Raw genomic sequence first — 57,671 nt, 5'->3', positions numbered from 1 at the left:
AGCAGGCCGGTGAACAGCGAGCCGTGCCCGTCCGCGAGTTCGACCACGGCGCCGAGCAGCGGGTGGTCCGCCGGGCCCTGCCCGAGGCCGGCCGCGTCGGTGACCCCGACGCCCGCGTCCAGCCAGAACCGGCGGCGCTCGAAGGCCTGGGTGGGCAGCTCGACCCGGCGGCGGCCGAGCGCGGCCGGGTCGGTGTCGGTGCCCGCGGTGAGCCCCGCCCAGTCCACCGCCGTGCCGCGCACGAAGGCCCGGCCGAACGCCGTCAGGACGCTCCGGGCGGTGGGGCCCTCGCGGTCGGCGGTGGGGATGACGGCGACCGTCCGGTCGGTCTCCTCGGCGGCGAGGCAGGCGGTGGCCATCGGCGTCAGCACGGCCCCGGGACCGAGTTCGACGAACTCGCTCGCCCCGGCCGCCCGCAGCGCGCCGATCGCGTCGGCGAAGCGGACGGTGCCCCGCAGGTTGGCGACCCAGTGGGCCGGCTCGCGCAGCCGCTCGGGGGCGGCGAGCGCGCCGGTGACGGTGGAGACGAGCGGGATCCCCGCGCGGCGCGGGCGCAGACCGTCGACGACGGCGGCGAACTTCGTCAGCACCGGGTCCATCAGTTCGGAGTGGAAGGCGTGCGAGACCGGCAGCCGGGTGTGCCGCCAGCCGCGTTCCGCGCACACGGCGCGGACCTGCTCGACGGCCTCGGTGGTACCGGAGACCACCACGCTCGCGGGCCCGTTGACGGCGGCCAGGCCGACCCCGGCCAGCGGGGCCAGGACGGCGGCGGTCTCGGCCTCGCCCGCCCCGACCGCGAGCATCGCACCGCCGGCCGGCAGCGCGGCCATCAGCCGGGCGCGGGCGGCGACCAGGGTGACGGCGTCCTCCAGGGTGAGCGCCCCGGCCACGTGCGCGGCGACGATCTCGCCCAGCGAATGGCCGGCCACGAAGTCGGGCGCCGGCGCCCACGCCGTCCACAGCCGGTAGAGGGCCACCTCGTGGGCGAACAGGGCCGGCTGGGCGACGCCGGTGTCCTCGGCCGGCGCCGACGGACCGTCGGGCTCGCCGAGCAGCACCTCGCGGACGGAGAACGGCGTCACGCCCTCGAAGGCGGCGCAGACCTCGTCCAGCGCGGCGGCGAAGACCGGGAACGCCTCGTACGCCTCGCGCGCGGCGCCGCGGGTCCGGGTGCCCTGGCCGGTGAACAGGACGGCGGTGCGGCCGGTGCGGCGCGGCACGGCGCCCCGCGGCGCGTCCCCGCCGCCGTCCGCGACCCTGCCCAGCTCCGCGGCCAGTGCGGCGGTCCCGGTCCCGACCACGACCGCCCGGTGCTCCAGCACGGCCCGGCCGGAGGCCAGTGACCAGGCCACGTCGGCCGGCCGGGCCCCGGGGTGCGCGAGCGCCCAGTCCCGCAGCCGGGCGGCCTGGGCGCGCAGGCCGGCCTCGGTGCGCGCGCCGACCACCCAGGGCACGGGGGCCGGCGCCGGCGCGGCGCCCTCCTGCTCGGCGGGCGCCCGGTCCTCGGCCGGCTCCTCCTCGATGATCACGTGGGCGTTGGTGCCGCTCACCCCGAAGGAGGACACGCCGGCCCGGCGCACCCGCTCCCCCGCCGGCCAGGCCACCGGCTCGGTCAGCAGCTCGACCGCCCCGGTCGCCCAGTCGACCACGGGCGTGGGCTCCTCGGCGTGCAGGGTGCGCGGCAGCAGGCCGTGCCGCAGCGCGAGCACCGTCTTGATCACGCCGGCCACGCCGGCGGCGGCCTGGGTGTGGCCGAGGTTGGACTTCACCGAGCCGAGGTGCAGCGGCCGGCCGGCCGGCCGGTCCTGACCGTAGGTGGCCAGCAGGGCCTGGGCCTCGATCGGGTCGCCGAGCACCGTGCCGGTGCCGTGCGCCTCGACCGCGTCGACGTCCGCCGGGCTCAGCCGGGCGCCGGCGAGGGCCTGGCGGATCACCCGCTCCTGCGCCAGGTCGTTGGGCGCGGTCAGCCCGTTGGAGGCGCCGTCCTGGTTGACCGCCGACCCCCGCACCACGGCGAGCACGGAGTGCCCGTGGCGCCGCGCGTCGGAGAGCCGCTCGACCAGCAGCATGCCGACGCCCTCGCTCCAGCCGGTGCCGTCGGCCCCCGCCGAGAAGGACTTGCACCGCCCGTCCGCCGCCAGGCCGCGCTGGCGGGCGAACTCGTCGAAGGCGCCCGGGGTCGCCAGGACGGTCGCGCCGCCGGCCAGCGCGAGGTCGCACTCGCCGGCCCGCAGTGCCTGGCAGGCCAGGTGCAGGGCGACCAGCGAGGAGGAGCAGGCGGTGTCGACGGTCACCGCCGCGCCCTCCAGGCCCAGGGTGTAGGCGATCCGGCCGGAGGCGACGCTGGTCAGGCTGCCGGTCAGCAGGTGGCCCTCGACCTCCTTGGGGACGCTGGGCAGCCGGGACAGGTAGTCGCTCGCGATCACCCCGACGAAGACGCCGGTCCGGCTGCCGCGCAGCGAGGTCGGGTCGATCCCGGCCCGCTCGACCGCCTCCCAGGAGGCCTCCAGCAGCAGGCGCTGCTGCGGGTCCATCGCCAGCGCCTCGCGCGGCGAGATCCCGAAGAAGCCGGGGTCGAAGTCGGCCGCGTCGTCCAGGAACCCGCCCCGGTAGGCGCCGCCGGCCGCGCTCTCGGCGTGCTCCCAGCCGCGCCCGGAGGGGATGCCGGTGATGGCGTCACCGCCGGTGCGCACCAGCTCCCACAGCTCCTCGGGCGAGCCGACCCCGCCCGGGTAGCGGCACTGCATGCCGACGATGGCCACGGGCTCGTGCCACCGGTCCTCGGCGTCGCGCAGCAGTGTCCGGGTCTCGTGCAGCTCGTTGGCCGCACGCCGCAGGTAGTCGCGCAGTTGCTCTTCGTTCGCCATCGTTGGTCCGCTCCGTGAGTGTCCGCGAGGGACGGGGATGCCCCAGCCCCGTGATGGGTGGTCAGCGATCGGTGCCGCGGTCGATGAAGTCGAACATCTCCTCGTCGGTGGCCGAACCGAATGCCTCGTGCACGACGGGGGCCTGCGGCTCCGCCGGGTCCTGCGGGCCGTCCCCGGCGAGTTCCCGCAGGCGCTGCGCCGCCCTGGCCCGGTCCTGTCCGTCCAGCAGGGCGAGCATCGCCTCGACCCGGTCGATCTCGCCGAGCACGGACTCCCAGGAGACGGTGTGCTCGCGGCGCAGCAGGGTCCGCAGGTGGCGGCCGAGGGCGGCCGGGTTCGGGTGGCTGAAGACCAGCGTGGCCGGCAGGGCCAGGCCGGTCGCGGCCCGCAGCCGGTTGCGCACCGCGAGCGCGGTGAGCGAGTCGAAGCCGAGGTCCTTGAAGGCCGTCCCGGGGTCGATCTCCTCGGGGTCGGCGTGGCCGAGCACGGCGGCGGCGCCGGTCCGGACCAGGTCGACGAAGGCCTGCTCCTGCTCCTCCTCGGGCAGGTCGAGCAGGCGGGCGGCGACGGCGGGGCCGGTCTCGGCCGGGCCGGCCGACGGGCCGCGCCGGCGGTCGGTCACCAGGCCGGCGAGCAGGGGTGTCACGCCCGGGTCGCCGCGCCGCACGGCGGCGGTGTCGACGGCGAGCGGGGTGAGCGCGGCCTCCGGGCGGCCGAGCGCCTCGTCGAGCAGCGCCAGGGCCTCGCGCTCGTCGAGGGCCACCAGCCCGTCCGGGCGGGTCCGCTCCTCGGCGTCGGCGTCGGCGTCGGCGTCGGCGTCCGGGGCCGCCCACGGCCCCCAGGCGAGCGCGAGGCCGGGCAGCCCCCGGGCGCGCCGGTGCTGGGCCAGGGCGTCGAGGAAGGCCGCACCGGCGGCCTCCCAGGCCCGGTCCCGATCGCCCGCCTGGCCGGCCCAGGAGCCGTGCAGGACGAAGGCGGCGAGGTCCAGGCCCTCCGTCAGTTCGTGCAGGTGCCAGGCCCCGTCGACGACCGGGCGCAGCCCGGCCCCGACGTCCGTGCCGGCGTCGCCGTCACCGCCGTCGGTGCGCGGGGCTTCGGCCGCGTGCACCACGGCGCGCAGCGGGTGCTCGGCCGGCACGGCGGCCAGCAGCGCGGCCAGGGCCTCCCGGTCGGCGGCGTCGCAGTCGGCGAGTTCGACGGCGGCGCCGAGCGCGGTCAGCTCCTCGGCCAGGGCGGCGGTCTCCGGTGCCGTGGCGCCGGGGCCGGCGAGCAGCAGCCGGCGCACGCCGTGGACGGCCACCAGGTGGCGGGCGGTGGCGACGCCGGGGCGGCCGGTGACGCCGGTCACCAGGACGGTGCCGTCCGCCGGGAGGGCCGGCTGCTGCTCGGCGACGGCGGGCGCCCGGCCGAGCACCGGCACGAGGACCTGCCCGGCCCGGACGGCGAACTCGGTCAGGCCCGCGTCCACGGCCGCCGCCAGGGCCTGTGCGGAGGCCTCGTGGGCGTCCAGGTCGGCGAGGACGACCCGCTCGCGGCCGGTCGAGCGCAGCAGCCCCCACAGGGCGGCGGCGGCCGGGTCGGCGACGCGGTCGCCGGGTTCGGCGAGCACCGCGCCCCGGGTGACCAGGACCAGGCGGGTGCCCTCGAAGCGCCGGTCCGCCTCGTGCGCGCGCAGCACCGCGAGCACGGTGCGGATCCGCTCGCGGACGGCCCGCGGCAGCGGCTCCCCGTCCGCCGGGGCGTCCGGCAGCAGGGCGATCCGCGCCGGCACCGGCAGCCCGGCCGCCACCGCGGCGCCGAGCGCCGTCCAGTCGGGGTGGGCGCCGGCCGCGAGCTCGCGGGCGAGCGGGCCGGCGGCGCCGATCAGGGCCCAGGCCCCGCCGGGCGCCCCGGCGAGCGGCTGCTCCGGCGCCGTCCACTCCAGCCGGGCGAGCGCCGGGCGCTCGCGGCCCGCCGCGCGCAGGTCGGCGGCCGACCAGGAGCGCAGCCGGACGGACTCGATCGCGCCGACGGACTGCCCGTGCTCGTCGGCGAGGTGCACGGCCAGGGTGTCCGGGCCGGTGGCGCGCAGCGTGAGCCGGACGGCCGGGCGGGTGCCGGGCACGGCGGTGACGCCGTGCCAGGCGGACGGCAGGCGCACCAGGCCGTCGGCCTCGGGCTCGCCGGGGGCGAGGCCGAGCAGGGCCGCCTCCAGCAGGGCCGGGTGCAGGTCGTGGCGGGCGGTCTGCGCCTCGCCGCCGGTGTGGGCGGTCTCGGCGAACAGGTCCTCGCCGCGGCGCCAGGCGGCCCGCATCCCGGCGAAGGCGGGGCCGAGCCGCAGGCCGGTGCGGGTGAGCCGCTCGTAGGCGTCCGCCACGGGGAGCGGGGTCGCGCCGATCGGCGGCCACGGCTCGGGGCGGGCGGCCGGGCGGTGGCCGCCGGGGGCCAGCGTGCCGGTGGCGTGGCGGGTCCAGGGGGCGTCGGCGGGCGCGTCCTCGGGCCGCGAGTGCACGCTCACGCCGCGGGCGCCGGTGCCGTCCGGCACCTCCAGGGCGACCTGGACCCGGACCCCGGCGGCCGCGGGCAGCACCAGCGGGGTGTGGACGGTGAGTTCCTCCAGCACCGGGCAGCCGCTCTCGTGGCCGGCCCGCAGCGCGAGGTCGACGAGGAGGCTGCCGGGCACGGCGGCGGAGCCGAGTGCGAGGTGGTCGGCCAGCCAGGGGTGCGCGGTGGTGGAGAGCCTGCCGGTGAAGACCGTCCCGGAGCCGTCGGCGAGGTCGACGCCGGCGCCGAGCACGGGGTGCTCGACGGCGGACTGCCCCCAGCCGGCGCCGGCGGAACCGGTGGCGGCGGTGGGCTCGATCCAGTGGCGGCGGCGCCGGAAGGGGTAGCCGGGCAGGTCGACCCGTGTCACGCCGGCGTGGGCGAGCAGCCCCGGCCAGTCGACGTCCAGCCCTCGGGCGTGGGCGTCGGACAGCGCGGTGACCAGCCGGTCCGCGCCGCCGTCGCCCCGGCGCAGGGTGCCCAGCACCGCCGCGGGGACGCCGAGCCCGTCGAGGGTGTCCCCGACCGGCACCAGCAGGCCGGGGTGCGGGCTGCACTCGACGAAGGCGTCGTGGCCGTCGACGGCGGCGGCCTCGATCGCCCGCGCGAACAGGACGGTGCGGCGCATGTTCTCGAACCAGTAGGCGGCGTCCAGCGGGGTCGTGTCGTCGAGCAGCGCGCCGGTGACGGTGGAGTACATCGGGACGCGGCCCGGCTGCGGGCGCAGGTCCGCGAGCAGGCGGGTGATCTCCTCGCGGGTGGGGTCCATCTGCGCGGAGTGCGAGGCGTAGGCGGCGGGCACCCAGCGGGCGCGGGTCCCGGCCGTCTCGCAGCGCGCGGCGATCACGGCCAGGGCGTCCTCGTCGCCGGAGAGCACCACGCCGGTCGGGCTGTTGACGGCACCGAGCGACACCAGGCCGGCGGCGCCGGTCGCGTCGATCTCGGCGCGGGCCCGGTCCGGGGTCATGGCCACCGCGAGCAGGCCGCCGTGGCAGGCGTCGACCGTCTGCACGGCCCGCACCCGCATCACCGCGACCCGGGCGGCGTCCGCCAGCGAGAGCCGGCCGGCCACGTACGCGGCGGCGGCCTCGCCCTGGGAGTGGCCAATCACGGCGGCCGGGCGCACCCCGCAGGACTCCCACCAGCGGGCGAGGCCGACCATCACGGCGAACAGGACGGGGTGCAGCACCTCGACCCGGGCGAGCATCCGCTCGGTGTGCTCGTCGGTGCCGCGCAGCACGTCGAGCAGCGACCAGCCGGTGACCAGCGGGTCGACGGCCTCCGCGCACTCGGCCACCGCCTGGGCGAACACCGGGCTGACGTCCATGAGTTCGGCCGCCATGCCGAGCCACTGGGAGCCCTGGCCGGGGAAGACGAAGACCGGTCCCGGACCGGAGACCAGGACGCCCGGGGCCTCCACCGCCCCGTCGGCCACCTCCCCCAGCGAGGCGAGCAGATCGGCGGTGTCGCGACCGCGGGCCACCGCCCGGTGGTCGAAGGCGGCCCGGCCGGTGGCCAGCGACCAGGCGACGTCGGCGGGTTCGGCCTCCGGGTGGCGCAGGAACCAGTCCCGCAGCCGGGCGGCCTGGGCGCGCAGCGCCTCGCCGGTGCGGGCGGACAGCGGCCACGGCACCACGCCGGCCACGCCCGGCGCCTGCGGGGCGGGGTGCGCGGCGCGCTCGGGCCGCGGCTGCTCGTCGGGTGCCTGTTCGAGGATGATGTGCGCGTTGGTGCCGCTGACGCCGAAGGAGGAGACGGCCGCGCGGCGCGGGCGGCCGGTCTGCGGCCAGGCCCGGTGCTCGGTGGCCAGCGCGACGTGGCCGGAGGCCCAGTCGACGTGCGGGGTCGGTTCGTCGGCGTGCAGGGTGCGCGGCAGTTCGCCGTGGCGCAGCGCGAGCACCATCTTGAGCACGCCCGCGATGCCGGCGGCGGACTGGGTGTGGCCGATGTTGGACTTGATCGAGCCCAGCCACAGCGGCCGTTCGGCGGTGTGCTCGCGGCCGTACACGGCGAGCAGGGCCTGCGCCTCGATCGGGTCGCCGAGCCGGGTGCCGGTGCCGTGCGCCTCGACCGCGTCGACGTCGGCCGGGGTGAGCCCGGCGTTGCCGAGCGCCTGGCGGATGACCCGCTGCTGGGAGGGCCCGTTGGGCGCGGTGAGCCCGTTGGAGGCGCCGTCCTGGTTGGTCGCGGAGCCGCGCACGACGGCGAGGACGTGGTGGCCGCGGCGCCGGGCGTCGGAGAGCCGCTCGACGAGCACGAGGCCGGCGCCCTCGCCCCAGCCGGTGCCGTCGGCCGCCGCCGCGAACGGCTTGCAGCGGCCGTCCGGCGCCAGTCCGCGCTGGCGGCTGAACTCGACGAAGGCGTGCGGCGAGGTGAGCACCGCCACGCCGCCGGCGAGCGCGAGGTCGCACTCCCCGGAGCGCAGCGCGGCGGCCGCGAGGTGCAGGGCGACCAGCGAGGAGGAGCAGGCGGTGTCGACGGTGACGGCCGGGCCTTCGAGGCCGAGCACGTAGGAGACCCGGCCGCTGATGACGCTGGTGGCGGTGCCGGTGAGCAGGTAGCCCTCCTGGCCCTCGGCGACCGCGCCCGAGGCGGTGTGGTAGTCCTGCGCCATCGCGCCGACGAACACGCCGGTGGCGGAGCCGCGCAGCGAGGTGGGGTCGATGCCGGCGTGTTCGAAGGTCTCCCACGCGGTCTCCAGCAGGACGCGCTGCTGGGGGTCCATCGCGGCGGCCTCGCGCGGCGAGATGCCGAAGAACTCGGCGTCGAAGGCGACGGCGTCGTCGATGAAGCCGCCCTCGTGCACGTAGGACTTGCCGGGGCGGTCGGGGTCGGGGTCGAAGAGGGTGTCGAGGTTCCAGCCCCGGTCGCGCGGGAACGGTGCGATGGCGTCGGCGCCCTCGGCGAGCATCCGCCACAGGTCGTGCTCGTCGGAGACGCCGCCGGGGTAGCGGCAGCCCAGGCCGACGATCACCACCGGGTCGTCGGCGGCGTCGGGGGTGCGCGGCGCGGGCGGGGCGGGCGCGGCGGGCTCGGGGGCGCCGAGGAGTTCGGCGCCGATGTGCTCGGCGAGCGCCTCGGGCGTCGGGTGGTCGAAGACCAGGGTGACGGGCAGCCGCAGGCCGGTCGCGGCGGTGAGCCGGTTGCGCAGTTCGACGGCGGTGAGCGAGTCGAAGCCGAGCGCCTTGAACGGGCGTCCGCGCTCGATCGTCTCGGCGCCGGCGTGGCCGAGGACGGCCGCGGTCTCCTGGCGGACCAGGGTGGTGAGGGTCTGCCGGCGCCGGTCCTCGGGCAGCCGGGCGAGGCGCTGCGCGAACGCGGCCGTGTCCGGGTCGGGGCCGGCGGCGGCCCGCCGGGGCCGGGAGCGGACGAGGTCGCGCAGCAGGGCGGGGACGCCGTCGGCCGCGCGCAGCGCGGCGAGGTCCAGGTGGGCGAGCACCGCGGCCGGGTGGTCGGCGGCGCGCGCGGCGTCGTACAGCGCGAGCGCGTGGCCGGTCTCCAGGGCCGCGACGCCGGTGCGGGCGATGCGGTCGAGGTCGGACCGGTCGAGGTGGCCGGTCATCCCGCTGGCCTGCGCCCACAGGCCCCAGGCCAGCGAGGTGGCGGCCAGGCCCCGGGAGCGCCGGTGCTGGGCGAGCGCGTCCAGGTAGGCGTTGGCGGCCGCGTAGTTGGCCTGTCCGGCGCCGCCGAAGGTGCCCGCCATCGAGGAGAAGAGCACGAACTCGGCGAGGTCCAGGCCGAGCGTCAGCTCGTGCAGGTTCCGGGCGGCGTCGGTCTTGGGGCGCAGCACGCGGTCGAGCTGTTCGGGGGTGAGCGCGTGCACGGCGGCGTCGTCGATGGCGCCCGCCGCGTGCACCACCGCGGTGAGCGGGTGCCCGGGGTCGACGGTGGCGAGCAGGGCGGCCAGCGCCTCCCGGTCGGCGGCGTCACAGGCCTCGATCCGCACCTCGGCGCCGAGGGCGGTGAGGTCGGCGGCGAGTTCGGCGGCGCCGTCGGCGGCCGGGCCGCGGCGGCTGGTGAGCAGCAGGTGCCGGGCACCGTGTCCGGTGACCAGGTGGCGGGCGAGCAGGGCGCCGAGGGTGCCGGTGCCGCCGGTGATCAGGACGGTGCCGCCGGGGTCGGCGGCGCCGGTGACGGTGGGCGGCAGGGTCAGCACGATCTTGCCGGTGTGCCGGGCCTGGCCCAGGTGGCGGAAGGCGGCGACGGCGTCGCGGACGTCCCAGGTGGTGACCGGCAGCGGGGCGAGCGTGCCGTCGGCGAACAGGGCGCCGAGTTCGGTCAGGATCTCCTGGATGCGGTCGGCGCCCGCGTCCATGAGGTCGAACGCGTGGTAGTCGGTGCCGGGGTGGGCGGCGGTCACCGCGGCGCGGTCGCGGATGTCGGTCTTGCCCATCTCCAGGAACCGGCCGCCGGGGCCGAGCAGGCGCAGCGAGGCGTCGACGTAGTCCTGGGCGAGCGAGTTGAGCACGAGGTCGAAGCCCCGCCCGTCGCGGGCGGTGCGGAACCGTTCCTCGAAGCCGAGGTCGCGGGAGGAGGCGAGGTGGTCGTCGTCCAGCCCGAGGGCGCGCAGCACCGGCCACTTGGCGGGCGAGGCGGTGCCGTGGACCTCCAGGTCCCAGTGCCGGGCGAGTTGCAGGGCGGCCATGCCGACGCCGCCGCTCGCGGCGTGCAGGAGCAGCGACTCGCACGGCTGCACCCGGCCGAGGTCGACCAGGCCGTAGTAGGCCGTGAGGTACACCACCGGCACGCTCGCCGCCTGCGGGTACGTCCAGCCGGCCGGGACGGGCGCGAGCAGGCGGCGGTCGGTCACCGCGAGCGGGCCGGTGCCGCCGGAGAACAGGCCCATGACGCGGTCGCCGGGGGTGAGGTCGTGGACCTCGGTGCCGACCTCGACCACCACGCCGGCGCCCTCGCCGCCGGGCGGGCGGGTGTCGGCGACCATGCCGAGGGCGACCACGACGTCGCGGAAGTTGAGGCCCGCGGCGCGCAGCGCGACCCGGACCTCGCCGGGGGCGAGCGGGCGGACGCCGTCCTCGTGGGGCAGCAGGGCCAGGCCGTCGATGGTTCCGGTGCCGGTCAGGTCGAGGCGCCAGGCGTCGGTGCCGGCGGGCACCGCCAGGCGCTCCGCCGGGACGCTCCGGGCGAGCCGGGGCGCGGCCGCGGTGCCGGAGCGCAGGGCGAGCTGGGGTTCGCCGCAGGCCAGGGCCGCGCCGAGGGCGGCGTACGAGTCGGGGTGCCGGTCGAGGTCGACCAGCACGATCCGGCCGGGGTGCTCGGTCTGGGCGGAGCGCACCAGGCCCCAGACCGCGGCCGCGCCGAGGTCGTCGACCGCCTCCCCGTACGGGCCGGGCACGGCGCCGCGGGTGAGCACCACCAGCGGGGTGGCGGCGAACCGTTCGGCGGCGAGCCAGGACTGCAGGAACGCCAGCACCCGCCGGGTGGCGGTGCGGACGGCCTGCGGGCCGCCGTCGGTGGCGCAGGTGAGCGCGACGGCGTCGGGCAGCGGGGCGTCCGGGTCGGGCGCGGCCGGGTCGGCAAGTGCGGTGACGGTGGCACCGGCCGCGCGCAGGGCCGTCTCCGCCCCGAGTTCGTCGGCCCCGGCCAGGGCCCAGCTGCCGAGCGGGGCGGACCCGGGCAGGGTCAGCGGCGGCCAGGCGACGGGGTGGAGGTCCTGCGCGGCGCCGGCCGGGGCGGGAGCGAGGCCGTCCGCGGTGAGCGGCCGGGAGAGCAGCGAGTCGACGGTGGCGACGGGGGCGCCGGCCGGGTCGGTCAGCGCGAGGGTGACGGCGTCCGGGCCGGTGCGGCCGAGCCGCACCCGCAGGGTGCGGGCGCCGACCGCGTACAGCCGCACGCCCGCCCAGGCGAACGGGAGGCCGACGCCCCGGCCCTCGTCCGGCGCGCCGTCGAGCGCCCCGGCGGTGTGCAGGGCGGCGTCGAGCAGCGCGGGATGGAGCGCGAACCGCCCGGCGTCGTGGTCGTCCCCGGGCAGGGCGACCTCGGCCAGCAGGTCGTCGCCGTGCCGCCAGGCGGCGCGCACCGCACGGAACAGCGGGCCGTACTGGTAGCCGGCGGCGGCCAGGCGCTCGTAGAGGCCGTCGGTGTCCAGCGGTTCGGCGCCGGGCGGCGGCCAGGCCGCGTCGTCGGCGGCGGGTTCCCCGCCGGGCCGGGCCGGTGCGAGGACGCCGGCGGCGTGCCGGGTCCACGGGCCCGGCTCGGTGGTGTCGGGGCGCGCGTGCACGGTGAGCGCGCGGCGCCCGTCCTCGTCCGGGGCGTCGAGGTGGACCTGGAGCTGGACGGCCCCGCGCTCGCGCAGGGTCAGCGGCGCCTCCAGGGTGAGCTCCTCGATCACCGTGCAGTCGGCCGACTGCCCTGCCCGCAGGGCGAGTTCGACGAGTGCCGTGCCGGGGAGCAGCACCGTGCCGAGGACGGCGTGGTCGGCGAGCCAGGGATGGGTGGGCAGCGAGATCCGGCCGGTGAGCAGGTGCCGGTCGTCCCCGGCCTGGACGAGGGCGGCGCCGAGCAGCGGGTGGTCGGTGGAGCGCAGGCCGAGCCCTTCGGCGTCGGCGGCCGCCGGGGCGGGCTCCAGCCAGTAGCGCTCGCGCTGGAAGGCGTAGGTGGGCAGGTCGGTGCGCGGCGGCGTGCGGTGGGCGTGCAGCGCCGCCCAGTCGACGGGCACCCCGCGCACGGACAGGCCGGCCGCCGCGGTCAGCAGGCGCGCCAGGGTGTCCGCGTCGCGCTGGAGCGAACCGACGACCAGCGCGTCCGTCCCGGACTCCTGGGCGGTCTGCTCGACGGCCGGGGCCATCACCGGGTGCGGGCTGGTCTCGACCAGCGTGGTGCAGCCGTCGCGCAGCAGCGCACGGGTGGCCCGCTCGAAGGCGACGGTCTCGCGCAGGTTGCGATACCAGTACCCGGCGTCCAGGGCGGCGCCGTCGAGCGGCTCGCCGGTGACGGTCGAGTAGAACGTCACCGCCGGGGTCGGCCGCGGGGCGATGTCGCCGATGCCGGTGAGGAGTTCGTCGCGGACGCGCTCGACGGCGGCGGAGTGTGCGGCGTAGTCGACCGGCAGCCGGCGGCTGCGCAGGCCGCGGGCCTCGCACCGCTCGTGCAGCTCGTCCAGGGCGGCGGCGTCCCCGGAGACGACCACCGCGCCCGGTCCGTTGACGGCCGCGATGCCGATCCGCCCGGGCAGGCCGGCGATCAGCTCCTCGGCCTGTCCGGCGGACGCGGCCAGCGACATCATGCCGCCGCCGCCCGCGATGGCGCGCAGGGCCCGGCTGCGCAGCGCGACGATCCGGGCGGCCTCCTCCAGGGTCAGCGCGCCGGCCACCTGGGCGGCGGCGATCTCGCCCTGCGAGTGGCCGACGACGGCGGCCGGTTCGACGCCGAGCGAGCGCCACACCGCGGCGACGGACACCATGACGGCGAACAGCGCGGGCTGGACGACGTCGACGCGGTCCAGCGAGGCGGCGCCGGGGCGCCGGCGCAGCACGTCGAGCAGCGACCAGTCGGTGTGCGGGGCGAGGGCGGCGTCGCAGGCGCGGATGTGCTCCGCGAACACCGCGGACTCGGCCAGCAGCCGGGCGCCCATGCCCTCCCACTGGGAGCCCTGACCGCCGAAGACGAAGACCGTCCGGCCGGGCTGCCCGGCGGCGCCGGTGACCAGCCCGGGGTGCGCCGCGCCGGTGCTCAACGCGTCGAGCGCGGCGAGGAGTTCGTCCGGTTCGGCGGCGACGAGCGCGGCGCGGTGGTCGAGCGCGGCGCGGGTGGTGGCGAGTGCGTGGGCGGTGTCGGCGGGCCTGGCGGCGGGGCGCTGCGCCAAGTGGGCGCGGAGCCGGGCGGCCTGGTCGCGCAGGGCGGCCGGGGTCGCGCCGGACAGCGGCCAGACCAGCGCGGACGGCTCCGGCTCCGGACCGGGGAGCGGCGCCGCGGCCTCCCCGACCGGGTCGCCCTGTTCCAGGATCACGTGCGCGTTGGTGCCGCTGACGCCGAAGGAGGACACCCCGGCCCGGCGGGGCCGGCCGTCCTGCGGCCAGGGCGCCGGCTCGGTGAGCAGCGAGACGGCGCCGGACGCCCAGTCGACGTGCGGGGTGGGCGCGTCCACGTGCACGGTGGCGGGCAGTTCGCCGTGCCGCATCGCCATGATCATCTTGATCACGCCGGCCACGCCGGCGGCGGCCTGGGTGTGGCCGAGGTTGGACTTCACCGAGCCGAGGCGCAACGGCCGTTCGGCCGGCCGGTCCTGACCGTAGGTGGCCAGCAGCGCGTGCGCCTCGATCGGGTCGCCGAGGGCCGTGCCGGTGCCGTGCGCCTCGACCGCGTCGACCTCGGCCGGGGTGAGGCCGGCCTGGGCGAGCGCGTCGCGGATCACCCGCTCCTGGGCGAGGCCGTTGGGCGCGGAGAGGCCGTTGCTCGCGCCGTCCTGGTTGACCGCGCTGCCCCGGACCACCGCGAGGACGGGATGGCCGTTGCGCCGCGCGTCGGAGAGCCGTTCGACCAGCAGCAGGCCCACGCCCTCCGACCAGGCCGTGCCGTCGGCGCCGGCCGCGAAGGACTTGCAGCGCCCGTCCGGGGCCAGACCCCGCTGGCGGGAGAACTCGACGAAGGTCGACGGGCTGGACATCACCGTCACCCCGCCGGCCAGCGCGAGGTCGCACTCGCCCCGGCGCAGCGCCTGGCAGGCCAGGTGCAGCGCGACCAGCGAGGAGGAGCAGGCGGTGTCGACCGTCACGGCCGGGCCCTCCAGGCCCAGGGTGTAGGCCACCCGGCCGGAGGCGATGCTGCCCGCGCTGCCGTTGCCTAGGTAGCCGTCCACGCCCTCGGGGACGGCCGCCAGCCGCGACGCGTAGTCGGCGTACATCAGGCCGGCGAAGACCCCGGTGCGGCTGCCGCGCAGCGAGCGCGGGTCGATGGAGGCCCGCTCGATCGCCTCCCAGGACGCCTCCAGCAGCAGGCGCTGCTGCGGGTCCATGGCGAGGGCCTCGCGCGGGCTGATCCCGAAGAACCCGGGGTCGAAGCGGTCGGCGTCGTACAGGAACCCGCCCTCGCGGACGTAGGAGGTGCCGGGGTGGTCGGGGTCGGGGTGGAACAGGTTCTCGACGTCCCAGCCGCGGTTGTCGGGGAAGGCCGAGATGGCGTCGGTGCCCTCGTGGACCAGCCGCCAGAGGTCCTCCGGGCTCGCCACCCCGCCGGGGTAGCGGCAGCCGGCGGCGACGATCGCGATCGGCTCGTCCCCGGCCCGGTCGCCGGGAGATGCCGCCCTGCCCACCGGGGCGGCGGCGCGGCCCCGGCGCGGCCCGTCGAGCAGTTCGGCGCGCAGGTGGCGGCCGAGGGCGCCCGCGGACGGGTGGTCGAACAGCACGGTGGCGGGCAGGCGCACGCCGACCGCGCCGTTCAGCCGGTTGCGCAGTTCGAGCGCGGCGAGCGAGTCGAGGCCCAGTTCGCTGAACGCCCGGTCCGGGTGGATCGCCCCGGCGTCCGGGTGGCCGAGGACGGCGGCGGCGTGGGTGCGCACCAGGTCGACCAGGTGCCGTTCCTGCTCGGCCGCCGGGGCGGCGGCCAGCCGGCGGACCAGCGCGCGTCCGGTGTCCGGGGCCGGGCGCGCCGTCCCGGGCCGGCGAGCGGCCAGCCCGGCCAGGACGGGCGGCAGGTCGTCCCCGCCGAGGCGGCCCGGATCCAGCCGGACCGGCGCCAGGACGGCCTCCGGGCGGGCCAGCGCCGCGTCGAACAGGGCGAGGCCGAGGCCGGCGTCCAGCGGCTCGACGCCGAAGCGGGCCATCCGCTGCCGGTCGGTCGCGCCGAGACCCGCGGTGAGCGCGCTGTCCTGCTCCCACAGGCCCCACTGCAGCGAGACGGCGGGCAGGCCGAGGGCGCGGCGGCGCTGCGCGAGCGCGTCGAGCACCAGGTTGGCGGCGGAGTAGGCGGCCTGGCCCGGGTTGCCGGTGAGGCCGGCGGCCGAGGAGAAGAGCACGAACGCCCGCAGGTCCAGCCCGGCCGTCAGCTCGTGCAGGTGCAGCGCCGCGACGGCCTTGGGCCGCAGGACGCGCGCCACCCGCTCGGCGGTCAGCGCCGGGAGCAGGCCGTCGTCGACCACGGCCGCCAGGTGGACCACCGCGGCGAGCGGGTGCTCGGCCGGGACGGCCGCGAGGACCCCCGCCAGCGCGGCGCGGTCGGCGACGTCGCAGGCCGCGAAGGTGGCCTGCGCACCGGCCGCGGCGAGCTCGGCCCGCAGCTCCGGTGCTCCGGGGGCGTCGGCGCCGCGCCGGGACACCAGCAGCAGGTGTCGCACGCCGTGCGCCGCGACGAGGTGCCGGGCCACCAGGGCGCCCAGGGCTCCGGTGCCCCCGGTGACCAGCACGGTGCCGCCGTCGGCGAGCTCCGGCGGGGTGGGCACGGCCGGGAGGGCCGGCGCCCGGCGCAGCCGGGGCACCAGCAGGGCCGCACCGCGCAGCGCGGCCTCGGGCAGGGCGCCGGCCGCGGCGAGCGCGTCGAGCCGGGCGTCGGTGTCCGTGTTGGTGTCGGTGCCGGCGGGTCGGGTGCCGGCGGGGTCGGTGGCCGTCTCCAGGTCGAGGAGCGCGAAGCGGTCGGGGTGCTCCGAGCGGGCGGCCCGGACCAGGCCCCACACCGCGGCGGCGGCCGGGTCCGGCACCTCGGCGCCGTCCACGGCGAGCGCGCCGCGGGTCGTGACCACCAGGCGCGCGGCGGCGAACCGCTCCTCCGCGAGCCAGGCCTGCGCGACGGCGAGCGCCTCCTGCACGGCCGCCCCGACGGCCTCCGGCCCCGCGGCCCGGTCCTGACCGGGCCGGGTGGCGAGCAGGACGGCGTCGGGCAGCGGCGCGCCGTCGGCGACCGCCGCGGCCAGTGCGGCGAGGTCCGGGTACCGGGGAGCGGCGAACCGGGCCGCGAACGCGGCCGGCTCCGGGTCGTCCCCGCCGCCCACGATCGCCCAGCCCGTGGGCGGTTCCACGGCCGGAGCCCGGACCCAGTCCAGGTCGAAGAGGTGCTCGGCGGCGGGCGCGGCTGCCGTCGGGAGCTGGTCCCGGGAGAGCGCGCGCACCGTCAGGGTCTCGACGGAGAGGACGGCCCGGCCGTCCTCGTCCACCGCCGCGACGGCGATCCGGTCGGCGTCCAGCGGCAGCAGGCGCACCCGCAGGGCCCGGACGCCGCCCGCGTGCAGCCGAACGCCGCGCCAGGAGAACGGCAGCCTCACCCGGGTGCCGAGCTCGTCGGCCGCCCCGGCCGCCGCCTCGGTTGCCGCCGGGGTCAGCCCGAGCGGATGCAGCGCCGCGTCGATCAGGGCCGGGTGCAGCCCGAACCGGCCACCGGCCGCCTCCTCGGGGAGGACGATCTCGGCGAACAGCTCGGGGCCGCGCTGCCAGGCCGCCCGCAGCCCGTGGAAGGCCGGGCCGTACCGCACCCCGGCGTCGGCGGCGTCGGCGTACAGCTCGTCCACCTCGACCGGGTCCGCGCCGGCCGGCGGCCAGACGGCGAGCGCCTGCTGCTCCGGGGTGCCCTGGGCGTCCGCGGAGCCCCGGCCGGGCGTCAGCGCACCGGTGGCGTGCAGCGTCCAGGCGCCCTCCGGTCCGGCGGGTCCTTCGGTCCGCTCGGGGCGCGCGTGTACGGTGACCGGCCGCAGGCCGGACGCGTCGGGCACGCCGACGGTGACCTGCACCTGCACCCCCTCGGCCTTCGGCACGGCCAGCGGCGCCACCAGCGTCAGTTCGTCCACGTGCGCGCAGCCGAGCCGGGCGCCGGCGTGCAGCGCGAGTTCCAGGAAGGCCGCCCCGGGCACCAGCACGGTGTCGAGCACCGCGTGGTCGGCGAGCCACGGGTGGGTGTCGAGCGAGAGGCGCCCGGTGAACAGCACGCCGTCGCCGTCCGCGAGGCCGACCACCGCGCCCAGCAGCGGGTGGTCCACCGCGCTCTGCCCCAGGCCGACGGCGTCGCCCGCGCCGGTACCGGCGTCCAGCCAGAAGCGCTGCCGCTCGAACGCGTACGTCGGCAGCTCGCCGGTGCGGCGGCGGGCGGTGGCCGCGTCGACGCCGCTCACCGCCGTCCAGTCGACCGCTCCGCCGCGGACGAACAGCCGGGCCAGCGCCGTCCGGAGGGTCTCGATCCGGTCCCGGTCCCGGTGCTGGGCGGGGACGGTCGCGGTGTCGGTCCCGGCCGTGCACTCCGCGACCATCGGCGTCAGCGCTGCTTCGGGGCCCAGCTCCACGAACACCGAGGCCCCCTCGGCCCGGGCCGCAGCCACCGCGTCCGCGAACCGCACCGGCTCGCACACCTGCCGCACCCAGTACTCCGGATCACCCACCTCCCCCGCCGTCGCCACCCGGCCCGTCACATCCGAGGCGAACAGGATCGACGGCTCCGACAAGGTGATGCCCGCCACCACCTCCCGCAGCTTCGCCAGCACCGGCTCCATCAGCACCGAATGGAACGCATGCGACACCACCAGCCGCGAGGAGCGCCACCCCCGCTCCCCACACAGCACCCGCACCTTGTCGACGGCGTCGGCCTCGCCCGAGACCACCACCGACGCCGGACCGTTCACCGCCGCGATCCCCGCACGGCCCTCACCCAACAGGGCCGCGACCTCACCCTCGCTCGCGCCCACCGCCAGCATCGCCCCGCCCGACGGCAGTTCACCCATCAACCGGGCCCGCGCCGCCACCAGAGCGACCGCACCCTCCAACGAGAACACCCCCGCCACATACGCCGCCACAATCCCACCCAGCGAATGCCCCAGCACCACCTCCGGCGCCGCAACCCACGAACGCCACAACCGGTACAACGCCACCTCGAACGCGAACAACACCGGCTGCACCACACCCGTACCCTCCGCGCCCTCCCCCGGCTCCCCCAACAACACCTCCCGCACCGAGAACGGCACCACCCCCTCGAACGCCCCGCACACCTCGTCCACCGCCGCCGCGAACACCGGGAACGCCGCATACAACTCACGCCCCACACCCGCACACCGCACCCCCTGACCCGTGAACACCAGCGCGGTCCGTGCCGCGCCGCGCTCCACGGTGCCGGTCACCACGCCGGCGGGTACGGGCTCGCCGGCCGCCAACGCGGCCAGGCCGGCCGTCAGTTCCGTGCGGTCCCCGCCGAGGACCACCGCCCGGTGCGCCATGGCCGTGCGCCCCGAGGCCAGCACGGCCGCCACCTCGGCGATCCGGGCCTGGGGGTGCTCGGCGGCCCAGTCGCGCAGCCGGGCGGCCTGGGCCCGCAGGCCGGTCGCGGTGCGCGCGGAGACCACCCACGCGGCGGGCGCGTCCTGCTCGGCAAGGGTGTCCTCGCCGACCGCCGCCGGGGCCTGTTCGAGGATCACGTGGGCGTTGGTGCCGCTGATCCCGAACGAGGAGACCCCGGCCCGGCGCGGCCGACCGCTCTCCGGCCACTCCACCGACTCCGCCAGCAGCTCCACCGCACCCGACGACCAGTCCACATGCGGCGACGGCGCATCCACATGCAGCGACTTCGGCACCACCCCGTGCCGCATCGCCATCACCATCTTGATCACACCCGCCACACCCGCCGCCGCCTGGGTGTGCCCGATGTTGGACTTCACCGACCCCAGCCACAACGGCTGTTCGGCCGGCCGGTCCTGCCCGTACGTCGCCAGCAACGCCTGCGCCTCGATCGGGTCACCCAGCGTCGTCCCCGTCCCGTGCGCCTCCACCACGTCCACATCCGCCGCCGCCAGCCCACCACTCGCCAGCGCCGCCCGGATCACCCGCTCCTGCGACGGCCCGTTCGGCGCCGTCAGCCCGTTGGACGCACCGTCCTGGTTCACCGCACTGCCCCGCACCACCGCCAGCACCCGGTGCCCGTTGCGCACCGCGTCCGACAGCCGCTCGACCAGCAGCAGGCCCACGCCCTCGCCCCAGCCGGTCCCGTCCGCCGCCGCCGCGAACGGCTTGCACCGCCCGTCCGCCGCCAGACCGCGCTGACGCGCGAAGTCGACGAAGACGGCGGGCGTCGACATCACGGTCACGCCGCCGGCCAGCGCGAGGTCGCACTCGCCGGCGCGCAGCGCCTGGCAGGCCAGGTGCAGCGAGACGAGCGAGGACGAGCAGGCCGTGTCGACGGTCACCGCCGGGCCCTCCAGCCCGAGGGCGTAGGCGACGCGGCCCGAGGCTACGCTCCCGACGTTGCCGTTGCCGAGGTAGCCCTCCAGCTCGTCCGGCACGCGGTTCAGGCGGGTCGCGTAGTCGTAGTAGATCGCGCCCGCGAACACGCCGGTGCGGCTGCCGCGCAGCGACTCCGGGTCGATGCCCGCGTACTCGATGGTCGCCCAGGAGGCCTCCAGCAGCAGGCGCTGCTGCGGGTCCATCGCCAGCGCCTCGCGCGGCGAGATCCCGAAGAAGGCGGCGTCGAACTCGGCCGCGTCGTCCACGAACCCGCCGGTCCGCACATAGGTGCTGCCCGGGCGCGAGGGGTCGAGGTCGAAGATCCGGTCGATGTCCCAGCCCCGGTCGGCGGGGAAGTCGGTGAGCGCGTCGACGCCCCCGGCGACGAGGTCCCACAACTCCTGCGGGGAGGTCACACCGCCCGGCAGCCGGCAGCCCATGCCGACGATGGCGATCGGCTCGTCCGGCGCCACCGGCACGGGCCCGGCGGCCGGGCCCGACGGGGCCGGGCCGGCGGTGAGCAGGTCGGCCAGGCGGCCGGCCAGCAGCCTCGGGTTCGGGTAGTCGAAGACCAGTGTCGCGGGCAGGCGCAGGCCGACGGCGCCGCTCAGCCGGTTGCGCAGTTCGAGCCCGGTGAGCGAGTCGAAGCCCAGCTCACGGAACGCCCGTCCCTCCTCGATGCCGTCCTCGTCGCCGTGTCCGAGCACGGCGGCGGCGTGGGCGCACACGGTCCGCACCAGCAGTTGCCGGCGCTCGGCCTCCGGCAGACCGGCCAGCCGGGCCGTCAGCGCGCCCGACCGCGTCCTTCCGCCGGCGGCGCCACGACGGCCGGGCACCCGGGCGAGGTCGCGCAACAGCGCGGGCACCGCGTCGCCGTCGGCGCGGCGGAGCACGGCGAGGTCCATCCGGACCGGCATGAGGACGGGCTCGGCGCGGTTGACCGCCGCTTCCAGGAGCGCGCAGCCCTGCTCGGCGGAGAGCGGCAGGACGCCGAGGCTCGTCATGCGTCGGCGGTCGGCCGTGCCGAGCCCCGCGGTCATCGCGCTGCCGTCGGCCCACCAGCCCCAGGCGAGCGAGGTCGCGGGCAGGCCGTGGGCGCGGCGGTGGCGGGCGAGGGCGTCGAGGTAGGCGTTGGCCGCCGCGTAGTTGCTCTGCCCGGGGTTGCCGATCAGGCCGGCGGCCGAGGAGAACAGGACGAAGGCGTCGAGGTCGAGGTCGCGGGTGGCCAGGTGCAGGTTCCATGCGGCGTCGGCCTTGGGGCGCAGCACGGCGGCCAACCGCTCGGGGGTCATGGCCTGGATCACCCCGTCGTCGAGCACCCCGGCCGCGTGGACGACAGCGGTGAGCGGGTGCTCGGCGGGGATCGCGGCGAGCACCCGGGCGAGGGCCTCACGGTCGGCCGCGTCACAGGCCTCGATGCTCACCTCGGCGCCGAGCCCGGCGAGTTCGGCGGCCAGAGCGCCCGCGCCGGGGGCGTCGGTGCCGCGCCGGCCGAGCAGCAGCAGGTGGCGCACGCCGCGCTCGGCGACCAGGTGGCGGGCCAGCAGGGCGCCGAGGGTGCCGGTGCCGCCGGTGATCAGGACGGTGCCCTCGGGCGCGGGTGCGAAACCGGTGTCCTCGGGGCGGGCGGCGGCCCGGACCAGGCCGGGGACGAACCCGGTGCCGCCGCGCAGCGCGAGCTGGCTCTCGCCCGAGGCGGCCTGCGCGAGCACGGCCGCCTCGGGGGTGCCGCCGTCGGCGTCGACCAGGACGAAGCGCCCGGGGTGCTCGGCCTGCGCGGAGCGGACCAGGCCCCAGACGGCGGCCGAGGCGAGGTCGGTGGCCTGCTCGCCCGCGCCGACCGCGACCGCGCCGGTGGTCAGCAGGACGAGGCGGGTGTCGGCGGTCCGGGGATCGGCCAGCCAGCGGCCCAGGAGGCCGAGGACGCGCGCGGTGAGCTCGTGCGCCCGCGCCGGTTCCGGATCGTCGGCGGAGGGGATGCGCACGAGCACGGTCTCCGGGAGGCGCTCCTCGGAGTCGCCGAGGAGGGCGGGGGCGTCGTCCAGGTCGACGGTCCGGCCGGACACCGGTCCGGCCGGGAACTCCCTTTCCTTCCAGTGGAGTTCGAAGAGCGAGTCACGCAGCGGCGTGTCGGCGGTCCGCAGCAGTTCGGCGGAGACGGGCCGGACGACCACCGAGCCGATGGAGACGACCGCCCGGCCGTCCTCGTCGTGGGCGCTCAGCGAGATCCCGCCGGCCGCACCCGCCGCCAGCCGCACGCGCAGGGCGCGGCTGTGGCGGATGTCCAGCCGGACGGCCGTCCAGGAGAACGGAAGGCCGGCCCGGAGCGGCGCGTCCGCCTCGCCGCGGACCAGCATCGGGTGCATCGCGGCGTCGAGCAGGGCCGGGTGCAGCGCGAAGCGGTCGGCGTCGGCACCGCCCTCGTCGGGGAGTTCGACCTCGGCGAACAGCTCGGTGCCGCGCCGCCAGACCTGTCGCAGGCCCTGGAACAGCGGGCCGTAGTCGAAGCCTGCCGCCGCCGCGCGCTCGTAGAGGTCGTCGGCGTCGACCGGTACGGATCCGGGCGGCGGCCACTGCTCGGGCGCCGCGTCGTCGGCCGGGGCTTCGCCCGGGCCGACGGGGCCGTCGGGGCCCTCGGCGGCGGCGGTGAGCAGGCCGGTGGCGTGCCGGGTCCAGGGCCGGTCGGCGGGCGCGCTCTCGGGCCGGGAGTGGATGCCGACCGCGCGGGCGCCGTTCTCGTCCGGGTCCTCGACGGTGACCTGGATCCGTACGTCCCCGGTGTCGGAGAGCACGAGCGGGGTGTGCAGGGTGAGCTCGTCCACCACCGGGACACCCGCCTCGGCCCCTGCGCGCAGGGCGAGTTCGAGGAAGGCCGTGCCAGGGACGATGACCGTGCCGAGCACGGCGTGGTCGGCGAGCCACGGGTGGGTGGCGGTGGAGAAGCGGCCGGTCAGGACCGTCCCGGAGCCGTCGGCCAGCTCGACGGCGGCGCCCAGCACCGGGTGCGCCACCGCCGACTGGCCCCAGCCGGCGCCGACCACGTCCGTGGCGTCGGGTTCGGCCCAGTAGCGGCGGTGCTGGAAGGCGTAGGTCGGCAGGTCGACGTGCCGACCGGCGGGGAGCACGGTCGTCCAGTCGACGGGCAGGCCCGCGACGAAGGCGGCCGACAACGCCGTCACCAGACGGTCGGGACCACCCTCGTGGCGGCGCAGCGTCTCCAGCACCACCGCGCCCGGGACGTCTTCCAGCTGGTCCGCGACCGGGACCACCAGTCCGGGGTGCGGGCTGCACTCCACGAACGTGGTGTGCCCGGCGGCGACGGCCGCGCGCACCGCCGCGTCGAGGCGGACGGTTCCGCGCAGGTTGTCGAACCAGTACGAACCCGCCAACCGCTCCGGTTCGTCCACCACTTCACCGGTCACGGTCGAGTACATCGCCACCCGGCCCGCCAACGGGCTCACCGACGACGACAATTCGACGACCTCGTCACGGACCGCGTCCATGTACGCCGAATGCGAGGCGTAGTCGACAGGAATCCAGCGCGCCCGCACCTCCTCACGCTCACACCGCTCCACCACGGCGGCCAGTGCCTCGACATCGCCCGAGAGGACCACGCTCGACGGACCGTTCACCGCCGCCAGCGACAACCGCTCATCGTCAGCGACCAGTTCGACCGCACGATCGGCGCCGACACCAACGGACAGCATCCCGCCACCCGTCACCCCACGCAGCGCCTGCGAACGCCGCACCACCACACGAACCGCGTCCTCCAGGGACAGCAGCCCCGCCACATGCGCCGCAGCAATCTCACCCTGCGAATGGCCAATCACAGCGGCAGGCCGTATCCCGCACGACTCCCACCAACGCGCCAACCCCACCATCACCGCGAACAGCGCAGGCTGGACGACGTCCACCCGCTCCAGCAGAGCGCCCAAGCCGTCGCCCAGTACCTCCAGCAACGACCAGTCCGTCAGCGGATCCATCACCCCCGCACACTCCCCGATCGCCCCGGCGAACACCGGTGAAGAATCAAGGAGTTCAGCCGCCATCCCCGCCCACTGCGACCCCTGACCCGGGAACACGAACACCGCACCCGAACCCGACACAGCAACCGACTCACCCCCGGCCACCTCACCCAGCCGATCCACCAACTCCGCCACCGTCCGCCCGGACACCACAGCCCGGTGCTCGAACACCGCCCGGCCCGTCACCAGCGACCGGCCCACGTCCACCGGGTCGACCCCGGGATGCGCCACCGCCCACTCCCGCAGCCGCTCGGCCTGCGCACGCAGGGCCGCACCCGACCGGGCCGACACCACCCACGGCACGACCCCGTCGACCGGCTCGGCCGCCTCGGCCCCCTCGGCCGCCGCCGGAAGCTCCGCCTCCGGCGCCTCCTCCAGCACCACGTGCGCATTGGTGCCGCTCGCGCCGAACGACGAGACGGCGGCGCGGCGCGGGCGCTCCGAGCGCGGCCAGGCCACCGGCTCGGTCAGGAGCCGGACGTTGCCGGTCGCCCAGTCGATGTCCGGCGAGGGCGCGTCGATGTGCAGGGTGCGCGGCAACTCCTGGTGCCGCAGCGCCATGACCGTCCTGATCACACCCGCCACGCCCGCCGCGGCCTGGGTGTGCCCGATGTTCGACTTCACCGAACCGAGCCACAGCGGCCGGTCCTCGGGACGGCCCCGCCCGTAGGTCGCCAGCAGCGCCTGCGCCTCGATCGGGTCACCCAGCGGGGTGCCGGTGCCGTGCGCCTCCACCGTGTCCACGTCGCGCGCGGCCAGGCCGGCGGCGTCCAGGGCCGCCCGGATCACCCGCTCCTGCGACGGGCCGTTCGGCGCCGTCAGCCCGTTGGACGCGCCGTCCTGGTTCACCGCACTGCCGCGCACCACCGCGAGGACGGGGTGCCCGTGGCGCACCGCGTCCGACAGGCGCTCGACCACCAGCAGGCCCGCCCCGTCCGCGGGGCCGAAGCCGTCGGCCGCCGCCGAGAACGGCTTGCAGCGGCCGTCCGGGGCGAGGCCCCGTTGCCGGCTGAAGTTGACGAAGGTCTCCGGGGTGCACATCACGGTGGCGCCGCCGGCGAGCGCGAGGTCGCACTCCCCCGCGCGCAGCGCGCCGACCGCCAGGTGCAGTGCGACCAGCGCCGAGGAGCACGCCGTGTCCACCGTGACCGCCGGCCCCTCCAGGCCGAGGACGTAGGACACCCGGCCGGCGAGCAGACTGGCGGCGTTCGCCATGCCCAGCGTGCCGTCCCGCCCCTTCGCCGTCCGGGCGAGCACGGTGGTGTAGTCGAGCCAGTTGATCCCGGTGTACACGCCGGTGCGGCTGCCGCGCAGGGTGCCCGGGTCGATGCCGGCCCGCTCCACCGCCTCCCAGGAGATCTCCAGCAGCAGGCGCTGCTGCGGGTCCATCGCCAGCGCCTCGCGCGGCGAGATCCCGAAGAAGCCGGCGTCGAAGTCGGCCGCATCGTGCAGGAACCCGCCCTCGCGGACGTACGCCGTGCCGGGGGCGTCGGGGTCGGGGTCGTACAGGGCCTCCAGGTCCCAGCCCCGGTCGGTCGGGAAGGCGCCGATCGCGTCGCCGCCGCCCGCCACGAACTCCCACAGCTGCTCCGGCGTCGACAGCCCGCCCGGGAAGCGACAGGCCATGCCCACGATCGCGATCGGCTCGCGGCCCCGCTCCTCCAGCTCCCGGACCCGCCGGTGCGCGTCCCGCGCGTCGGCGACGGCCCGCTTGAGGTAGGACCGCAGCTTCTCTTCCGACTCGGCCACGTCTACTCCGACTCCTCGATCGAACGGTCGTTGTCGCTGGTCTGGTGCTGGTACTGGTGCTGCTGCCGGTCCCACGGCGGGCCCGGGTGGGTCCGCGGCCTCACTCGAACCCCTGGTCGACGAGGGAGAACAGCTCGTCGTCGGTGGCCGACCCGAGGTCGTCCTCGTCCGTTCCGTCGGCGCCGTCGTCCGGCGCCCCGCACAGCGCCAGCAGCTCGCGCAGGCGTTCGGCGATCCGGTCGCGGGCCCCGTCCTCGGCCAGGAGTGCCGGGAGCGCCTCGTGCAGCCGGTCCAGGTCGGCGAGCACCGGGGTGGCCGCCGAGGATTCCTCGGCGAGGCGCGCCAGCACGTGGCGGGCCAGGCTCACCGGGTTCGGGAAGTCGAAGACCAGGGTCGAGCGCAGGTGCACCCCGGTGGCGCGGACCAGGCGCTTCCGCAGTTCGACCGCCATCAGCGAGTCGAAGCCGACCTCCTTGAACGCCCGCTCCGGCCCGACCTCGTCGGCGCCCGGGTGCCCGAGGACGGCGGCCGCCACCGTCCTGACGAGCGTGACCAGTTCGCGCTCGCGCTCCTCCTCGGACAGCGTCGCCAGCCGCTGTCGCAGGGCGTCGGCCCCCGGGGTCCCGGGGGCCTGGGCACCACCGGCCGCGCGGCGCACCTCCAGGGCACGGAGCAGCTGCCGCAGCGGACCGCGCACGGTCTCCGGGCGGGTGCGCAGGGCCGCGCGGTCGGGCCGGGCGAGCACCAGTCCCGGCCCGGCCGCACGCAGCGCCTCGTCGAACAGCACGAGCGCCTCGGCCTCCGTCACCTCCAGCAGTCCTTCCTGGAGTTCGGCCTCGGCCCCGCCGGCTCCGGTGGGCCCCCAGGCGAGCGCGGCGGCGGGCAGGCCTTCGGCGTGCCGGGCGGCGGCCAGCGCCTCGGCGAAGGCGGCGGCCGCGGTGGCCGCGGGCGGTTCGGGGGCACCGGTCGGGCCGCTCGCCGGGGAGAGCGTCACGAGCGACGCCCCCGGATGCGTGGCGAGCAGTCCGGCGAGGGCCAGGCTCGTCCCGACGTCCGGCTCCGCTTCGTCGCGGGCCGCACCGGCCACCGCGAGCAGCACACCGGCCACCGGGTGCCCGGCGACGGCCGCGTCCAGCGCGGTGCGCAGCCCCTCGTGGTCGCCGGGCGTCCGGCCGACCACCTCGGCCTCGGCTCCCGCACCGGCCAGCCGCTCCGCCAGGCGGTGCACGGCATCGATGCCCGTGCCGCCGCCCGGCAGCAGGACCAGGCGACGGACGCCGTGGGCCGCGACCAGGTGTCCCGCCAGCGCGCCGGCCAGCGGGATGTCCGCGCCACCGATCAGCACCGTGCCACCGCCCGCGCCCCACGGCTCGACCGGGGCGACGTGGCCGGCCACCGCCGCCCCGGCCAGTGCCGGGGCGAGCAGCCGTCCGCCGCGCACGGCGAGCCTCGGTTCGCCGGCGGACACCACCGCGGGCAGTGCGGCGACGGAGGCCGGGTCGCCGTCCACGTCGGCCAGCAGGATCCGGTCCGGGTGCGCGGCCTGGAGCGCGCACACCGCGCCCCAGGCGGCCGCCCGGGCCGGGTCGGGCACCCGGTCCCCGTCCGCGGTGAGGACGGCCTGCCGGGTCACCAGCAGGAGCCTGCTGTCCGCCGGCCCCGGTTCGGCCGCCCACGCCGCGACCTGGGCCGCAGCGAGCGAGATCCGGCGGAATGCCGCGGCGGTCGGCTCGGCGTCCGAGTCCAGGGCGGTCGCGGCGAGCACGACGGTGTCGGGCGCCGGCGAGCCGGCCGCGACGGCGGCGGCGAGCGTCGCCACGGTCGCGTACCGGGCCTCCGGGTCGATTCCGTCGAGGACGTCGGGGGTGTCCGCCGCGCCGAGCACGGCGAGACGTCCGGGCACGGCGCGGCCCGGCGCGTCCGCGTCCCACGCCGACCAGGTCAGGCGCAGCAGCGCGTCCCGCTGCGGACCGCCGGCCGCGCGCAGCTGCTCGGCGGAGACCGGGCGCACGGTCAGCGACTCGACCACCGCGACCGGACGGCCCGCCGCGTCCGCGACACGCATCGACACCGCGCCCTCCCCGCCCGGGGTCAGCCGGACCCGCAGGCCGACCGGACCGTTGCCGGAGAAGCGGACACCGTGCCAGGAGAAGGCGACCCGGACGTCCTCGTCCTCGCCGGCGCCCACGCGGAGCGTCTGGATCCCCGCGTCGAGCAGGGCCGGGTGCACGGCGAAGCCGGCCGCCTCGCGCTCGTGTTCGGCGGGGAGCCCGACCTCGGCGAACAGGTCGTCACCGAGCCGCCAGGCGGCCCGCAGGCCCCGGAAGGCGGGGCCGTAGTCGACGCCCGAGAGCGCCAGGCGCTCGTAGAAGTCGTCCACGTCCAACGGTGCGGCACCGGTCGGCGGCCAGCTCGCCCACGCGGGGTCGGCGTCGTCGGCATCCGCCCCCTCCAGCAGCGTGCCCTCCGCGTGCCGGGTCCACGGCTGGTCGGCGGGCGCATGCTCGGGGCGGGAGTGGATGCCGACCGCGCGGGCGCCGGTCTCGTCCGGCGCACCCACGACGACCTGGATCCGCAGCGCTTCGGCATCCGGCAGCACGAGCGGCGTGTGCAGGGTCAGCTCCTCGACGGTGGGACTGCCCACCTCGCGGCCCGCCCAGGCCGCCAGCTCGACGAAGAGCGTCCCCGGCACGATCGCCGTGCCCAGGACGACGTGGTCGGCAAGCCACGGGTGAGCCGCGGCGGAGAGGCGACCGGTGAACAGCACGGTGCCGTCGTGGGCCGAGCTGACCGCCGCGCCCAGCAGCGGGTGCCCGGCGGAGGCGAGCCCGAGCCCGGCCGGGTCGCCTGCCCGGACACCCTGGTCGAGCCAGTAGCGGCGGTGCTGGAAGGCGTAGGTCGGCAGGTCGACGTGCCGACCGGCGGGGAGCACGGTCGTCCAGTCGACGGGCAGGCCCGCGACGAAGGCGGCCGACAACGCCGTCACCAGACGGTCGGGACCACCCTCGTGGCGGCGCAGCGTCTCCAGCACCACCGCGCCCGGGACGTCTTCCAGCTGGTCCGCGACCGGGACCACCAGTCCGGGGTGCGGGCTGCACTCCACGAACGTGGTGTGCCCGGCGGCGACGGCAGCCTGCACCGCCGCGTCGAGGCGGACGGTTCCGCGCAGGTTGTCGAACCAGTACGAACCCGCCAACCGCTCCGGATCCTCGACCACTTCGCCCGTGACGGTCGAGTACATCGCCACCCGGCCCGCCAACGGCCTCACGGACGACGACAGTTCGACGACCTCGTCACGGACCGCGTCCATGTACGCCGAATGCGAGGCGTAGTCGACGGGGATCCAGCGCGCCCGGATCTCCTCGCGCTCACACTGCTCCACCACGGCGGCCAGTGCCTCGACATCGCCCGAGAGGACCACGCTCGACGGACCGTTCACCGCCGCCAGCGACAACCGCTCATCGTCAGCGACCAGTTCGACCGCACGATCGGCGCCGACACCAACGGACAGCATCCCGCCACCCGTCACCCCACGCAGCGCCTGCGAACGCCGCACCACCACACGAACGGCATCCTCCAACGACAGCAGCCCCGCCACATGCGCCGCGGCGATCTCACCCTGCGAATGCCCGATCACAGCGGCAGGCCGTATCCCGCACGACTCCCACCAGCGGGCCAGACCCACCATCACCGCGAACAGCACCGGCTGGACCACGTCCACCCGCTCCAGCAGAGCGCCCGAACCGTCGCGCAGCACCTCCAGCAGCGACCAGTCCGTCAGCGGATCCATCACCCCCGCACACTCCCCGATCGCCCCGGCGAACACCGGTGAGACATCGAGGAGTTCGGCCGCCATCCCCGCCCACTGCGACCCCTGACCCGGGAACACGAACACCGCACCCGGCTCCTCGGTCCGCCCGGCCACCGGCAGGGACTCCGTCCCCCACTCGCCGAGCCGGTCCACGAGCTCGGGCAGACCCCGCCCGGCGACGACCGCGCGGTGCTCGAACACCGCCCGGCCCGTCACCAGCGACCGGCCCACGTCCACCGGGTCGACCCCGGGATGCGCCACCGCCCACTCCCGCAGCCGTTCCACCTGCTCCCGCAGCGCCGCACCCGACCGGGCCGACACCACCCACGGCACGACCCCGCCGGCCGGCTCCGGCGCCGCCGGAGGCTCCGCCTCCGACGCCGCCTCCAGCACCACGTGCGCATTGGTGCCGCTGATCCCGAAGGAGGACACCGCAGCCCGGCGCGGCCGGCCGGTCTCCGGCCACTCCGCCGCCTCGGTCAGCAGCTCGACGGCACCCTCCGACCAGTCCACGTGCGACGAGGGCGCGTCCACGTGCAGCGTCCTCGGCAGCACGCCGTGCCGCAGCGCCAGCACCATCTTGATCACACCCGCCACACCCGCCGCCGCCTGGGCATGGCCGATGTTGGACTTCACCGAGCCCAGCCGCAGCGGCTGTTCGGCCGGCCGGTCCTGCCCGTAGGTCGCCAGCAACGCCTGCGCCTCGATCGGGTCACCCAGCGTCGTCCCCGTCCCGTGCGCCTCCACCACGTCCACGTCCGCCGTGGACAGACCCGCGTTGGCGAGCGCCGCCCGGATCACCCGTTGCTGGGCGGGCCCGTTGGGCGCGGACAGCCCGTTGGACGCACCGTCCTGGTTCACCGCACTGCCCCGCACCACCGCGAGCACCCGGTGCCCGTGGCGGCGTGCGTCCGAGAGGCGCTCCAGCAGGACCAGCCCGACGCCCTCGCCGGCGCCCATGCCGTCGGCCGCCTCCGAGAACGCCTTGCAGCGGCCGTCCGGGGACAGTCCGCGCTGGCGCGAGAACTCGACGAAGAACTCGGGCGTCGACATGACCGTCACCCCGCCCGCAAGCGCGAGGTCGCACTCCCCCGAGCGCAGCGCGCCCGCCGCCAGGTGCAGCGCGACCAGCGACGACGAGCACGCCGTGTCGATGCTCACCGCCGGGCCCTCCAGCCCGAGCGCGTACGCGACCCGGCCGGAGGCGATGCTGCTCGCGCTGCCGTAGCCGACGTAGCCCTCGACCTCCTCCGGGACGCGGTCGAGGCGCGAGCCGTAGTCGTTGTCGATGACGCCGGCGAAGATCCCGGTCCGGCTGCCGCGCAGCGAGCCGGGGTCGATGCCGGCCCGCTCCACCGCCTCCCAGGAGGCCTCCAGCAGCAGGCGCTGCTGCGGGTCCATCGCCAGTGCCTCGCGCGGCGAGATCCCGAAGAACTCGGCGTCGAAGTCCGCCACACCGGACAGGAATCCACCACGGCGCACGTAGCTCCTCCCGGACGCCTCCGGGTCGGGGTCGAAGAGCCCCGCCACGTCCCAGCCGCGATCACCCGGGAAGTCCCCGATCGCATCGCCACCCGCGGTCACCAGCTCCCAGAGGTCCTCGGGCGAGGCGACACCACCGGGGAAACGGCAGCCCATGCCGACGATCACGACCGGATCACCGTCGGTGCCCGCGCCGGCGGCCGGGGCGGGCGCGGGGGCCGCCGCCCGCTCGTCCGGCCCGGCGGAGCCGGTCAGCCGTTCCAGCAGGTGGCCGGCGAGCCGGGCCGGGGTCGGGTGGTCGAAGACCAGGGTGGACGGCAGCCGCAGACCGGTGACGCCGTTCAGCCGGTTGCGCAGCTCGACACCGGTCAGCGAGTCGAAGCCCAGCTCCTTGAAGGCGCGGGTCGCGTGCACCGCGTCGGCCGACCGGTGGCCCAGCGCGCCCGCGGCCTCGGCCCGGACGACCTCCAGCAGCGCCCGCTCGCGGTCGGCGGCCGCCAGGGCGGCGATCCGGGCGGCCAGTGGTGCCGCGTCCGGCTGCCGGTCGCGGCGGCGGGTGGCCCCGCCCAGCAGGTCGCCGAACAGCGCGGGTGCGGCCGCCGCACGGGCGCGGATCGCCCGGAGGTCCAGGTGCGCGGGCACCAGGGTCGCGCCGGGTTCGGCGAGCGCGAGGTCGAACAGGCTCAGCGCCTCCTCGGCCGGCATCGCGACCGCGCCGGTCCGTGCCCACCGGGCGAGGTCGGCCTCGCTCAGCCGCCCGCCCATGCCCCGGGTCCCGGCCCACAGGCCCCAGGCGAGGGAGATCGCCGGCAGGCCGAGCGCCCGGCGGTGCTGCGCCAGGCCGTCCAGGAAGGCGTTGGCGGCCGCGTAGTTGCCCTGGCCCGGGCCGCCGAAGGTGGTCGCTCCGGAGGAGAAGAGCACGAAGGCGGCGAGCTTGACGTCCCGGGTGAGCTCGTGCAGGTGGTGGGCCCCGTCGGCCTTCGGGCGCAGCGAGCGGTCCAGGTGGCCGGGCGTCAGGGTCTCCACCAGCCCGTCGTCGACGATGCCCGCGGTGTGGACCACGGCGGTCAGCGGGTGCTCGTCGGGCACCCGCGCCAGTGCCTCGGCCAGGGCGTCGCGGTCGGCGAGGTCGCAGGCCAGCAGGGTGGCCTCGGCGCCCAGCGCGGCGAGGTCGGCGAGCAGTGCGGCGGCGTCCGGCGCGGCGGTGCCACGGCGGGACAGCAGCAGGAGCCGGCGCACACCGTGACCGGTCACCAGGTGCCGTGCGACGAGCGTGCCCAGGCCGCCGGTGGCGCCGGTGACCAGGACGGTGCCCTCCGGGTCGAGCCCGCCGTCGGCGGCCGGCGGCGGGGTCGCGCGGACCAGCCGGGGCACCAGCAACGTCCCCTCACGGACGGCCAGTTGCGGCTCCGAGACGGCCAGCGCCGACGGCCATCGGGCGAGCGAGGCCTCGTCGCCGTCGAGGTCGATCAGGGTGAAGCGGCCGGGGTGCTCCGACTGCGCCGAGCGCACCAGGCCCCAGACGGCGGCGGCCGCGACATCGGCGACCGGCTCGTCCGCACGTGCGGCGAGCGCACCGGTCGTCACGACGACCAGGCGGGCGCCGTCGAAGCGGTCCTGCGTCAACCAGTCCTGGAGCACGCCGAGCACCGTGCCCAGCAGTCGGCGGGTCCGGGCGGGGACGTCCTCCCCGGCCTCGGGCGCCACCGGGACGTGCAGCACGACCGTGGCGGGCACGGCCCCGTCGGCGGCGGCGGCCGCGGCGAGGTCCTCGAACCGGGCGCCCGGGCGGTGCTCCTCGGCCAGGCGCACGGCCGGACCGGGCGCGTCCGCGCCTTCGGCCGCGCCGAGCAGTGCCCATGGCTGCACGGGCCCGGAGTCGGGCTCGGCCGCCCGCCACTCCACCCGGAACAGCGCGTCGCGGTGCGAGGGGCCGGCCGGGCGCAGCTGCTCCGCCGTGACGGGGCGAACGGTGAGTGCCGCCACCGACGCGACGCCCGTCCCCGTGTCGTCCGCCAGGTGCAACGACGACGCGTCCGCCCCGGTCGGCGACAGCCGGACACGCAGACGGGAGACGCCCCCGGCGGGCCTCGGCCCGGCGGCCGACCGGACGCCGCGCCAGGCGAAGGCCACCCGCGCCACGGCCGTCGGGCCGGCGGGCCCGTCCGGCTCGCGGGCTGCCGCCAGCGCATGGAGGGCGGCGTCCAGCAGGGCGGGGTGCAGCGCGAAGCGATCGGTCTGCGCGTCGGCCTCCACGGGGAGTTCGACCTCGGCGAAGATCTCCTCGCCGCGCCGCCAGGCGGCCCGCAGGCCCTGGAACACCGGGCCGTAGTCGAAGCCGGCGGCGCCCAGCCGCTCGTACGCGCCATCGGTCGCGACGGGTGCGGCACCCGGCGGCGGCCAGGCGGCGAGGTCCGGCGCGCCGACGTCGGCCCCCTCGGCCGGGACGACCAGCGTTCCGGTGGCGTGCCGGGTCCAGGGCTGATCGGCGGGCGCGTGCTCGGGCCGGGAGTGGATGCCGACCGCCCTGGCACCGGACCCGTCCGGAGCACCGACGGAGACCTGGAGCTGGACGCCGCCCGCCTCGGGCAGCACCAGCGGTGCGGGCAGGGCGAGTTCCTCGATCTCGCCGAAGCCGACCCGGTCTCCGGCCCAGAGGGCGAGCTCCACGAAGAGGGTGCCGGGGACGATGACCGTGCCGAGTACGGCATGGTCGGCGAGCCACGGGTGGGTGGCGGTGGAGAGCCGGCCGGTCAGGACCGTCCCGGAGCCGTCGGCCAGCTCGACGGCGGCGCCCAGCACCGGGTGTTCGACGGCGAGTTGGCCGCGACCGGCCCCGGAGGATCCCGCGTCGGCGGCCGTCACCCAGAAGCGCTCGCGCTGGAACGGGTAGGTCGGCAGGTCAGCCCGGGGGCCGGCGGGGAGCAGAGTCGTCCAGTCGACGGGCAGGCCCGCGACGAAGGCGGCCGACAGTGCCGTCACCAGACGGTCGGGACCACCCTCGTGGCGGCGCAGCGTCTCCAGGACCACCGCGCCCGGAACCTCGTCCAGCTGGTCCGCGACCGGGACCACCAGCCCCGGGTGCGGGCTGCACTCCACGAACGTGGTGTGCCCGGCGGCGACGGCCGCGCGCACCGCCGCGTCCAGGCGGACGGTTCCGCGCAGGTTGTCGAACCAGTACGAACCCGCCAACCGCTCCGGATCCTCGACCACCTCACCGGTCACCGTCGAGTACATCGCCACCCGGCCCGCCAACGGGCGCACGGACGACGACAGTTCGACGACCTCGTCACGGACCGCGTCCATGTACGCCGAATGCGAGGCATAGTCGACGGGGATCCAGCGCGCCCGGATGTCCTCACGCTCACACTGCTCCACCACGGCGGCCAGTGCCTCGACATCGCCCGAGAGGACCACGCTCGACGGACCGTTCACCGCCGCCAGCGACAACCGCTCATCGTCAGCGACCAGTTCGGCCGCACGCTCGGCACCGACACCGACGGACAGCATCCCGCCACCCGTCACCCCACGCAGCGCCTGCGAACGCCGCACCACCACACGAACCGCATCCTCCAGAGACAGCAACCCCGCCACATGCGCCGCAGCAATCTCACCCTGCGAATGCCCGATCACCGCCGCCGGCCGCACCCCGCACGACTCCCACCAACGCGCCAACCCCACCATCACCGCGAACAGCACCGGCTGGACCACATCCACCCGCTCCAGCAGAGCGCCCGAACCGTCGCCCAACACCTCCAGCAACGACCAGTCCGTCAGCGGATCCATCACCCCCGCACACTCCTCCACGGCGGCGCGGAACACCGCTGAGGTTTCGAGGAGCTCGGCCGCCATCCCCGCCCACTGCGACCCCTGACCCGGGAACACGAACACCGCACCCGAACCCGACACAGCAGCCGACTCACCCCCGGCCACCTCACCCAGCCGATCGACGAGTTCGGCCAGCTCCCGCCCGGCCACGACCGCCCGGTGCTCCAGCGCCGCCCGCCCCGAAGCGAGCGTCCGCGCCACCGCCACCGGATCGGCCCCCGGACGGTCCGCCAGCCAACCACCCAACCGCAACGCCTGCGCACGCAGCGCCGCCTCGGACCCCGCCGACAGCACCCAGGGGACGACCCCACCGGTCTCGGCCAGCACATCGCTCCCGGCGACCCCGACCGGGGCCTCCTCCAGGATCACGTGCGCATTGGTGCCACTGATCCCGAACGAGGACACCCCGGCCCGGCGGACCCGCTCACCGCCCGCCGGCCACGGCACCTCGTCCGTCAGCAGTTCCACGGCGCCGGCCGACCAGTCCACGTGCGGCGACGGCGCGTCCACGTGCAGCGTCCTCGGCAGCACGCCGTGCCGCATCGCCATCACCATCTTGATCACACCCGCCACACCGGCGGCGGCCTGGGTGTGCCCGATGTTCGACTTCACCGACCCAAGCCACAACGGCCGTTCGGCCCGCTCGCGCCCGTACGTCGCCTGGAGTGCCTGTGCCTCGATCGGGTCGCCCAGCGCCGTCCCCGTCCCGTGCGCCTCCACCACGTCCACATCCGCCGCCGCCAGCCCACCACTCGCCAGCGCCGCCCGGATCACCCGCTCCTGCGACGGCCCGTTCGGCGCCGTCAACCCATTGCTCGCACCGTCCTGGTTCACCGCACTGCCCCGCACCACCGCCAGCACCCGGTGCCCGTGGCGCACCGCGTCCGACAGCCGCTCGACCAGCAGCAGGCCCACGCCCTCCGCCGCGCCCATGCCGTCGGCCGCCGCGGCGAAGGCCTTGCTCCGGCCGTCCGGGGACAGTCCGCGCTGGCGGGAGAACTCCACGAAGAAGTCCGGGGTGGACATCGCCGTCACCCCGCCGGCGAGGGCGAGGTCGCACTCCCCCGCGCGCAGCGCGCCGACCGCCAGGTGCAGCGCGACCAGCGACGACGAGCACGCCGTGTCCACCGTCAGCGCCGGGCCCTCCAGCCCGAAGGTGTAGGCGACGCGGCCGGAGGCGACGCTCGTGGCGTTGCCGGTGAGCACGTGTCCCTCGACGCCGGCCGGCATCCCGCCCGTCGCGTAGTCGTGCCCGGCCATCCCGGCGAACACGCCGGTCCGGCTGCCGCGCAGCGAGCGCGGGTCGAGGCCGGCCCGCTCGAAGGTCTCCCACGCCGTCTCCAGCAGCAGGCGCTGCTGCGGGTCCATGGCCAGTGCCTCGCGCGGCGAGATCCCGAAGAACTCGGCGTCGAAGTCCGCCACGCCGGACAGGAATCCGCCACGGCGGACGTAGCTCTTCCCCGACGCCGCCGGGTCGGGGTCGAAGAGCCCCGCCACGTCCCACCCACGGTCATCCGGGAAGTCCCCGATCGCGTCACCGCCGGTGGTGACCAGCTCCCAGAGGTCCTCGGGCGAGGCGACACCGCCGGGGAAGCGGCAACCCATCGCGACGATCGCCACCGGTTCGTCGGCACGGACCGCCGTGCTTGCGGCGGGCGGCGGCACCACGGGCACGGGGTCGCCCTGGGCGGCCGCGGCGAGGAAGCCCGCGAGCCGGGCCGGGGTCGGGTGGTCGAAGACCAGGGTGGACGGCAGCCGCAGACCGGTGACGCCGTTCAGCCGGTTGCGCAGCTCGACACCGGTCAGCGAGTCGAAGCCGAGATCCTTGAAGGCCGTCTCGGGACGCACGCTCTCCGCCGAGTCGTGGCCGAGCACCACCGCCGCCTCCGTCCGCACCAGGCGCAGCGCGAGGTCGACGCGTTCCTCGGCCGAGGCGCCGGCCAGCCGGCGGGCCCACGGCAGGGCGCCGTCGGCGGCCGCCGCGCGGCGCGGGGACGCCGGACCGGCGAGCGCCCGCAGCAGCGGCGGCACGGGGCCGGTGGCGGCGCGCAGCGCGGCGAGGTCCAGCCGCGCCGGGACGAGGGCCGGCTCGGGGCGCTGCCACGCGGCGTCGAACAGGGCGAGCCCCTGCGACGTCGAGAAGGGCAGCAGCCCGCCGCGGGCGAGCCGCTTCAGGTCGGCGGCGGCGAGGTGTCCGGTCAGTCCGGTGCGCTCGGCCCACAGACCCCAGGCCAGGGAGGTGGCCGGCAGGCCCCGGGCACGGCGGTGGTGGGCGAGGGCGTCGAGGTAGGCGTTGGCCGCGGCGTAGGGGGCCTGGCCGGGGGTGCCGAGGACGCCGGCGGCCGAGGAGTACAGCACGAAGGCCGACAGCCCGGCGTCCCGGGTGAGGTCGTGCAGGTTGGCGGCGGCCGCGGCCTTGGCGCGCAGGACACGGTCGACCTGCTCCGGCGTCAGGGCGTCGACCAGTCCGTCGTCGAGCACGCCGGCCGCGTGGACGACGGCGGTGAGCGGGTGCTCGGCGGGGATCGCGGCGAGCACCCGGGCGAGGGCCTCGCGGTCGGCCGCGTCACAGGCCTCGATGCTCACCTCGGCGCCGAGCCCGGCGAGTTCGGCGGCCAGGGCGCCCGCACCGGGGGCGTCCGCGCCACGCCGGCCGAGCAGCAGCAGGTGCCGGACGCCGTGCTCGGCGACCAGGTGGCGGGCCAGCAGGGCGCCGAGGGTGCCGGTTCCGCCGGTGATCAGCACCGTCCCGTCGGCGGCGAGCGGCTGGGGCAGGGTCAGCACGACCTTGCCGATGTGCCGGGCGCGGCTGACGAAGCGCAGCGCCTCACGGACGTGGCGCAGGTCGAAGGTGCGCACGGGCAGCGGTTGCAGGGCGCCGGACTCGAAGAGCGTCACGAGTTCGGCGAACAGGTCGGCGATCCGGTCGGGTCCGGCGTCGATCAGGTCGAACGCCCGGTAGCGGACGTCCGGGCGGTCGGCCGCGACGGCCTCCTGACCGCGCACGTCCGTCTTGCCCATCTCGACGAACCGGCCGCCGTCCGCGAGCAGCCGCAGCGAGGCGTCCACGAACTCCCCGGCGAGCGAGTTCAGGACGACGTCCACGCCCCGGCCGCCGGTGGCCTCGGCGAACCGCCGCTCGAAGGCGGTGTCGCGGGAGGAGCCGATCCGCTCCTCGGGCACGCCGAGTCCGCGCACGACCGGCCACTTGGCGGGGCTCGCGGTGGCGAGCACCGTGGCACCCCAGTGCCGGGCCAGCTGGACGGCGGCCATGCCGACGCCGCCCGCCGCCGCGTGGACGAGGACGGTCTCGCCGGGCCGCAGCCCGCCGAGGTCGCGCAGCCCGTACAGCGCGGTCAGGAAGACCACCGGCACGGAGGCCGCCCGGGCGTACGACCAGCCGGCGGGCAGGCGGGCCAGCAGGCGGTGGTCGGTGACGGCCAGCGGGCCGAAGGAGCCGTCGAACAGGCCCATCACCCGGTCCCCCGGCGCGAGCGCGGTGACACCCGGCCCGACCTCGGTCACGACGCCCGCCGCCTCGGCGCCGACGACCGCGCGGCCGGGGTACATGCCGAGCGCGATCAGCGCGTCGCGGAAGTTCACGCCGGCCGCGCGCACCGCGACCCTGACCTGTCCGGCGGCGAGCGGTTCGGCCGCGGCCGGGTGCTCGACGACGGCGAGGGCGTCGACGGTGTGCTGCGGGCCGGACTCGACGCGCCAGGGCGCGGGACCGTCCGGCAGCACGAGCGCCCGGTCGGCGCCGGCGCGGACCAGCCGCGGGGTCAGCACGGTGGCGTCCCGGACGATCGCCTGGGCCTCGCCGGACGTCAGGACGGCGCGCAGCCGGTCCACGGGGAGCGGGAGGCAGGCCCGGTGCGGGTCGTGGTCGAGGTCGACGAGGACGAAGCGGTCCGGGTGCTCGGTCTGGGCGCTGCGGACGAGGCCCCAGACCGCCGCGTGCACCGGCTCGGGGACGTCCTCGGACGGGTCGGGGGCGATCGCGCCCCGGGTGACGACCACCAGGCGGGCGGCGGCGAGGCGTTCCTCGGCGAGCCAGTCGCGGAGGGCGCCGAGGACGGTGTGGACGGCGACGCGGACGGCGTCGGGCCCGGTGCCGTCCGCCGGCGGGCAGAGCAGGACGGCGACGTCGGTCCCGGCCTCGGCGGCCGCGGCCGGGTCGGGGTGGGCGGGCAGGCCGTGCTCCGGGACGGCGGGCAGGTCCGGCGACGGCGTGCCGAGCAGCGCCCAGCGCTGCTGCGGGTCGGCCCCGGCCTCGGGCAGCGCCGCCTCCGTCCAGTCCACCCGGTGCAGCCAGGCCGGGTCGGCGGCGCCCGGACCGGCGAGCCGGCCGGGGGCCAGCGGCCGCAGCGCGAGCGACTCGGCGCGCACCACGGGCGAGCCGCCGCGGTCGGTGGCCAGCAGCGACACCGACTCACCGCCGGTGCGCCGCAGCCGCACCCGCAGGGCGGTGACGGGCCCGGCGGTCGGCTCCCTGGTCACCCCCGCCCAGGCGAAGGGCAGCAGGGTGCTGCCCGAGGCCTCCACCGCGTCCAGCGCGGTGAGGTGCAGGGCGGCGTCCAGGAGCGCGGGGTGCAGGTAGTGGCCGTGCGCGTCCGGTGCTTCCGGTTCACCCGACCCGTCCGATCCGTCCGATCCACCCGATCCGCCCGGGAGTTCGACCTCGGCGAACAGGTCGTCGCCGAGCCGCCAGGCGGCCCGCAGGCCCTGGAAGACGGGGCCGTAGCCGTAGCCGAACTCGGCCAGGCGCTCGTAGAGATCGGTGGTGTCGACGGCCTCGGCCTGCGGGGGCGGCCACGGGAGGAGGTCGTCGGCGACGGCCTGCGGCGGGGTGGAGGAGAGGCTGCCGGTGGCGTGCCGGGTCCACGGCTCGTCCTCGGGGGCGCCCTCGGGCCGGGAGTGGACGGCCAGGGCCCGGACGCCGGTCGCGTCGGGCGCGGCGAGTGCCACGTGCAGCCGCACGGCGGCCTGTTCGGCCAGCACGAGCGGTTCGTGCAGGGTGAGTTCGTCGACCACCGGGCAGCCGGCCTCGGCACCGGCCCACGCCGCGAGGTCGAGGAAGGCGGTGCCCGGGACGAGGACGGTGCCGTGCACGGCGTGGTCGGCGAGCCAGGGGTGGGCGGGCACGGAGAGCCGTCCGGTGAACGACAGCCCGCCGTCCTCCGGCGAGCGCACGGCGGCGCCCAGCAGCGGGTGGCCGGCCGCCACGAGACCGAGGTCGTGCGCGGCGCCCACGACGGGCGGGGCGTCGAGCCAGTAGCGGCGGTGCTGGAAGGCGTAGGTCGGCAGGTCGGCCCGGGGGCCGGCGGGGAGCAGGGTGCTCCAGTCGACGGGCAGGCCCGCGACGAAGGCGGCCGACAGCGCCGTCACCAAACGGTCGGGACCACCCTCGTGGCGGCGCAGCGTCTCCAGGACCACCGCGCCCGGGACGTCTTCCAGCTGGTCCGCGACCGGGACGACGAGTCCGGGGTGCGGGCTGCACTCCACAAACGTGGTGTGCCCGGCGGCGACGGCCGCGCGCACCGCCATGTCCAGGCGGACGGTGCCGCGCAGGTTGTCGAACCAGTACGAACCCGCCAACCGCTCCGCCTCGTCCACCACCTCACCCGTGACGGTCGAGTACATCGCCACCCGGCCCGCCAACGGGCTCACCGAAGACGACAGTTCGACGACCTCGTCACGGACCGCGTCCATGTACGCCGAATGCGAGGCGTAGTCGACGGGGATCCAGCGCGCCCGGATCTCCTCGCGCTCACACTGCTCCACCACGGCGGCCAGTGCCTCGACATCGCCCGAGAGGACCACGCTCGACGGACCGTTCACCGCCGCCAGCGACAACCGCTCATCATCAGCGACCAGTTCAGCAGCCCGCTCGGCCGGGAGGCCCACGGACAGCATCCCGCCACCCGTCACCCCACGCAGCGCCTGCGAACGCCGCACCACCACACGAACCGCATCCTCCAACGACAGCAACCCCGCCACATGCGCCGCCGCAATCTCACCCTGCGAATGCCCGATCACCGCCGCCGGCCGCACCCCACACGACTCCCACCAACGCGCCAACCCCACCATCACCGCGAACAGCACCGGCTGGACCACATCCACCCGCTCCAGCAGGACGCCCGACCCGTCGCCCAACACCTCCAGCAACGACCAGTCCGTCAGCGGATCCATCACCCCCGCACACTCCCCGATCGCCCCGGTGAACACCGGTGAAGAATCAAGGAGTTCGGCCGCCATCCCCGCCCACTGCGACCCCTGACCCGGGAACACGAACACCGCACCCGAACCCGACACGGCAACCGACGCGCCCCCGGCCACCTCACCCAGCCGGTCCACCAACTCCGCCACCGTCCGCCCGGACACCACAGCCCGGTGCTCCAGCGCCGCCCGCCCCGAAGCGAGCGTCCGCGCCACCGCCAGCGGATCGACCTCAGGACGGTCCGCCAGCCAACCACCCAACCGCTCCGCCTGCGCACGCAGCGCCTCGGCCGATCGCGCCGACAGCACCCAGGGGACGACCACACCCGCACCCGTCACCGGCTCCGCCGGAGCACCCTCGCGGTCGGCGGAAGGGGGCTGCTCGATGATCACGTGGGCGTTGGTGCCGCTGATCCCGAAGGAAGACACCCCGGCCCGGCGCGGCCGACCGCTCTCCGGCCACTCCACCGACTCCGCCAGCAGCTCCACCGCACCCGACGACCAGTCCACATGCGGCGACGGCGCATCCACATGCAGCGACTTCGGCACCACCCCGTACCGCATCGCCATCACCATCTTGATCACACCCGCCACACCCGCCGCCGCCTGGGTGTGCCCGATGTTCGACTTCACCGACCCCAGCCACAACGGCCGTTCGGCCGGCCGGTCCTGCCCGTACGTCGCCAGCAACGCCTGCGCCTCGATCGGGTCACCCAGCGTCGTCCCCGTCCCGTGCGCCTCCACCACGTCCACATCCGCCGCCGCCAGCCCACCACTCGCCAGCGCCGCCCGGATCACCCGCTCCTGCGACGGCCCGTTCGGCGCCGTCAACCCGTTGGACGCACCGTCCTGGTTCACCGCACTGCCCCGCACCACCGCCAGCACCCGGTGCCCGTGGCGCACCGCGTCCGACAGCCGCTCCACGACGAGCAGGCCCACGCCCTCACCCCACCCGGTCCCGTCCGCCGCCGCAGCGAACGGCTTGCACCGCCCGTCCGCCGCCAGACCGCGCTGACGCGCGAACTCCACGAACACGTTCGGCGTCGACATGACCGTCACGCCGCCCGCGAGCGCCAGGTCGCACTCCCCCGTGCGCAGCGCGTTCGCCGCCAGGTGCAGCGCGACCAGCGACGACGAGCACGCCGTGTCGACGCTCACCGCCGGCCCCTCCAGCCCCAGCGCGTACGCGACCCGGCCCGAGACGACGCTCCCGATACTGCCCGCGAGCAGCAGACCTTCGTAGCCGTCGGGGGCCCGGTGCAGCCGGGAGGCGTAGTCGTGGTGCATGACGCCGGTGAAGACGCCGGTCCGGGAGCCGCGCAGCCCGGCGGGGTCCAGGCCCGCGTGCTCCAGCGCCTCCCAGGAGGTCTCCAGCAGCAGGCGCTGCTGCGGGTCCATCGCGCGTGCCTCGCGCGGCGAGATCCCGAAGAACTCGGCGTCGAAGGCGCCGGAGTCGTACAGGAAGGCGCCGTGCCGGGTGTACACGGTGCCGGGGCGGGCCGGGTCCGGGTCGTACAGGGCGTCGACGTCCCAGCCCCGGTCGGTCGGGAAGCCGCCGACCGCGTCGGCCTCCCGGGCGACGAGGCGCCACAGGTCGTCGGGCCCGGCGACGCCGCCGGGGTAGCGGCAGCCCATGCCGACGATCACGATCGGATCGTCGTCGACCGGGACGGCCGCGGGCGTCGGGGCGGCCGCCGCCGGGGCACCCGCCACCTCCCTGGTCAGCCGCGCCGCGAGGGCGGTGGCGCTGGGGTGGTCGAACACCACGGTGGCGGGCAGCCGCAGGCCGGTGAACGCGTTGATCCGGTTGCGCAGTTCCAGCGCGGTCAGCGAGTCGAAGCCCAGTTCGCGGAAGGCGCGTCGGACGTCGACGGTGTCCGCTTCGCCGTGGCCGAGCACGGTGGCGGTCTCGCCGCGGACGAGGTCGAGTGCGGCGCGGGCGCGGCGGTCCTCGGGCAGGTCGGCCATCCGGCGCGCCCAGGAGGACGCCTCGCCGGTGCCGCCGTCCGCCCCGGCGCCCGTCACCGCCCCGGCCGCCCGCTGCAGGGGGGTGCGGACCAGTCCGCGCAGCACGGGCGGCACGGTGCCGGCCGCCGCGAGGGCGCGCAGGGCCGCCCGGTCGAGGCGGGCGGTGACGGCGTACGGCAGGTCGGTCCGCAGCGCCGCGTCGAACAGCGCGAGACCGTCCTCGGTGGACAGCAGGCCGATGCCGCCGCGTGCGAGCCGGGCGCGGTCGGCGGCGGCGAGGTGCCGGGTCATCCCGCTGCCCTCGGCCCACAGGCCCCAGGCGAGGGAGATCGCCGGCAGCCCGGCCGCGCGGCGGTGCCCGGCCAGGGCGTCGAGGAAGGCGTTCGCGGCCGTGTAGGCGCCCTGTCCGGCGTTGCCGGTCACCGAGGTGACGGAGGAGAAGAGGACGAAGGCGTCGAGGTCCTGCTCCCGGGTCAGCTCGTGCAGGTGCCAGGCGGCGTCCGCCTTGGGGCGCAGCACGGCGGCCAGGCGTTCGGGGGCGAGGGCCTCCACCGTGCCGTCGTCGAGGACGCCGGCGGCGTGCACGACGACGCCCAGCGGGTGCGCGGCCGGGAGGCCGGCGATCAGCGCCGCGAGCTCCTCGCGGCGGGCGACGTCGCAGGCGGCGATCGTCACCCGCGCGCCGAGCGCGGCGAGTTCGGCCCGCAGCGAGTCGGCGCCGTCGGCCCGCTGCCCGGCCCGGCCGACCAGCAGCAGGTGGCGCAGGCCGTGCTCGGTGATCAGGTGGCGGGCGATCAGCGCGCCGAGGGTGCCGGTGCCGCCGGTGATCAGCGCCGTGCGGTCCGGATCGAGCGGGCGCCCGCCCGGCGTCGCCGCGGCCGGGGCCGGGACCGGGACCGGGGTCGGGGCCGGGACCAGCCGGGGCCGGTACGGGATCCCGTCGCGCAGGGCCAGTTGGGGTTCGTCGGTGGCGAGGACGGCCCGCAGGGCGCGGCCGGAGCGCGCGGGATCGTCGAGGTCGATCAGGGTGAAGCGGCCGGGGTGCTCGGACTGCGCCGTGCGCAGCAGGCCCCACACCGGGGACTGGCCGAGGCCCGGCACGGCCTCCCCGCCCCGGACGGCGACCGCGCCCCGGGTGACGACGACCAGCCGGGCGCCGTCCGGGCGGTCCCCGGCCAGCCAGGCCCGGACGGTGTCGAGGGCCCAGCGGGCGGCGGCGTGCGCGGCTTCGGCCGGGTCGGTCGGCCCGCCGGGCACGGCGGCGACCACCACGGCGGGTGCCGGATGCCCGGCGGCGGTGCGGGCGTCGAGCCCGGCGAGGTCCGGGAAGGTGGCGCGCGGGTCGAGACCGAGGTCGTCGGCGCCGAGGACCACACGGTCCGGGTCCTCCGCGGCGGCGAGCACGTGCGGTTCCGTCCAGTGCAGTTCGAACAGCGCGTCGCGCGGGGTGGCCCCGGCCGGGGCGAGCCGGTCGGCGGGCAGTTCGCGCAGACTGAGGCCGCCGACCGTGAGGACGGGCGCGCCGGTGGGGTCCTCCACGGCGAGTGCGGTGGTGCCGTCCGGCGCGGGCGACAGCCGGACGCGCAGCGCGGTGGCGCCGGTGGCGTGCAGCCGCACGTCGGTGAAGCCGAACGGGATGCGCGGGCCGGCGCCGCCGACGGGCGCGTCGGCCAGCAGCAACGGGTGGAGCGCCGCATCGAGCAGGGCGGGGTGGACCGCGTGCGCCTCGTCGCCCCGGACGGGTTCGGCGGGCAGGCGGACCTCGGCGTACAGGTGGTCCCCCGCGCGCCAGGCGGCGGTGAGGCCCTGGAACCAGGGGCCGTAGCCGTAGCCGAGGCGGTCGAGACGCTCGTAGGCGTCGGCGAGGTCCACCGGCTCGCTGCCCGCGGGCGGCCAACTCCCCTGCACCGCACCGGCGACGGGCGCCTGCGCGGCCGTCAGCGTGCCGGAGGCGTGCCGCGTCCAGGGCCGTTCCGCGCTGTCGTCGCCGGGTTCGCCCTCCGGGGCGGACGGCCGGGAGTCCACGGTGACGGCGTGCCGGCCCGCCGGGTCGGCGGGGGCGACGGCCACCCGCAGCTGCGTGCGCCCGGTGTCGGGCAGCACCAGCGGGGCCTCCAGGGTGAGCTCCTCGACGCCCGGGCAGCCGGCGAGCGCGCCCGCCCGGAGCACGAGGTCGAGGAAGGCCGTGCCGGGCAGCACCACCGTGCCGGTGACCGCGTGGTCGGGCAGCCAGGGCCGGGTGTCCGCGGAGAGCCGGCCGGTGACCAGGGTGGTGCCGTCCGGGGTCGTGGTGACGGCACCGAGCAGCGGGTGGTCGACGGCGTCGAGGCCGAGATCGGCGGGGCGGGCCGGCGCGGGCCCGGCGGTCAGCCAGTAGCGGCGGTGCTGGAAGGCGTAGGTGGGCAGGTCGACGTGCCGGCCGCGGTGGTCGCCGGGGAGCAGCGCGTCGGGGTCGGGCTCCGCCCCGTGGACGATGGCCTCGGAGACGGAGGCGAGGAACTGTCCGAGGCCGCCGTGATCGCGCCGCAGGGTGCCGATCGCCGTGCCTCCGGTGCCCCCGGCGGCGTCGGGGCTCTCGGGGCCTCCAGGGCTCTCGGGGCCTTCGGCGCCACAGGCGTCCAGTGTCTCCTGGGTGCCGATCCTGAGGACGGGGTGCGGGCTCGCCTCGACGAAGAGCCGGTGGCCGTCCGCGTGCAGGGCGCGCACGGCGGGCTCGAAGCGGACCTCCTGGCGCAGGTTGCGGTACCAGTAGTCGGCGTCGAGCGTGGTGGTGTCGGCCAGCGGTCCGCCGGTGACGGTCGAGTAGAAGGCGATCCGTGCGGTGCGGGGCGCGAGGTCGGCGAGCGCGGCGAGCAGCGGTTCGCGCAGCGACTCGACGTGCGCCGAGTGCGAGGCGTAGTCCACCGGGATCCGGCGGGCGCGCACGCCGGTCCGCTCGCAGTGGGCGAGGAGGGCGTCGAGGGCGGCGGCGTCCCCGGAGACGACGGTGGTGGCGGGGCCGTTGCGGGCGGCGATGCCGATCCGGCCGTCCCAGGGCGCGAGGAGGGCACCGGTCTCCTCGGCGGGCAGCGGGACGGAGACCATGCCGCCGGTGCCGGCGAGGTCCAGCAGGGCGCGGCTGCGCAGGGCGACCACCTTGGCGGCGTCGTCGAGGGTGAGCGCGCCCGCGACGTACGCGGCGGCGATCTCGCCCTGCGAGTGGCCGACGACGGCGCTCGGTTCGACGCCGGCGGCCCGCCACAGCCGGGCCAGCGCGACCATGACGGCGAACAGCACGGGCTGGACGACGTCGACCCGGGACAGGTCGGGCGCGCCCGGCCGGCCGCGCAGGACGTCGAGCAGCGACCAGTCGGTCCAGCGGGCCAGCGCCGCCGCGCAGGCCTCCATCTCGGCCTCGAACTCCGGTGAGGAGTCGAGGAGTTCGACGGCCATACCGGCCCACTGCGAGCCCTGGCCGGGGAACACCAGGGCGGTCGCGCCGCGGGCGGTGGACTGGGCCCGGACGAGGTTGTCGGCCGGCTCGCCCTGGGCGAGCGCGGTCAGCCCGCGCAGCGCGTCGGCGTCGGTGCGGGCGAGGACGACGGCGGTGTGGTCGAACCTGGTCCGGCCGCGCAGCAGGGCGTGGCCGAGCGCGAACCGGTCACCCGCCGTCGCGGCCGCGCCCGCTTCGTCGTCGGCGGCGGCGGTGCCGGTGCCGGCCTCGGCGTCGGATTCAGCTTCGGATTCGGCCTCGGCCTCGGCAGCGACAGCCGCAGCGGCCAGGTGCCGGGCCAGCCGGCCGGCCTGGGCGCGCAACGCGGCCTCGGTGCGGCCGGAGACGGTGAGCGGCACGGGCAGGTCCGGGTATCCGCCGCCGCCGGACTCCGTCGCCTGTCCGGCCCGCGCGGGCGCCTGCTCGACGATGACGTGCGCGTTGGTGCCGCTGATGCCGAACGAGGAGACACCGGCCCGTCGGGGCCGGTCGGGACCGGCGGGCGAGGGCCACGGGGTGGTGGCCGACGGCACGCTGACCGCGCCCTCCGCCCAGCGCACCTTCGGCGAGGGCTCGCGCAGGTGCAGCACGCCGGGCACCAGCCCGTGCCGCATCGCGAGGACGGTCGTGATCAGGCCGGCGACCCCGGCCGCGGCCTGGGTGTGGCCGATGTTGGACTTCACCGAGCCGAGCAGCAGGGGGTGTTCGGGGGCGCGGTCGGCGCCGTAGACGGCGAGCAGGGCGTGTGCCTCGACCGGGTCGCCGAGCGCGGTGCCGGTGCCGTGCGCCTCGACCACGTCGACGTCCGCGGGCGCCAGCCCGGCGGAGCCCAGCGCCTGCCGGATCACCCGCTGCTGGGCCGACCCGTTGGGGGCGCTGAGGCCGTTGCTGGCACCGTCCTGGTTGACGGCGGAGCCGACCACCAGGGCGAGCACCGGGTGGCCGTGGCGCCGGGCGTCCGACAGCCGCTCCAGCAGGACGACGCCGACGCCCTCGGCCCACGCCGTGCCGTCGGCGTCGGCGGAGAACGGCTTGCAGCGGCCGTCCGGGGCGAGGCCGCGCTGCCGGGCGAACTCGACGAACATCCCGGGCTCGGCCATCACGGTGGCACCGCCCGCGAGGGCCAGCGTGCACTCCCCGTTGCGCAGGGCCTGGGCCGCCAGGTGCACGGCGACGAGCGAGGAGGAACAGGCGGTGTCCACGGTGACGGCGGGGCCTTCGAGGCCGAGCTCGTAGGCGATCCGGCCGGAGGCGACGCTCGGGGTGGTGCCGGTGAGCAGGTAGCCGTCCAGGCCGTCGACGGGCTGGTGCATGCGCGGGCCGTAGTCCTGCGCGGTGGCGCCGACGAACACCCCGACGCGGTCGCCGCGCAGCCCGGCGGGGTCGAGCCCGGCGCGCTCCAGGGCCTCCCAGGACGTCTCCAGCAGCAGACGCTGCTGCGGGTCCATGGCGAGCGCCTCGCGCGGGCTGATGCCGAAGAACTCGGCGTCGAACTCGCCCGCGCCGTCGAGGAATCCGCCCTCGCGCACATAGGTGCTCCCCAGCCCGCCCGGGGCGGCCCCGTGCAGCTGGTCCAGGTCCCAGCCGCGGTCCCGGGGGAACGCGCCGATGGCGTCCACCCCCTCCGCGGCCAGCCGCCACAGCTGCTCGGGGGTGCGGGCGCCGCCGGGGAAGCGGCACCCCATGGCGACGACGGCGATCGGGTCGCCGTCCCGGTCGGCCGCCGGGGACGGCCGGGACCGCTCGGACCACTCGGACCGCCGCTCCGGCACGGGCCGTGCCAGGGCCCGTGCGCACAGGTGGCGGGCGAGGTCGGCGGGCGTCGGGTGGTCGTAGCCGGCGCTCGCGGGCAGGTCGAGGCCGGTCGCGGCCGACAGCCGCTGGAGGAGTTCGACGGTGGCGAGCGAGTCGAGTCCCGACTCACGGTAGGCGAGGTCCGCGCGGACGGCGTCCCTGGTGGCGTGGCCGAGCACGGCGGCCGCGTGCGAGCGGACCAGGTCCAGCACCACACGCACCCGGTCGGCCTCCGGCAGCCCGGCGATCCGGCGGGCGAGCGGCGACGCCGGCGACGCCTGGGGTTCCTGCGCGGCGGGAGCAGCCTCGCCGGGAGCGGCCTCCCCGGGAGCGACGTCCTCGGGGGCGACATCCCCGGGAAGGACGTCCTCGGGCACGGCGGCGCGCAGCCAGTGCGGCGTGCGCCGGAACGCGTAGGTGGGCAAGGCGACCCGCCGCCGCGCCCCGGTGCCGAAGAACGCGGTCCAGTCGAGCGCGGCGCCCAGCGTGTGCAGCCGGGCCGCGGTCTCGGCCAGGGCGTCCGCCTCCGGCCGGCCGGCCCGCAGCGTGGCGACGGCCGCGAAGGCCTCGCCGCCCTCGGGCACCGGGCACTCACGGGCCAGCGCGGACAGGCTGCCGTCCGGCCCGAGCTCGACCAGGACGGTCGCGCCGGCCTCGCGCAGCTGTTCGACGCCGTCCCCGAACCGCACCGCCCCGCGCACCTGACGCACCCAGTAGTCGGGCGAGCACAGTTCCTCGGCGGACGCCGTGCGGCCGGTCAGGTCGGACACCACGGGCGTCGTCGGCGGACGGAAGGTCAGCCCGCGCGCGACCTGCGCGAAGGCGTCGAGCATCGGCTCCATCCGCGGCGAGTGGAAGGCGTGGCCGACCCGCAGCCGCCGGACCTTGTGGCCCTGTGCCCGCCACCGTTCCCCGAGCGCGAGGACGGCCTCCTCGTCGCCGGAGACGACGGTGGCCGCGGGCCCGTTCACGGCCGCGACCGAGACCCGGTCCCCCAGGTCCGCGAGTGCCGCCACGACCTCCGCCTCGGCCAGGCGGGCCGCCAGCATCGCGCCGCCGGGCGGCAGTTGCTGCATCAGCCGGCCCCGGGCGGCCACCAGGGCGCAGGCGTCGGGCAGGTCGAGGACACCGGCCACGTGCGCGGCCGTGAGTTCACCGATCGAGTGGCCGAGCAGCAGATCGGGAACGACGCCCCAGTGCGCCAGCAGCCGCTGCAGCGCCACCCCGAGGGCGAACAGGGCGGGCTGGGTGAACTCGGTGCGGTGGACGAGTTCCGCCTCCGCACTGCCCTGGGCCGCGAACAGCACCTCCCGCAGCGGACGCGCCAGGTGCGGGTCGAGGTACCGGCAGACCTCGTCGAAGGCGGCGGCGAACTCCGGGAACCGGTCGTACAGTTCGCGGCTCATGCCGGGGCGCTGGCTGCCCTGGCCGGAGAACAGGAAGGCGGTGCGGCCGGGCCTGACCTCACCGCTCACCACGCCGGGGGCCGCGCCCGAGGTGCGCAGCGCGTCGAGGCCGGCCAGCAGCCCCGCGCGGTCGGGGGCGAGGACGACGGCGCGGGCGGCGAGGTGGCTGCGGGTGGTGGCGGCCGACCAGCCGAGGTGCGCCGGCTCGACACCGGGGTGGCGCAGCAGGTGGTCATGCAGGCGGTCGGCCTGGGCGCGCACCGCCTCGGGCGTGGTGCCGGAGAGCGGGACGAGGACCGGGGCCCCGGGGTCCGCGGCCGACCCGGCGGGGCCTTCGGCGGGCGCCGCCGGGGCCTGCTCACCTCCACCGTCCGGCTGTTCCGCCAACACCACATGGCAGTTGGTGCCGCCCATGCCGAAGGAGCTCACCCCGGCGACCAGCCGCTGCCCGGGCCTCGGCCAGGCACCCGTCGCATCCTGGACCCGCAGGCCGAGCGCGTCCAGCGGGATGCGGGGGTTCGGGGTCTCGTAGTTGAGGCTGCGCGGCAGTTCCCGGTGGCGGATCGCCAGGACCGTCTTGAGGAGCCCGACGATGCCGGCCGCGCCCTCCAGATGCCCGAGGTTGGTCTTCACCGAGCCGACCCGCAGCGGCGCGCCGGCCGGGCGGCCGGTGCCGAGCGCGGCGCCGAGGGCGGCCGCCTCCACCGGGTCGCCCACGGGGGTTCCGGTGCCGTGCAGTTCGACGTACTGCACCTCGGCCGGCCGGAATCCGGCCCGGCGGTGGGCCGCGCGGATCACCTGCTCCTGCGCCGCGGCCTCGGGCGAGGTGAGCGCCGCCCCGCCGCCGTCGTGGTTCATCGCGCTGCCCGCCACCACGCAGTACACGGTGTCGCCGTCGGCGAGCGCGCGGGCCAGCGGCTTGAGCACCACGACCGCGCCGCCCTCGCCGCGCACATAGCCGTCGGCGCGCGCGTCGAAGGTGAAGCACCGGCCGGCCGGGGAGAGTCCGCCCAGTTTGCCCGCCTCGCCCGGCCCGTCGGGGACGAGGTCGAGGTTGACGCCGCCCGCCAGGGCGAGTTCGGACTCCCCGCGCCGCAGGCTCTCACAGGCCGTGTGCACCGCGACCAGCGAGGAGGCCTGGGCCGCGTCGACCGTCATGCTGGGCCCGCGCAGGCCGAGCGTGTAGGAGACCCGGTTGGCGATCATGCTGCGGTGCAGGCCGGTCACCTGGCGCGCACCGGCCGCGATGCCCGCACGGCGCAGCAGGACGGCGTAGTCGTCCCAGATCGCCCCGGCGAACACGCCGACCGGGCCACCGCTCAGCCCGTGCGGCGGGATGCCCGCGTGTTCCAGGGCCTCCCAGCACAGTTCGAGCATGAGCCGCTGCTGAGGGTCCATGAGCGCCGCCTCGCCCGGACCGATGCCGAAGAACCCGGGGTCGAAGCCGCTGACCTCGTCCAGGTAGCCACCGCGCCGGGGCCGCGCCGGCCCGCCGGCGGCCACCGTGGCGCCGGGACGTTCCTGCGGTGTCGCGGCGCGCCGGCCACCGGGGAATTCACGGACGGAATCGACGCCGGTGCGCAGGAGTTCCCAGAACCCGTCCGGGTTGTCGGCCCCCGCCACCCGGCAGGCGAAACCGACGATCGCGACAGCATCCGAATCGGCCATACCGTTCCATCACGTCCAGAGTCGATTAGCGGGCGAGCGCGGGCAGGCAGAACTCTGAATCGGGCCATCGATGATCCGCAAGCGTCTGGTTTCGGCCAGCCGGACGTCGCGGAAGGAGACTGACGTCACCCCGAGCCGCCTCTTGCGCTCCCACACCAAGCCCTGGAGCTGCAGAAATGCGATCACCTGACGAGTACACCGGTCCGGATCCAGCCGCCCCGGCCATCGAACCCACGCGTCCGATTCCGGTGCGGAGGAAACATCCCGATAGCGAACTACTGTTCGTCATCAATTCACGGGAGTCACACCCGTCACTCCCCCGGGCAATCCCGAGTCGACCGGAATCCCGAATTCCCCACCGCTCGACCATTCGGCCGGGCGTCCGATCCGAAGGAATTCCCGACCCGCCGCAGGCTCGCGCCGGGCCCGCGATTTCAGGTGGGGGACGCGCCCGGGCTACGTGCCCGTCACCTGGGCGCCGGACTCCCGGACGGACCCGACGAGGGGGTGCGCGCGCCCACCCCTCGTGCCCGCCATCCCCACCCTCCCCCGGTACGCGGCCCCGCCGGTGCGGGCGGCCACCTCCGACAAGACACGCACTCAGAAAGTCCTAATTTCCTTCAAATCACCCCAAAGAGTGCTTAACTCTCGTACCGGTCCGGCACCCGTCGGCCAACCCCGGACGTGCGCGCACGCGGCAGAGTCGTCGTCACCTGTGACCATGGGTCACCACTCGTGGTGTCGCCGCGCCCGCGCCCGTCTCCACGAGAACTCAAGAGGTGATCCGCGGTGGGTTCGCAGAGGTGGCGGTCACGGACCGCTCGTTCCGCATACGGAGGAGGGGGGAGGGGACTCCCGGTGTCCCGCCCCGGATGGGCCGGCTGGTTGTCACTCTCCGTCGCACTGGCACTGGTCCTGACGATGCTCAGCCTGACGACCACGTCGTGGGCGAAGCCGGTGCATCAGATCACCGGCCGCTGGGTCGACGGCACGCCGTCCGAGCTGGCCAGTGGCGATGTGGTGACGGCGGAGTGGCGGGTGAACGTCAACGACGACGCCGCCGCGCCGTCCAATGACCCGGTGGACGACGTCACCTTCCAGGTGACCCTGCAGCACGGCACTTTCGGTGCGATACCCGACGCCTGCCTGACCGACGGCGTGACTCCCCCCTCGTCGCTCTCGGCCGACCGGGCCACTCTGATCTGCAACGTCGGCACGCAGCAGCAGGGCACCGCCATCGTCGTCCAGACCGCCGTGGTGGCCGACGGCGAGACGGGCGACAAGGTCTCGGCGACCGGCACCATCGCCGGCGCGACCGCGACCGTCCCGGAGATCCCGATCAAGAACGTCTTCGGGATGGACATGGTCTGGAACTCGCCGACCAACACCTTCCAGGACGGTGGCGGCTACTTCGACCTCGACTTCACCTGGACGCTGAACCTGAACAAGGGCAGCGAGGCCGGCCCGGACTCGGTCAGCTACGTCCTGAAGGTCGCGCCGTCCGCCGGGACCGTCCAGGCCGGTCCCAACGCCTGCGCCCCGTTCAGCGCGGGCTGGGCGGCCGAGCACCCGTGGTCCGGCGGTTCGCACCCCGCCGAGCAGACCGCCCCGTTCGTGAACTCCTGCACCCTGACGCCGACCGGCAACGCCAACGAGTTCCGGCTGACCCTGACCGGGATCGACTACTCGCAGGCGCAGGTGCCCACCAAGGACTCGCTGGGCCAGGCGCTGCCGACCGACCGGGTGGCGGTGGCCGGCGGATCGGTGTGGTTCCGGATCACCACCGCGACCGACAAGTCGCTCTCCGTCCAGCTCTCGGCCTCGGCCCCGACCTACACCTCCGTCAACGGCCTGACGGCCCAGGACGCCCCGTCGAACAACACCTCCAGCAAGGTCGTCGAGGCCGGTGGCTTCAACCAGGCCTGGGGCCTGCGAACGAGCGGCTCCTGGCACGACGACAACTACCGGGTGTCGCCGGGCAGCAAGGTCCAGGGCATCGTCTCCAGCCAGGCCGCCACGCAGACCATGCCCGGTGGCACCAAGCTCGGTCTGTGCGACGTGATCGACACCAGGTACGTGACGTTCGAGGGCGTCGCGTGGAGCAGCGCGCTGCTCTCGAAGCTGCCGTTCGAGTACTACGTCGGCAACTCGCCCAGCCTCGACCCGAACTCGGGAAGCTACAACCCGGACGCGTTCGGCTGCGGGACGGGCGGCGACGACCTCGGCGCTCCGGGCTGGGTGACCACCGCGCCGGCCGACCCGAGCACGGTGAAGGCGGTGCGCGCCAACTTCCTGCGGTCCGACCTCGACCCGGCCCTCTCGGCCGTCTGGGCCACCGCCATCCTCCTGGACCTGCGGATCAAGGACGGCGTTCCCGCCGGGACCGATGTCTGGACCTGGGGCCAGTACCGCCAGGGCGGTACCTGGTTCGCCAACCCGTGGGCCCTGATCAACACGCCCGATGCCCGCTACCCCAGCACCACGGGCAGCCGCGACATCCTGCGGATCGTCGCGGTGACCCCCTCGATCGCCAAGTCGAGCGACCGTACGGTCGTCAAGCCGGGCGAACCGGCGACGTTCACGCTCACCTACTCCGCCAACGGCGGCAACAGCGTTCCGCCGGCCGTGGACGGCTACCGGATCGTCGACACGCTTCCCGCCGGGATGACGTACATCGCGGGCTCGGCCGCCCCCGAGCCGGCCGTCACCACGTCCGGTGGGCAGCAGATCCTGACCTGGACCCTGGACGGCGTCACCACCAACACGGAACACGCCCTGACCTACCAGGCGATGGCCGAAGCCGGGGCGACGCCCGGCCGGACACTGAAGAACACCGCGGTGGCGTCGTACGGCGGCCAGGACTCGGCCGTCGCCGCGGCCTCGGTGACGCTCTCGGCGACCGGTCTGACGACGATCGGGAAGAGCCCGGACGCGGCGTTCATCCCGAACGTGAAGGGTGACGGCAAGGGTTCGGGTTCGTGGACGGTCACGCTGCGGTCCTACGACCCGGCGCCGCAGGCGTTCACGGACACGATCGACGTCCTGCCGTACCAGGGGGACGGGCGCGGGACGTCGTTCTCGGGCTCGTACACGCTGGCCTCGGTGACGCCGGTGGCGGGCGCGAAGGTGTACTACACCACCGCCGCTCCCGGCTCGCTGTCCGACGACCCGGGCGATCCGATGAACGGCAAGGCCGGTGACGTCACGGGCAACAGCGTGGGGTGGACGCAGACGTTCACGCCGAACGCGACGGCCGTGCGCGTGATCGGGCCCGCGCTGGCTCCGGGTGCGCGCCAGCAGTTCAAGGTGGCCGTGGCCACGGACGGCGCGGTGGGCGGCGACAAGCTCGTCAACCGAGCCCAGGCGCGCGACGGGCACACCGAGCTGGTGATGCGCACCTCGGCGCCGATCACGGTGGCGAACTACTACTCGGCCTCTTTGAAGAAGTACGTGCAGGGCACGGACGGCCAGTGGCACGACGCCAACGAGGCGGCGGACTACCCGGTCTTCCGGTACGGCGACACGGTGAAGTACCGCATCGTGGTCACCAACACCGGCCAGGGCACGCTCACCAATGTGAAGGTCTCCGACGACAAGTTCCCGCAGGCGGGCGCCTTCACGGTCGCCTCGCTGGCCCCCGGCGCGAGCGAGTCGCACGAGTTCAGCACGGTGCTGGACACGTCGGTGTCGGGCACGTTCGTCAACACCGCCTCCGCGACGGCCGACACCCCGCCGGACTCCGGCGTGCCGCCGGTCATCCCGCCGGACCCGGCCGGGATCGAGGTGACCAACTACGCGGTCACCAAGGCCGCCGACCCGGCCTCCGGCCAGAGCGTCGCCCCCGGCGACAAGGTCACCTACACGGTCAAGGTCAAGCAGCAGGGCTCCGCCCCGGCGCAGGCCACGCTGTCGGACGACCTGGCGAAGGTCCTGGACGACGCCACCTACAACGGTGACGTCAGCGCCTCGACGGGCACGGCGACGGTGACCGGCAGTGTGCTGACGTGGAACGGCACCGTCCCGGTCGGCGGCGAGGCGACGATCACCTACTCGGTCACCGTCAAGGCCGGCGGGGACGCCCACCTCGTCAACACCGTCCTGTCCCCCGGCTGCGCGGTGGCCGGTGACGGCAGCACCCCCGGCTGCACCACCCAGCACCAGGTGGGGTGGTACACCTTCTCCAAGGTCGCCGACCCGGCGTCCGGCTCCACGGTGGGGATCGGTGACACGGTGACCTACACCGTCACCGTCACCCAGCACGGCAAGGCCGCGCTCACGGCCGCGACCGTGACCGACGACCTCGCGAAGGTCCTCGACGACGCCACGTACAACAGCGACGTCAAGGCGTCATCGGGTGCGGCGGAGGTTAAGGACGGCAAGCTCGTCTGGACCGGCGACCTGCCCGTCGGCGCGACCGCGACGATCACCTACTCCGTGACCGTCACCGGAGGCGGCGACACCAAGCTCGACAACATCGTCACCACCACCGACAAGCGCGGCACCTGCGACCAGGCGGTGGGTTGCGAGACGCACCACGTCTACGGCAGCTACGTCTTCAGCAAGGTCTCCGACCCGGCCTCCGGCTCCACCGTCCAGATCGGCGACAAGGTCACCTACACCGTCACCGTCACCCACAAGGGCAACGGCGAGGTCAAGGCCGCGACCGTGACCGACGACCTGTCCAAGGTCCTCGACGACGCCACCTACAACAGCGACGTCAAGGCGTCGTCCGGTACGGCCGAGGTCAAGGACGGCAAGCTCGTCTGGACCGGCGACCTGCCGGTGGGCGGTACGGCCTCCATCACCTACTCGGTGACCGTGGCCGGTGGTGGGAACACCAAGCTCGACAACATCGTCACCACCACCGACAAGCGCGGCACCTGCGACGAAGCCGTCGGCTGCAAGACCAACCACGTCTACGGCAACTACACCTTCAGCAAGGTCTCCGACCCGAAGTCCGGCTCCACCGTCCAGATCGGCGACAAGGTCACCTACACCGTCACCATCACCCAGAAGGGCAACGGCGACATCACGGGCGCCACCATCGCCGACGACCTCGCCAAGGTCCTCGACGACGCCACCTACAACAACGACATCAAGGCGTCGTCCGGCACGGCCTCGGTCAAGGACAGCAAGCTCACCTGGACCGGCGACCTCCCGGCCGGAGCCACCGCGACGATCACCTACTCCGTGACCGTCACCGGCGGCGGCGACACCAAGCTCCACAACACTGTCACCACCACCGACACCAAGCGCGGCACCTGCGACCGGGCGATCGGCTGCGAGACGGACCACGTCTACGGCTCGTACGTCTTCGCCAAGTCGTCGGACCCCAAGTCCGGCTCCACGGTAGGGATCGGTGACAAGGTGACCTACACCGTCACCGTCACCCAGAAGGGCGCCGGCGAGGTCAAGGGCGCCACGATCAACGACGACCTGTCGAAGGTCCTGGACGACGCCACCTACAACAGCGACATCAAGGCCACCACCGGTACGGCAGAGGTCAAGGACGGCAAGCTCGTCTGGACCGGCGACCTCCCGGCCGGAGCCACCGCCACCCTCACCTACTCCGTGACCGTCACCGGCCACGGCGACGCCCAGCTGCACAACGTCGTCACCACCACCGACGACAAGCGCGGCCACTGCGACACCGAGAAGGGCTGCGAGACCGACCACCTCTACGGCTCGTACACCTTCAACAAGTCCTCCGACCCCGCGTCCGGCTCCACCATCCAGGTCGGTGACAAGGTCACCTACACCGTCACCATCACCCAGCACGGCAAGGCCACGATCAACGGCGCCACCATCACCGACGACCTGTCGATGGTCCTCGACGACGCCACCTACAACGAAGACGCCAAGGCCACCACCGGCACGGCCTCGGTCAAGGACGGCAAGCTCGTCTGGACCGGCGACCTCCCGGCCGGAGCCACCGCCACCCTCACCTACTCCGTGACCGTCACCGGCGGCGGCGACACCAAGCTCCACAACGTCGTCACCACCACCGACAAGCGCGGCACCTGCGACGAAGCCGTGGGCTGCAAGACCAACCACGTCTACGGCACCTACGTCTTCGCCAAGTCCTCCGACCCGAAGCCGGGTTCGACCGTCCAGTCCGGTGACAAGGTCACCTACACCGTCACCGTCACCCAGAAGGGCAACGGCCACGTCGAGGGCGCCACGATCACCGACGACCTCGCCAAAGTCCTCGACGACGCCGTCTACAACGGCGACGCCAAGGCCTCCACGGGCGAGGTCTCGGTGACCGACGGCACCCTCGCCTGGAAGGGCGACCTCCCGATCAACGCCAAGGCCACCATCACCTACTCCATCACCGTGCACACCAACGGCGACGGCCGGCTGCACAACGCCGTCACCACCCCCGACGGCAAGCGCGGCACCTGCGAGACCGAGAAGGGCTGCGAGACCGACCACACGGTGCCGACGGGGAACACTCCCCCGCCGACCACCGACAACCCGGCCCCCGCTGACCCCGCCCCCGCCCCCGCCCCCGCCCCGCAGCCCTCCGGCATCCTCGCCCGCACCGGCACCACCGTGCTCACCGCGGCCGCCATCGGCGGCACGCTGCTGATCCTCGGCGGACTCGCCCTCGCCCTCAGCAAGCGGCGGCGCCGCAACAGCTGAGGACCCTGACCCACCGACCCCACCACAGACCGGCGCCCGCCGGACTCCACGGAATCCATCCGTGGAGTCCGGC

General features: G+C 76.2%; 4 protein-coding genes (1 of these 4 running past the window's edge). 1 reads left to right on the top strand and 3 read right to left on the bottom strand.

The window, feature by feature from the left end; all coding sequences use genetic code 11:
- From ACFVVL_RS31000 to ACFVVL_RS30990, 3 genes are all read right to left on the bottom strand, one after another.
- Window positions 1–2,867: the 5' end (the start) of a type I polyketide synthase gene (locus ACFVVL_RS31000; RefSeq protein WP_387681042.1), read on the bottom strand. The gene continues 7,408 nt to the left of window position 1, outside the view; the window shows 2,867 of its 10,275 coding nt (coding positions 1–2,867); it begins with the start codon at window positions 2,865–2,867; its stop codon lies off the left edge, out of view.
- Between the two features lie 61 nt (window positions 2,868–2,928).
- A complete protein-coding gene (locus ACFVVL_RS30995) occupies window positions 2,929–25,305 on the bottom strand; it encodes an SDR family NAD(P)-dependent oxidoreductase (protein WP_387681039.1) in 22,377 nt (7,458 codons plus the stop codon).
- A gap of 100 nt (window positions 25,306–25,405) precedes the next feature.
- On the bottom strand, window positions 25,406–50,953 hold the full coding sequence (locus ACFVVL_RS30990; RefSeq protein WP_387681036.1) for an SDR family NAD(P)-dependent oxidoreductase: 25,548 nt from the start codon (window positions 50,951–50,953) through the stop codon (window positions 25,406–25,408).
- An 858-nt stretch (window positions 50,954–51,811) separates the two neighbouring features.
- Between ACFVVL_RS30990 and ACFVVL_RS30985 the strand changes: the two genes are divergently transcribed.
- Window positions 51,812–57,598 (top strand): hypothetical protein, encoded by a 5,787-nt coding sequence (locus tag ACFVVL_RS30985; protein WP_387681033.1) that lies wholly within the window; start codon window positions 51,812–51,814, stop codon window positions 57,596–57,598.
- Window positions 57,599–57,671 lie beyond the last annotated feature (73 nt).

This window comes from Kitasatospora sp. NPDC058115 (assembly GCF_042884635.1).
In the GTDB taxonomy this organism is placed as follows: Bacteria; Actinomycetota; Actinomycetes; order Streptomycetales; family Streptomycetaceae; genus Kitasatospora.
This window is presented reverse-complemented; position numbering and strand designations above follow the sequence as displayed.

What these genes read in the sequence shown, in the direction of transcription:
- ACFVVL_RS30990 (WP_387681036.1), bottom strand. Translation starts at nt 50,953, where the DNA reads ATGGCCGATTCGGATGCTGTCGCGATCGTCGGTTTCGCCTGCCGGGTG.